General features: G+C 32.9%; 55 protein-coding genes (2 of these 55 cut by a window edge). 25 read left to right on the forward strand and 30 right to left on the reverse strand.

The window, feature by feature from the left end:
• From ABD940_RS05295 to pdeM, 9 genes are all read left to right on the forward strand, one after another.
• Positions 1–684 carry the 3' portion of a TonB-dependent receptor gene (locus ABD940_RS05295; RefSeq protein ID WP_345200795.1) on the forward strand. The gene continues 1,548 nt to the left of window position 1, outside the view, so the window shows 684 of its 2,232 coding nt (coding positions 1,549–2,232); the start codon falls outside the window, past its left edge; the stop codon is at positions 682–684.
• A gap of 105 nt (positions 685–789) precedes the next feature.
• Positions 790–2,307 (forward strand): pyridoxal phosphate-dependent decarboxylase family protein, encoded by a 1,518-nt coding sequence (locus tag ABD940_RS05300; protein WP_345200796.1) that lies wholly within the window; start codon positions 790–792, stop codon positions 2,305–2,307.
• Positions 2,285–4,708 carry a GNAT family N-acetyltransferase gene (locus ABD940_RS05305; protein WP_345200797.1) on the forward strand — a complete coding sequence of 808 codons (2,424 nt, stop codon included), beginning with the start codon at positions 2,285–2,287 and terminating at the stop codon, positions 4,706–4,708. The genes ABD940_RS05300 and ABD940_RS05305 overlap by 23 nt, the downstream gene beginning before the upstream one ends.
• Before the next feature lie 191 nt (positions 4,709–4,899).
• A complete protein-coding gene (locus ABD940_RS05310; RefSeq protein ID WP_345200798.1) occupies positions 4,900–6,213 on the forward strand; it encodes a lysine N(6)-hydroxylase/L-ornithine N(5)-oxygenase family protein in 1,314 nt (437 codons plus the stop codon).
• Positions 6,189–7,526 carry an MATE family efflux transporter gene (locus ABD940_RS05315; RefSeq protein WP_345200799.1) on the forward strand — a complete coding sequence of 446 codons (1,338 nt, stop codon included), beginning with the start codon at positions 6,189–6,191 and terminating at the stop codon, positions 7,524–7,526. The genes ABD940_RS05310 and ABD940_RS05315 overlap by 25 nt, the downstream gene beginning before the upstream one ends.
• A 74-nt stretch (positions 7,527–7,600) precedes the next feature.
• Complete coding sequence (locus tag ABD940_RS05320; RefSeq protein WP_345200800.1) at positions 7,601–8,626, forward strand: ligase-associated DNA damage response exonuclease; 1,026 nt, start codon at positions 7,601–7,603, stop codon at positions 8,624–8,626.
• Positions 8,623–10,203 carry an ATP-dependent DNA ligase gene (locus tag ABD940_RS05325; protein ID WP_345200801.1) on the forward strand — a complete coding sequence of 527 codons (1,581 nt, stop codon included), beginning with the start codon at positions 8,623–8,625 and terminating at the stop codon, positions 10,201–10,203. Before ABD940_RS05320 ends, ABD940_RS05325 begins: the two co-directional genes overlap by 4 nt.
• A 38-nt stretch (positions 10,204–10,241) precedes the next feature.
• The gene (locus ABD940_RS05330) at positions 10,242–12,695 is read left to right on the forward strand and encodes a ligase-associated DNA damage response DEXH box helicase (protein ID WP_345200803.1); all 2,454 of its coding nucleotides are present in this window, start codon (positions 10,242–10,244) and stop codon (positions 12,693–12,695) included.
• Complete coding sequence (gene pdeM, locus ABD940_RS05335) at positions 12,692–13,336, forward strand: ligase-associated DNA damage response endonuclease PdeM (protein WP_345200804.1); 645 nt, start codon at positions 12,692–12,694, stop codon at positions 13,334–13,336. The genes ABD940_RS05330 and pdeM overlap by 4 nt, the downstream gene beginning before the upstream one ends.
• Here the strand turns inward: pdeM and ABD940_RS05340 are convergent.
• The 7 genes from ABD940_RS05340 to ABD940_RS05370 all read right to left on the reverse strand — a co-directional run bounded on the left by ABD940_RS05340 (position 13,333) and on the right by ABD940_RS05370 (position 19,836).
• The gene (locus ABD940_RS05340) at positions 13,333–13,854 is read right to left on the reverse strand and encodes a GNAT family N-acetyltransferase (protein WP_345200806.1); all 522 of its coding nucleotides are present in this window, start codon (positions 13,852–13,854) and stop codon (positions 13,333–13,335) included. The two genes, pdeM and ABD940_RS05340, sit on opposite strands and share 4 nt — an antisense overlap.
• Before the next feature lie 9 nt (positions 13,855–13,863).
• Positions 13,864–14,871 (reverse strand): S41 family peptidase, encoded by a 1,008-nt coding sequence (locus ABD940_RS05345; RefSeq protein WP_345200807.1) that lies wholly within the window; start codon positions 14,869–14,871, stop codon positions 13,864–13,866.
• Between the two features lie 66 nt (positions 14,872–14,937).
• Positions 14,938–15,732, reverse strand: coding sequence for a helix-turn-helix domain-containing protein (locus ABD940_RS05350; RefSeq protein WP_345200809.1), 795 nt, complete (start codon positions 15,730–15,732; stop codon positions 14,938–14,940).
• A 75-nt stretch (positions 15,733–15,807) separates the two neighbouring features.
• Positions 15,808–16,389 (reverse strand): 5'-methylthioadenosine/S-adenosylhomocysteine nucleosidase family protein, encoded by a 582-nt coding sequence (locus ABD940_RS05355; RefSeq protein WP_345200810.1) that lies wholly within the window; start codon positions 16,387–16,389, stop codon positions 15,808–15,810.
• A 133-nt stretch (positions 16,390–16,522) separates the two neighbouring features.
• Positions 16,523–17,221 (reverse strand): DsbA family oxidoreductase, encoded by a 699-nt coding sequence (locus ABD940_RS05360; RefSeq protein ID WP_345200811.1) that lies wholly within the window; start codon positions 17,219–17,221, stop codon positions 16,523–16,525.
• Positions 17,222–17,266: 45 nt separating this feature from the next.
• Positions 17,267–18,451, reverse strand: a complete 1,185-nt coding sequence (locus ABD940_RS05365) for an MFS transporter (protein WP_345200812.1) — start codon at positions 18,449–18,451, stop codon at positions 17,267–17,269.
• A gap of 194 nt (positions 18,452–18,645) precedes the next feature.
• A complete protein-coding gene (locus ABD940_RS05370; RefSeq protein WP_345200814.1) occupies positions 18,646–19,836 on the reverse strand; it encodes a dipeptidase in 1,191 nt (396 codons plus the stop codon).
• A gap of 204 nt (positions 19,837–20,040) precedes the next feature.
• Between ABD940_RS05370 and ABD940_RS05375 the strand changes: the two genes are divergently transcribed.
• Positions 20,041–20,772 (forward strand): MBL fold metallo-hydrolase, encoded by a 732-nt coding sequence (locus ABD940_RS05375; protein WP_345200816.1) that lies wholly within the window; start codon positions 20,041–20,043, stop codon positions 20,770–20,772.
• Positions 20,773–20,785: 13 nt separating this feature from the next.
• Here the strand turns inward: ABD940_RS05375 and ABD940_RS05380 are convergent, their stop codons facing one another.
• The 6 genes from ABD940_RS05380 to ABD940_RS05405 all read right to left on the reverse strand — a co-directional run bounded on the left by ABD940_RS05380 (position 20,786) and on the right by ABD940_RS05405 (position 29,292).
• Complete coding sequence (locus tag ABD940_RS05380; RefSeq protein WP_345200817.1) at positions 20,786–21,127, reverse strand: helix-turn-helix transcriptional regulator; 342 nt, start codon at positions 21,125–21,127, stop codon at positions 20,786–20,788.
• Between the two features lie 617 nt (positions 21,128–21,744).
• Positions 21,745–23,898: a DEAD/DEAH box helicase gene (locus ABD940_RS05385; protein WP_345200818.1), complete on the reverse strand. Its 2,154-nt coding sequence runs from the start codon at positions 23,896–23,898 to the stop codon at positions 21,745–21,747.
• The gene (locus ABD940_RS05390) at positions 23,895–25,211 is read right to left on the reverse strand and encodes an ATP-binding protein (protein WP_345200819.1); all 1,317 of its coding nucleotides are present in this window, start codon (positions 25,209–25,211) and stop codon (positions 23,895–23,897) included. The genes ABD940_RS05385 and ABD940_RS05390 overlap by 4 nt, the downstream gene beginning before the upstream one ends.
• The gene (locus ABD940_RS05395) at positions 25,204–27,618 is read right to left on the reverse strand and encodes a tellurite resistance TerB C-terminal domain-containing protein (protein ID WP_345200820.1); all 2,415 of its coding nucleotides are present in this window, start codon (positions 27,616–27,618) and stop codon (positions 25,204–25,206) included. Before ABD940_RS05395 ends, ABD940_RS05390 begins: the two co-directional genes overlap by 8 nt.
• Positions 27,619–27,756: 138 nt before the next feature.
• The gene (locus tag ABD940_RS05400; protein ID WP_345200821.1) at positions 27,757–28,383 is read right to left on the reverse strand and encodes a CatA-like O-acetyltransferase; all 627 of its coding nucleotides are present in this window, start codon (positions 28,381–28,383) and stop codon (positions 27,757–27,759) included.
• 66 nt (positions 28,384–28,449) lie between these two features.
• Positions 28,450–29,292 carry an AraC family transcriptional regulator gene (locus ABD940_RS05405; protein WP_345200822.1) on the reverse strand — a complete coding sequence of 281 codons (843 nt, stop codon included), beginning with the start codon at positions 29,290–29,292 and terminating at the stop codon, positions 28,450–28,452.
• A gap of 137 nt (positions 29,293–29,429) precedes the next feature.
• Between ABD940_RS05405 and ABD940_RS05410 the strand changes: the two genes are divergently transcribed.
• From ABD940_RS05410 to ABD940_RS05460, 11 genes are all read left to right on the forward strand, one after another.
• Complete coding sequence (locus tag ABD940_RS05410) at positions 29,430–30,416, forward strand: aldo/keto reductase (RefSeq protein ID WP_345200823.1); 987 nt, start codon at positions 29,430–29,432, stop codon at positions 30,414–30,416.
• Positions 30,417–30,437: 21 nt separating this feature from the next.
• Positions 30,438–30,728 (forward strand): DUF3861 domain-containing protein, encoded by a 291-nt coding sequence (locus tag ABD940_RS05415; RefSeq protein ID WP_345200824.1) that lies wholly within the window; start codon positions 30,438–30,440, stop codon positions 30,726–30,728.
• 39 nt (positions 30,729–30,767) lie between these two features.
• Positions 30,768–31,820 carry an aldo/keto reductase gene (locus ABD940_RS05420; protein ID WP_345200826.1) on the forward strand — a complete coding sequence of 351 codons (1,053 nt, stop codon included), beginning with the start codon at positions 30,768–30,770 and terminating at the stop codon, positions 31,818–31,820.
• Positions 31,821–32,030: 210 nt separating this feature from the next.
• Complete coding sequence (locus ABD940_RS05425; protein WP_345200827.1) at positions 32,031–32,876, forward strand: NAD(P)-dependent oxidoreductase; 846 nt, start codon at positions 32,031–32,033, stop codon at positions 32,874–32,876.
• 81 nt (positions 32,877–32,957) lie between these two features.
• The gene (locus ABD940_RS05430; protein WP_345200828.1) at positions 32,958–33,347 is read left to right on the forward strand and encodes a MauE/DoxX family redox-associated membrane protein; all 390 of its coding nucleotides are present in this window, start codon (positions 32,958–32,960) and stop codon (positions 33,345–33,347) included.
• 128 nt (positions 33,348–33,475) lie between these two features.
• Positions 33,476–34,057: a Crp/Fnr family transcriptional regulator gene (locus ABD940_RS05435; RefSeq protein ID WP_345200829.1), complete on the forward strand. Its 582-nt coding sequence runs from the start codon at positions 33,476–33,478 to the stop codon at positions 34,055–34,057.
• Between the two features lie 100 nt (positions 34,058–34,157).
• Complete coding sequence (locus ABD940_RS05440; RefSeq protein WP_345200830.1) at positions 34,158–35,234, forward strand: SDR family oxidoreductase; 1,077 nt, start codon at positions 34,158–34,160, stop codon at positions 35,232–35,234.
• Between the two features lie 91 nt (positions 35,235–35,325).
• Positions 35,326–35,916 (forward strand): TetR/AcrR family transcriptional regulator, encoded by a 591-nt coding sequence (locus ABD940_RS05445; RefSeq protein ID WP_345200832.1) that lies wholly within the window; start codon positions 35,326–35,328, stop codon positions 35,914–35,916.
• Positions 35,917–35,945: 29 nt separating this feature from the next.
• Positions 35,946–36,446, forward strand: coding sequence for a hypothetical protein (locus ABD940_RS05450; protein ID WP_345200833.1), 501 nt, complete (start codon positions 35,946–35,948; stop codon positions 36,444–36,446).
• A 2-nt stretch (positions 36,447–36,448) separates the two neighbouring features.
• The gene (locus tag ABD940_RS05455; RefSeq protein WP_191735159.1) at positions 36,449–36,751 is read left to right on the forward strand and encodes a DUF3817 domain-containing protein; all 303 of its coding nucleotides are present in this window, start codon (positions 36,449–36,451) and stop codon (positions 36,749–36,751) included.
• Positions 36,748–37,122, forward strand: coding sequence for a rhodanese-like domain-containing protein (locus ABD940_RS05460; protein WP_345200835.1), 375 nt, complete (start codon positions 36,748–36,750; stop codon positions 37,120–37,122). Before ABD940_RS05455 ends, ABD940_RS05460 begins: the two co-directional genes overlap by 4 nt.
• Positions 37,123–37,260: 138 nt before the next feature.
• On the opposite strand, the gene ABD940_RS05465 is transcribed toward ABD940_RS05460, so the two are convergent.
• On the reverse strand, positions 37,261–38,085 hold the full coding sequence (locus ABD940_RS05465) for a tyrosine-protein phosphatase (protein WP_345200836.1): 825 nt from the start codon (positions 38,083–38,085) through the stop codon (positions 37,261–37,263).
• Between the two features lie 9 nt (positions 38,086–38,094).
• Positions 38,095–41,007 carry a TonB-dependent receptor gene (locus tag ABD940_RS05470; RefSeq protein ID WP_345200838.1) on the reverse strand — a complete coding sequence of 971 codons (2,913 nt, stop codon included), beginning with the start codon at positions 41,005–41,007 and terminating at the stop codon, positions 38,095–38,097.
• 258 nt (positions 41,008–41,265) lie between these two features.
• Between ABD940_RS05470 and ABD940_RS05475 the strand changes: the two genes are divergently transcribed.
• Positions 41,266–42,423 carry a helix-turn-helix domain-containing protein gene (locus ABD940_RS05475; protein WP_345200839.1) on the forward strand — a complete coding sequence of 386 codons (1,158 nt, stop codon included), beginning with the start codon at positions 41,266–41,268 and terminating at the stop codon, positions 42,421–42,423.
• Positions 42,424–42,518: 95 nt separating this feature from the next.
• Positions 42,519–43,028, forward strand: a complete 510-nt coding sequence (locus ABD940_RS05480; protein WP_345200841.1) for a pyridoxamine 5'-phosphate oxidase family protein — start codon at positions 42,519–42,521, stop codon at positions 43,026–43,028.
• An 88-nt stretch (positions 43,029–43,116) separates the two neighbouring features.
• Here ABD940_RS05480 and ABD940_RS05485 read toward each other — a convergent pair whose 3' ends face one another.
• On the reverse strand, positions 43,117–44,247 hold the full coding sequence (locus ABD940_RS05485) for an Atu1372/SO_1960 family protein (RefSeq protein ID WP_345200842.1): 1,131 nt from the start codon (positions 44,245–44,247) through the stop codon (positions 43,117–43,119).
• Positions 44,248–44,307: 60 nt separating this feature from the next.
• On the opposite strand from ABD940_RS05485, the gene ABD940_RS05490 reads away from it, so the two are divergent.
• A complete protein-coding gene (locus ABD940_RS05490; RefSeq protein WP_345200844.1) occupies positions 44,308–45,111 on the forward strand; it encodes an AraC family transcriptional regulator in 804 nt (267 codons plus the stop codon).
• A 19-nt stretch (positions 45,112–45,130) separates the two neighbouring features.
• Here the strand turns inward: ABD940_RS05490 and ABD940_RS05495 are convergent, their stop codons facing one another.
• The 8 genes from ABD940_RS05495 to ABD940_RS05530 form a co-directional block, all read right to left on the reverse strand.
• Positions 45,131–46,165 (reverse strand): sulfite exporter TauE/SafE family protein, encoded by a 1,035-nt coding sequence (locus tag ABD940_RS05495; protein WP_345200845.1) that lies wholly within the window; start codon positions 46,163–46,165, stop codon positions 45,131–45,133.
• Positions 46,166–46,302: 137 nt separating this feature from the next.
• Positions 46,303–47,589 (reverse strand): sensor histidine kinase, encoded by a 1,287-nt coding sequence (locus ABD940_RS05500; RefSeq protein ID WP_345200847.1) that lies wholly within the window; start codon positions 47,587–47,589, stop codon positions 46,303–46,305.
• 112 nt (positions 47,590–47,701) lie between these two features.
• Entirely contained in the window at positions 47,702–48,376 is a 675-nt protein-coding gene (locus ABD940_RS05505; RefSeq protein WP_345200849.1) for a response regulator transcription factor, read from the reverse strand.
• 137 nt (positions 48,377–48,513) lie between these two features.
• Positions 48,514–49,251 carry an SDR family oxidoreductase gene (locus tag ABD940_RS05510; protein ID WP_345200851.1) on the reverse strand — a complete coding sequence of 246 codons (738 nt, stop codon included), beginning with the start codon at positions 49,249–49,251 and terminating at the stop codon, positions 48,514–48,516.
• A 24-nt stretch (positions 49,252–49,275) separates the two neighbouring features.
• Complete coding sequence (locus ABD940_RS05515) at positions 49,276–49,776, reverse strand: CinA family protein (protein ID WP_345200852.1); 501 nt, start codon at positions 49,774–49,776, stop codon at positions 49,276–49,278.
• Between the two features lie 260 nt (positions 49,777–50,036).
• Complete coding sequence (locus ABD940_RS05520) at positions 50,037–50,651, reverse strand: Crp/Fnr family transcriptional regulator (RefSeq protein ID WP_345200854.1); 615 nt, start codon at positions 50,649–50,651, stop codon at positions 50,037–50,039.
• 63 nt (positions 50,652–50,714) lie between these two features.
• Entirely contained in the window at positions 50,715–51,311 is a 597-nt protein-coding gene (locus ABD940_RS05525; RefSeq protein ID WP_345200855.1) for a Crp/Fnr family transcriptional regulator, read from the reverse strand.
• Between the two features lie 612 nt (positions 51,312–51,923).
• Complete coding sequence (locus tag ABD940_RS05530) at positions 51,924–52,808, reverse strand: DMT family transporter (protein ID WP_345200857.1); 885 nt, start codon at positions 52,806–52,808, stop codon at positions 51,924–51,926.
• Between the two features lie 95 nt (positions 52,809–52,903).
• Here ABD940_RS05530 and ABD940_RS05535 point away from each other — a divergent pair, with 95 nt between their 5' ends.
• A complete protein-coding gene (locus ABD940_RS05535; protein WP_345200858.1) occupies positions 52,904–54,313 on the forward strand; it encodes an aminotransferase-like domain-containing protein in 1,410 nt (469 codons plus the stop codon).
• 115 nt (positions 54,314–54,428) lie between these two features.
• On the opposite strand, the gene ABD940_RS05540 is transcribed toward ABD940_RS05535, so the two are convergent.
• From ABD940_RS05540 to ABD940_RS05565, 6 genes are all read right to left on the reverse strand, one after another.
• The gene (locus tag ABD940_RS05540; RefSeq protein WP_345200859.1) at positions 54,429–55,025 is read right to left on the reverse strand and encodes a Crp/Fnr family transcriptional regulator; all 597 of its coding nucleotides are present in this window, start codon (positions 55,023–55,025) and stop codon (positions 54,429–54,431) included.
• Positions 55,022–55,399: a bacillithiol system redox-active protein YtxJ gene (ytxJ, locus tag ABD940_RS05545; protein ID WP_345200860.1), complete on the reverse strand. Its 378-nt coding sequence runs from the start codon at positions 55,397–55,399 to the stop codon at positions 55,022–55,024. The genes ABD940_RS05540 and ytxJ overlap by 4 nt, the downstream gene beginning before the upstream one ends.
• A complete protein-coding gene (locus ABD940_RS05550) occupies positions 55,396–55,857 on the reverse strand; it encodes a DUF1569 domain-containing protein (protein WP_345200861.1) in 462 nt (153 codons plus the stop codon). The genes ytxJ and ABD940_RS05550 overlap by 4 nt, the downstream gene beginning before the upstream one ends.
• Positions 55,851–56,387 (reverse strand): YfiT family bacillithiol transferase, encoded by a 537-nt coding sequence (locus ABD940_RS05555; RefSeq protein WP_345200862.1) that lies wholly within the window; start codon positions 56,385–56,387, stop codon positions 55,851–55,853. The genes ABD940_RS05550 and ABD940_RS05555 overlap by 7 nt, the downstream gene beginning before the upstream one ends.
• The gene (locus ABD940_RS05560) at positions 56,344–56,967 is read right to left on the reverse strand and encodes a hypothetical protein (protein WP_345200863.1); all 624 of its coding nucleotides are present in this window, start codon (positions 56,965–56,967) and stop codon (positions 56,344–56,346) included. Before ABD940_RS05560 ends, ABD940_RS05555 begins: the two co-directional genes overlap by 44 nt.
• A gap of 251 nt (positions 56,968–57,218) precedes the next feature.
• Positions 57,219–57,671 carry the 3' end of a DEAD/DEAH box helicase gene (locus tag ABD940_RS05565; RefSeq protein WP_345200864.1) on the reverse strand. 690 nt of this gene lie beyond the right edge of the window, so 453 of the gene's 1,143 nt are visible here — the last part of the coding sequence; its start codon lies off the right edge, out of view; the stop codon is at positions 57,219–57,221.

A 57,671-nucleotide genomic window follows, 5' to 3' on the forward strand; every position in this document is an offset into this window, starting at 1 on the left:
TACGGTTTTGGTAAATATCAATTAAATAACAACCGTTGGGATTTGCTAAACAGTATGAATATCGCAGAACAACCATTAAGCGGAATTAAAACCGATCAAATGGAGCTTGGTTTCAGACACAACCGAACTTCGGAAGAAGGACTTTCTCTTCAGGGATCAGTTTTCTACGCACTTTCCAATAAAACTTTGAAAATTGATAATGCGGCTTTCACTATTTCTTTGCTTGATCAAAAATTGAGAAATTATGGTTTTGAAGGGGCTTTAAGTTACAGATTTACACAGGGTTTAGAATTAGGAGGAAATGTTTTATTGATGCAGTCTGAGACGGAAACAGTTGACAAAGGTTGGCAGAATCAGTCGGTTTACACCACGAATCCATCAAAATTTATGGTTTTCACAGGATGGAACGCAAAAAGATTTTCATTGAGACTTCAAATGCAGAATTCTATGAATTACACTGATTTAGCAGACATGAAAATCACAGGTTATACCCTATTTGACTTGGTTGGAGATGTAAAATTGAACAAAGGTGTAATTAATTTTGGAGTTCAAAATATCTTCAACAAACAATACACGACCATTTGGGGACAACGTTCCGTATTTTTCTACGGTGCGCCTCAAAAAGCCTTTGCTTATCAAGGTCGAGGAACTACATTTTCTGTAGGATACACGATAAATTATTAATATTTTAAGATTGAGGCTAAGAGTAATTTCATACAATAAATCTTAATCTAAGCCTCAATCTAAACCTAATATAAAAAGTAAAAAAGAAACCAATCCAGTATTTTTATGAACACGTTTATTACCGAACATGTGGTTTCGGAAAGGGAACTCCTTTTCCCAAATCTGGAGAATTTATTCTGTGATATCAACATTCACGAATATCAAAATGCGATGCAGAAAGCACTGGAAAGTGTGGTTGCATTTCTAGAAGACAACAAGCAGCCTTTCAGCGGAGTTTCTCCGAAAGAGTTGAGAAAACAGTTTGAAAATATCAATCTTAACGATCTTCCGCAAGATTACGAGGAAGTTTTTGAGGAAGTCAGAACGCTTTATACGCAGCACGCCGTTGCTTTTCATCATCCAAAATACGTTGCCCATCTTAATTGTCCGGTTGTAATTCCGGCGGTAGCTGCGGAAATGCTTATCAGTTCAATCAATTCATCTTTAGATACTTGGGATCAAAGCGCAGGTGGGACTTTGATGGAACAAAAATTAATTGAATGGACTTGCAACGAAATTGGTTACGGAAAAAATTCAGACGGAATTTTCACGAGTGGAGGTTCTCAAAGTAACTTAATGGGAATGCTTTTGGCGCGGGATCATTATTCGATTAAAAATTTTAATCATAATATCAAGAAAAACGGATTACCGGAAAATGCCCAACGTTTCAGGATTTTTGTTTCAGAAATGGCACATTTCAGCATTCAGAAAAGTGCTTCGATTTTAGGTTTGGGCGAACAAGCGGTTGTAAAAGTGAAAACCGATCGTTCTTTCAAAATGAACAGTATTTTGTTGGAAGATGCCATTCAAAAAGAAATCGAAAACGGAAATATTCCCATTGCAGTTGTCGCAACAGCCGGAACGACAGATTTTGGAAATATCGATCCTTTAACCAATATTTCAGCAATTACCAAGAAGTTTCAAATGTGGTTTCATGTGGATGCTGCATACGGTTGCGGATTGCTTTTGACAGAAAAATATCGCCATTTAATTAATGGAATTGAAGATGCAGATTCTGTAACGGTTGATTATCACAAATCTTTCTTTCAACCTGTAAGTAGTAGCGGGTTTTTGGTGAAAGATAGAAATTATTTCACTTTAATTACCCATTACGCGGATTATTTAAACCCGAAAGATCACGATGAGAATGAAATTCCAAATCAAGTAAATAAATCCATTCAGACAACGAGAAGATTTGATGCTCTGAAACTTTGGTTTACCTTAAGAATTGTTGGAAAAAAGGGACTTGGAAGTTATATCGAAAGAATCATTAAAACGGCAAGTGAAGTCGTAGTTCTTCTTGAAAATGATCCTCATTTTGAGGTTTTAAACCGTTCTGATATTTCGGCTTTGGTCTTCAGATATTCGGCGGATCCTTTCAAAACTTTTGATTTAAACAGAATCAATACTTTCATCAAATCACAACTTTATAAACACGGAAATGCTTTAGTTGCGGGGACAAAAGTGAACGGACAATTTTATTTGAAGTTCACCATTCTGAATCCTTTAACAACAATTGAAGATATCCAAACTATTTTAAACACCATTAAACAATACGGAAATGAATACATTGAACTCAACTAATATCCAAGAATACGCAGAAAAAGTAAATTTTACAGCCTTAATCAACTGTTATATGAAGGAATTCACAAACTGGAGTCGTTATCTGGGAATTCCAAAATATGATATTGCCATTGCAAAAAATTTAAGAAAAACAACTACCAATCTTCACATTAGAATCGATTTTTCTTCGATTGGCTGTGATGTTTACATTCCGGTAAATTATTTTTCTGAAAGCGGGAGGCATCTTTTTGATTTTCCGGTTTTAAGAAGAATTTTAGAAACAGATGAAGTTTCTGAGGTAGATATTTACGGATTCATGGCTTTAACGGCTGAATATGCGAAAAGTATTTACGAAGGAATCGATGCTTCAACCGTCATGAAAAGATTGAACAACAGTATTGAAAATCTTTCTACCTATTTGAATCATTTGGTTGAAAATAATAAGTCTGTGAATGATCTGGAAATGTCTTTTATCGAAGCAGAGCAATCGCTTGTTTTAGGACACATTTTGCATCCGGTTCCAAAATCGAAGCAAGGATTTAATCAACAAGATTTAATTACTTATTCTCCCGAAACTTCAGGACAATTTCAATTGTTTTATTTCTTGATTAATCCTGAAAATATCATTGAAAAAAATGCAGATGGAGAAGCCGTTTCTAAAAAATTAGGAGAAAAAATCTTTCCGCTTTTAGATGCTGAACATAAAAAATTGTGGGACGAATTCCCAGACTATCAGATCGTTCCGATGCATCCGTGGGAAGCGGAATATTTGCTGACTCAGGAAGATGTTCAGATGATGCAGGAGCAGGGAATTTTATTTGCTTTAGGACATTATGGCGAATATTTTACACCAACGTCTTCTGTAAGAACGGTTTATAATGAAGAAAATAAATGGATGTTTAAATTTTCTCTTCACGTAAAAATCACAAATTCTGAGAGAATCAACCTATATCCTGAATTGCATCGTGGTCACGATATCAGTCAGTTGTTAAAAACAGATTGGGGAAAAAATTTACAGAAAGATTATCCTGAGATTGATTTTATGGTAGATCCAGCTTTTATTGCTGTAAAATTTAATGATAAAATCATCAATGGCTTTAATATAAGCATTAGAAGAAATCCTTTCTATGGTGAAAATAAAAACAAAAATGTGACGCTTTTAGCAGCACTTTGTCAGGACGGAATTTTAGGACAACCTTCAAGACTTCAAAATATCATTGCCAATACAGCCAGAAATCTTGATTTATCCGTTGAACAGGTCGCTTTGGATTGGTTCAAACAATATCTTCACATCTGTGTAAGACCAATTGTTGGGATTTTAAATAAATATGGATTGGCTTGTGAATTTCACCAGCAAAATGTAATGGTAGAGCTTGATAAGAAAGGTTTTCCAGCGAAAATTTATTTCAGAGATAATCAAGGTTTTTTCTTCAGAGAAGGCAGAAAAGAACTGGTTTCCAATGCACTTCCGGGAATTGCGGATGAAAGTCAGTCAATCATTGATGAAGAATCTTTGGCTCCGAAATACACCTATTATTTAGTAACGAATAATATTTTAGGAGTGGTTAATGCTTTAGGTTGCAATCAATTAGCTGATGAAAGAAAATTAATCAATCTTGTTTATAAAGCATTCAAAGAACTTGAAAATGAGGACGAAACGGGATTGGTAAATTATATTACAAACAAAAGAAATTGGTATACAAAAGGAAATTTAATTACGAGCCTTCAAAATATTAACGAAGCAGACGAAAATTTAGAATATCCTGCGGTTTTTCTGGATACACCGAATCCTTTAAATAAATACTTCTTTTCAAATAAATTAATTAAACCAGAAACTAAAGAAGTCGTTTATTCAAGATACTTTGAAGAGGAAAATGTAAACATCAGCATTCGACCTTTCGACATCGAAAATGATTTTGAAATGATCCACGAATGGTTCAATATGGAACACGCAAAACCTTTCTGGAAAATGGATGGCCCGAAAAGAGATCTGGAGCTTTGGTTCAGAACGATTCTTCCGAGTGACGAACAGCATAGCTTTATCGGTTATGTGAATGATATTCCGCAGTTTAGCTTTGAACCTTACTGGCCGATGAGAGATATTGTAGGAGCTTATTACGACGCACTTCCAACTGATTATGGAACACATTTTTTTGTGGCTGAAACACAGAAAGATAAAAAGTTTTCATTCCAATCTTTTCAGGTGGCTTTAGATTATATTTTTATGCTTCCGGAAGTTGGTAAATGTATCGGTGAAGCCTCTGTTGATGCGGTTCCGACCGATAGAATCATCACAAAATTGGGTTACACCCGCGAAGGTGTGATTGAAATGCCACATAAAACTGCTTATCTAACTTTCTGTACGCGTGAAGGATATTGGGGAAAATGCCCGGAAAGTAGAATGGAAACGAAAAGTATTTAATATTTAAATAAACCATTAAGATTTAATTTAAGGAGTTAAGATTATTAAGAGATTTCTCCTTCGTCGAAATGACATGCGCACTGTCATTCTGAATGGAGCAAAGCGGAGTGAAGAATCTAAACTTAAATTTCTTAACTCCTTAAATTAAATCTTAATGGTTAAAATAATTCAAATTTCAAAAAACAAAAACATTGGAAAACAACAAAATATACGATATCATCGGGATCGGAATCGGTCCTTTCAACCTTGGATTGGCGGCACTTTTAGAGCCTATAGAGTCCATCAATTCACTCTTTTTAGATCAGGCGGAAGGTTTTGATTGGCATCCCGGTTTGATGCTTGACAATGCTACTTTACAGGTTCCTTTTATGGCGGATTTGGTAACAATGGCAGATCCTACAAGCAAATTTAGCTTTTTGAATTTTTTAAAGGAAAATGACCGTTTATATAAATTTTATATCAGAGAGAGTTTTTACATTTTAAGAAAAGAATATAATTTGTATTGTCAATGGGTTGCTAATCAATTGGAAAACTGCCTTTTTGGAAATAAAGTTGAAAATGTTTCTTTTGATGAAACTCAGGAAACTTATATCATTGATGTTCTAGATTTAAAGAATAATGATGTTAAAAAATATTATACAAAAAAACTGGCTTTAGGAACAGGAACTCAACCGAGACTTCCTGAATTCATGGAAGATAAGAACTATCCGAATGTCATTCATACATCAGAATATTTAAATAAAAAAGAGCAAATTTTAAACTCAAAATCAGTCTCAATAATTGGTTCAGGACAAAGTGCTGCGGAAATTTTTCAGGATCTTCTTCCGGAGACAACAGATGGTTTGAAAATGAACTGGTTTACCCGCCCAGATCGCTTTTTCCCAATGGAATATTCAAAATTGACTTTGGAATTAACGTCGCCTGAATATGTTGATCATTTTTATCAAATGCCGCCCAATCAGCGAAAAAATTTATTAGCGAAACAACCGCCACTTTATAAAGGGATTAATTTCGATTTAATTAATGATATTTTTGATTCTTTATACGAAATGAGCGTTGGAAATGAACCTTTAAATGTTGAATTAAAACCTAGCTGTCAATTAGATAGTATTTACCCAGAAGGAAATTCTTATGTTTTAAATTTCACTCATGTCCAAGACGATGCAACTTTCACCCATGATTCTGATTATGTGATTCTTGCAACAGGTTACAAGTACAAAGAGCCAAAATTTTTACAGGGAATTGAGAATCAAATTCAAAGAACAGGAGATGGTTTATTTGATGTAAGTCGTTATTATACAATCGATAATAAAAAAACAATTTTCGTTCAAAATGCAGAACTTCATACGCACGGTTTTGTAACTCCGGATTTAGGGATGGGAGCTTACCGAAATTCAATTATCATTAATTCTTTGGCAGGAAAAGAAATTTATAAAGTAGAAAAACGAATTGCCTTTCAAAAATTCAACACATCTAAAACATGGACAGAAAAACATTCATCTTAACGGGTGATTTGAAAAAGGTCATGTGGGAAACTTCATGGCCTGCTGTTGCGGCGATCGTTTTATATGGAATTAATAATTTTCTGGATGCTATTTTTGTCGGATATTTAATTAATACTAAAGCTCTTGCAGCCGTCGGAATGGCTTATCCTTTGTCTCAAATCGTTCTAGGTTTCGGAAGATTGGTCGGAACCGGAGCTGGAGCAGCAGTAAGTATTTGGATTGGTAAAAATGACAATAACAAACTGTACAATTTATTTGGAAGTTTCAACTTTCTATGTATTTTTTTCTCTTTGACCTGTACCATTCCTGCCTATATTTTTGCTCATGAATTAATGGCAATGATGGGTGCAAAAGGAGAATTGCAATCTATTGCAGTTGAATATTTCAGAGCAACTTTGATCGGAACAATTTTTTGGATTTACGGTTTAGCATTAAATATGTTAATTCGTGCCGAAGGAAAGATGAAAACCGCCGCAGTGATGATTGCAATCGGTTTGGTGATCGATATTATTTTAAAACCAATCTTCATTTCAACTTTTGCAATGGGCGTTTCCGGTGCAGCTTGGGCAACAAACTGCGGAATGATTATCTATTCTTTACTCGGAATTTTCTATTATGCGAAAGGAAAAAGCTCGTTTAAAACCAATTGGAAATCAATCTCTTTTAATCCTGAAATTGGAAAAAAGATTTTAAAATTAGGACTTCCGGAAATGGTTTTATCAGTGATGGGAGTTATTCAAAGTATTATTATTTTTAATGCTATTTCAACGTATGGAACAGAAAATGATATTTCATTTTTTACGGTTTTAAATCGATTTTTCCTGTTTTTATTAACGCCTTTATTTGGTTTAATGCGTGGTTTACAACCTGTTGTCGGAATCAATTTTGGTGCAGGAAATTATGAAAGAGCAAGAAAATCCTTAAAAATGTACATTTTGGCTGGAGTTGCTATTTTATTCCCTTTCTTTTTTATTGCTTTATTTTTTCCACAACAATTAATTGGGTTAATGCTTCCTGGATATTCGGTAAATCATCATCAAATATTGGATTTTAGATTATTTTTTTCCGTTTTACCATTGTTACCGATTACCGTTTTGGCACTCTCCTATTATCCGGCGGTAAATGATAGTAAGAAAGCAAGCTTTCTTGTTTTTCTTCGTCAATTGATTTTATACATTCCATTAATGCTAATTCTTCCTCGTTATTTTGGGATTAAAAGTATCTATTGGGGAAGTGCTTTAATTGAATTAACAGTTGGACTTGTTACTTATTTCCTGTTGAATAATTTTAAGTTAAAACTGAAAAAGGCTTAAAATATTCAATTCTCACAAATTCATGATGTGATTGGTTAGATTTTTGAATAATAAAATCAAAACCAGTCACACCATTGAAACTAATCACATTTACAAATAAAGGTATTTATTGTCCACAGGGGAAATTTTACATCGATCCTTGGCGACCCGTTGATTTGGCAGTCATCACACATGGTCACGCTGATCACGCGCGTTGGGGAATGAAAAAATACCTTTGTCATCATTTTACAAAACCAATTTTATATCAAAGAATTTCGCCAGATATTGAATGCCAAAGCGTTGAATATGGTGAAGTTATCAATATGAATGGCGTAAAAGTTTCTCTCCATCCCGCTGGTCACATCATCGGTTCTGCGCAAATTCGTTTGGAATATAAAGGATATGTAAGTGTAATTTCCGGTGATTATAAAGTTCAGAATGATGGCTTAAGTACTCCTTTTGAACTGGTAAAATGCAACGAATTCGTTACAGAAAGTACTTTCGGACTTCCCATTTACAATTGGCTCGAAGTTCCTGATCTTAATAAAAAGCTTCAAAATTGGGTCTTGAGAAATCAGGAAAATGAAAAAACATCTGTGTTCATCGGTTATTCTTTAGGTAAAGCTCAGCGAATTATGAAAGCAGTTGAGGGATTGGGAAAAATTCATGTTCATTATTCTATTGGCAAATTAAATGAAGCTTTTGAAACCGTCGGAATCGATCTTCCTGACTACGAAATCCCTGATTTTAGAGAAAGTGTGAAACATCTTCAAAATGAAATTGTCATTGTTCCTCCCGCTTTATTAGACAGCAATATAATTAAGAAAATTCCGAATGCTGCAACAGCAATTTGCTCAGGCTGGATGCAGGTTCGTGGAGCGAGAAGATGGCGAAGCGCAGACGCAGGATTTCCTATGAGCGATCATGCAGACTGGAAAGGATTATTACAAGCCATAAAAGCTACAGAAGCGGAAATTGTTCATGTAACACACGGACAGACAGAAGTTTTTTCTAAATATTTAAATGAAATCGGAATAAAATCCGATGTCGTTGAAACTTTGTACGGAGACGATGATGAGGAAGTAACTGAAAAAGAAACTATCGAAAATCCTGAGCCATGAAAAACTTCGCAGAATTGATCAACGCTTTGGAAAGCACCAATAAAACCAATGCTAAAATTGATGCTATTATCGATTATCTGGAACGTGCGCCGGATGAAGATAAAGTATGGTTTATCGCTCTGTTTACGGGAAAAAGACCGAAACGAAACGTCAATACAAACTATATGAAAGAATGGGCGCTGGAAATTACAAAGTTGCCTTTTTGGCTGTTTCAGGAAAGTTATTCTTCGGTTGGCGATCTTGGTGAAACACTTTCATTGATTTTGCCTCCTCCAACGAAAAAAATTGAAAATTCTTTATCTGAATGGATGAACAATATTATCGGTTTAAAAAATAAATCGGATGTAGAGAAAAAAGAATTTGTTCTAAATTCTTGGGATGGATTGGATTACACGGAACGGTTGATTTTCAATAAATTACTCGGTGGCAGTTTTAGAATCGGAGTTTCCGGAAAAACATTAATTAATGCTTTAACAAAGTTTTCAGATCAGGAATCAAGCACATTAATGCACAGCTTAATGGGAAAATGGCATCCTGATGAAATTTCATTTAAAGAACTGATTTCAGCGGAAAATATTAACCCAGATAATTCTAAACCTTATCCTTTTTGTCTGGCTTATCCTTTAGAAAAAGATTTACAGGAATTAGGAAAGCCAAATGAATGGCAAATCGAATATAAATGGGACGGAATTCGTGGACAAATCATTAAAAGAAACGACGAAGTTTTCATCTGGTCGAGAGGTGAAGAATTGATTACAGAACAATTTCCTGAAATTGCAGAGACTGTAAAATCGATGAATGGAAATTTTGTTTTAGATGGAGAAATACTTGCGGTGATCGATGGTAAAGTTTTAAATTTTAATGAATTACAGAAAAGATTAAACAGAAAGACTTTAACTAAAAAAATGCTTTCAGAAATTCCGATTGAGGTTTTTGCTTATGATTTATTAGAACTTGAAAATAATGATTTAAGAGAAAAACCGATATCAGCAAGACGTGCAATGCTGGAAGAATTATTGCTAAATGAAAACCCTGAAAATATTAAAATTTCGCAAGTTATAAATTTTGAAAACTGGGATAAATTAGATCAAATCAGAGAAAATTCCAGAGAAATAAACAGCGAAGGTTTGATGCTGAAACAAAAAAATTCGCCCTATCATTCCGGGCGAAAAAAAGGCGATTGGTGGAAGTGGAAAATCAATCCGCTGACGATTGATGCGGTTCTTATTTATGCACAAAAAGGGAGCGGACGCAGAAGCGCATATTACACCGATTACAGTTTTGCCGTGAAAAGTGGAGATAAATTAGTAACAATTGCCAAAGCTTATTCTGGATTAACAGACAAAGAAATTATGGAAGTCAGCAAGTTTGTCAATAAAAATGCAATCGAAAAATTCGGTCCGGTACGAACCGTAAAAGCTGAGCTTGTTTTCGAAATTGCATTTGAAGGAATTGGTTTCAGTAATCGTCATAAAAGTGGTGTTGCATTACGTTTTCCGAGAATTTTGAGATGGAGAAAAGATAAAACGGTGAATGATATTGATGATATTGAAGAGATTAAAAAATTGATACAATAATTTAATTCTAAATATTAATATAAAAATAAAATATAAAATTGTCAACATTTGAAAATACCAACGGATTCAAGGTCATTCAAAATTGGATGGCGGAAAAAGGTATTTCTCCCTTCAAATTTCAGATCGAAACCTGGCGAAAATTCGGGAATGGATACAGCGGAATGGTGGTTGCTCCGACCGGTTTTGGGAAAACATATTCAGTTTTTTTAGCGCTTATTTCAGACTTTTTAAATCATCCCGAAAAATACAAAAGCAATCTGAAAATGATCTGGATTACTCCCCTTCGTTCGCTTTCGAAAGACATCGCAAAAGCAATGCAGGAAGCGATTGACGAGATCGGTCTGGACTGGACAGTGGGTGTTCGAAACGGTGATACAGATCCGAAAGTCCGACAACAGCAGGTCAAAAATATGCCTGAAATTCTGGTTGCAACTCCTGAAAGTTTACACTTACTTTTAGGACAAAAAAATCATCAGCGGTTTTTTCAAAATCTGCAAACTATTGTAGTTGATGAATGGCATGAATTGTTAGGCTCAAAACGTGGAGTTATTGTTGAATTAGGTGTTTCTCAGCTTAGAAAATACGTACCAAAATTGAAAATTTGGGGAATTACGGCGACCATCGGAAATCTTGATGAAGCGATGGAAGTTTTAATTCCTTATGACATAAAAAAGACAAAAGTTACAGCCAAAGAACATAAAAAGATTGATATTATTCCTGTTTTCCCCAATGAAGTTGAAATTTTACCGTGGGCTGGACATTTGGGAAATAAATTGGCAGATAAAGTTGTTCCCATCATTTTAGAATCAAAATCAACAATCGTTTTTACGAATACGCGAAGTCAAAGTGAAATGTGGTATCAATTATTATTGGATGCATATCCTGATTTTGCGGGGCAAATTGCGATTCATCACAGCTCAATTGATGCACATTTAAGAATTTGGATTGAAGAAAATCTGAGCAACGGTAAATTAAAAGCAGTCGTTTCGACTTCATCTTTGGACTTGGGAATTGATTTCAAACCTGTTGATACTGTGATACAAATTGGCTCTGCAAAAGGTGTTGCGAGGTTTTTACAGCGTGCCGGACGAAGCGGTCACTCCCCTTTTGAAACTTCAAAAATCTATTGTGTTCCCACCCATTCTTTGGAATTAATTGAAGTGGCTGCGTTAAAAGAAGCGGTAAAACAAAACGTTATTGAACCTCGCGAACCGCAGGTTTTGTGTTTTGATGTTTTAGTTCAATTTTTAATGACTTTAGCAATTGGTGATGGATTTTATCCTAAAGAAACCTATGAAAGGATTAAACAAATTTATACTTTCCAGGAAATAACGGATGAAGAATGGAAAAATATTCTCGATTTTCTTACAATTGGCGGAAGTGCTTTAAAAAGTTACGAAGAATATCACAAAGTTGTGGTTATGGAGGACGGGTTATTCAAAGTAACTTCAAGAAAAATTGCTATGCTTCACCGTATGAATATGGGTGCAATTGTAAGTGACGCGATGTTAAAGGTTAAATTTATTTCAGGAGGTTACATCGGAATGGTTGAGGAATATTTTATCTCAAAATTAAAAAAAGAAGAAAAATTTATACTTGCCGGTCGGGTTCTGGAAGTCGCGATGGTAAAAGATATGACAGTCTATGTTCGATTATCTAAAGGAAAGGCATTGGCTCCAAGTTATTTGGGAGGAAGGTTGCCGTTAAGTTCGAATTTAGGGCATTTTTTAAGAGAAAAATTATCCGGAGCTTTGAATCCTAAAGCTTCAGAAAAGGAACTGAAATTTTTACATCCATTATTGATTAATCAGGAAGAACGTTCACATATTCCGAAAGAAGATGAATATTTGGTTGAATTAATTAAAAATAGAGAAGGATATCATTTGTTTATGTATCCTTTTGAAGGACGTTTGGTGCATGAAGTGATGGCTGCCTTGATTGCTTACCGGATTTCAAAACTGGCACCGATTTCCTTTTCAATGGCGATGAATGATTATGGTTTTGAATTATTTAGTGATAAAGAAATTCCGTTAAATGAAGATAATTTAAGTAAAATTTTAACAAGAGAAAATTTGATGACAGATGTTATTTCAAGCATTAATTCTGCGGAAATGGCACGAAGAAAATTCCGCGATATCGCAGTAATTTCAGGAATGGTGATTCAAAATTTTCCCGGACAGCAGCGTTCAAATAAAGCTTTGCAAAGTTCTGCTGGATTGATTTTCAAAGTATTGGAAGATCATGATCCGAATCATTTTTTGGTGAGACAGGCTTATACTGAGGTTTTTAATATGCAGTTGCAGGAACAAAGATTAGTTGAAGCCTTTAAAAGAATTGAAAAATCTAAAATTGTTTTGAAATTTGCCAATACTTTTACACCTTTGAGTTTCCCTATAAAAGTGGATAGTTTGCGACAGACTTTGACGAGTGAAAGTCTTGATGCGAGAATTCAGCAACTGATTCAGCAGGCGAAGAAAGCGAGATCAATATGAAAATAGTTACAAAAAATATATCAATTTCAAACGAAATTTTTACGCTTACAAACCTACGTGCCCTATTTTGGAAAAAGGAAGAAGCACTGATTTTATCAGATTTGCACATCGGAAAAACCGCCCATTTTCGGAAAAACGGAATTGCTCTTGCCAATCAGATTATGAAGAATGATCTGGAGCGATTATCGATTTTGATAGAATATTTTCAACCGGATAAATTTATTGTCGTTGGAGATTTGCTTCACGCCGGAGACAATTCTGACGTTGATGAATTTTGTACCTGGAGAAACCAATATCCCGACTTACAATTTCATTTGATTGAAGGAAATCATGATAAAATTTCCAAAAAACTGGAATCAAAATTATGTTTAAATTTTAAATCAAAATCTTTAGAAATTGAGGATTTTATTTTTGTTCATGATTTTGAAAAAGAACAGAATAAATTTCAGATTACAGGGCACATTCATCCGGGATTTGTCATTAATTCTTCTGTGAAAAATATTAAATTACCTTGTTTTGTGGTCACTGAAAATCAATTACTGCTTCCTGCTTTCAGTGAATTTACGGGATTAGATACGAAAAATCTCCCTAAAAAAGGAAGATTCTATGTTTTTACGGATGCTGAAATTTATGAGATTTAGTCTAAAAGTTTTCTCATCATTAAATCAGTCTGTTCTTCGTTTCCAAGCTTGAAAATATGTTTGTCAAATTCTATGAAACCGTTCTTTTTATAAAAATTAACCGCTCTTACATTTTCTTCCCAAACTCCCAACCAAAGATATTTTTTCTTCTCCTGTAAAGCAATTTCCAAAGCTTTATCGTATAAAATCTGACCAATCTTTTTTCCGTGATATTCGCTTTTTACATAAATTCTTTCAATTTCCAGAGACGTTTCATCCTGCAATTCTGTTTGTGCTTTTCCGGAATTTACTTTCAGATAACCGATCGGGTTTTCATTTTCCCATGCAATAAAAAACTGAGAATCAATCGTGTTTAATTCTCTTATTAATTTTTCTGATGCAAAACTTTCATCCAGATATTTTTGCATTTCATACTCCGAATTATGTTTTGCAAAAGTCTCGTAAAAGGTTTCTCTTCCTACATTTTGTATTGTTTCCAGATCTTCAGTTGAAGCCTTTTTGATTGTTATTGATATCATTTTTTAAATTTACTGTTCTAATTTAATGATAAGATTTTTAAGTTCAATTTCCGAAAGATCGGTTTTTGTTTTTTTATTTACAATTGATTTTAAAGCCAATACATAAGCGGTTTTCAAAGCATTTTCGACACTTACATTTACATCCGGAATCACTCCGATATGATCCCAGTTTTTACCAGAAATTGTTGAAGTTATTTTACCATCCGGAACCAGTAACATATATTTATTTTGAATAAAAAATGGATCGACAGGATTTGCAGCACCGCCGGTTTTTTCTCCGATTACCGTTGCCATTTTTATTTCCTGTAAAAAATACGCCAAAGCTTCTCCTGCAGAGAATGTTTTTCCGCTTGTCAGAAAATAAATGTTTTTATTAAGATATTTTTTACCTAAAACTTTTGATTGAGTTTTGTTTTTAACTGTTTTCCCTGAATTTCGGAAATAGGTTGTGTATAAATCTGTTTTCTTATTAAAAAAATAACTGCAAAATAACAGGAGCATTTCGTTGTCTCCTCCTCCATTTTCCCGCAAATCGATAATTAAAGAATTGGTATTGGCAACAAAATTCATGGTAGATTCTAATACTTTTTCACTGGAATTTGCTTCAGCAAAGCCTTTGTAATTGATATATCCGATATTTCCGGCAAGTCTTTCTACTTTTTCAAAACCGAAATTTTCCAGACTATTATGAAAATTGTTTAATTTTTCATTTTCCTTTATATTGATCTTTTTTTCAGGTGTATAATTTTCTAAATATTTGACAAAAAAGTGCTTATCTTTCGTCACAGTTCTTAGTTTTTGTGTTAAATTTTGCGCAAAATCTTTTTCATTTAACAGGTTAAAATTTCCAGATTTATTCTCACTTTGAAATAATGAATCTATACTTTTAAAAACTTTTTCATCAATATAATTTTGTTTGATTTTATCTGAAATTTCCTTGAGAATTTTTGATTTGTCACTTTGTCCAAATATTGATGAACATAAAAGTATTGAAATTAAAAGAGATGTTTTTTTCATTGAAACGGCATTTATTTTGAGCGAAATTATTCAAATACCAACCGTAAAAATTGTAAAAATGGAAACTTAAATAAAAAACCAGATATTTTTCTGTTCTGTATTCACATTTTCGAAAAACTTTCGGGGCTGAATTTTAGTCAGATCTTTGAAGTCTTTAATGAAATGTGACTGATCGTAGAAAAGGTTTTCATAGGAAAGTTCGGTTAAATTTTTCATATTTTTATTCTGAATCATTAAATTTCTGAAACGCTGAATTTTCCTGAATTCCGAAGCTGATTTTCCCAGATATTTTGTGCAGATTTTGTTTAAATATTGTCTTGTTATCTGATGTTTATAAGCAATTTGTTCAATATTTAATTCGGAGTCAAAATCATTGAAGATTGATTCTATTTTACTTAATTTTTTTTCGTTGAATTTTGAAATCCAATAATTTTCAAGCTTTTCAATTTGTATTTTTCTTTCAGTTTCGTTCAGAATAATTTTCATCAAATCTTTAAAATCAGAGGAAATAATTTCATTTTCTAGAAAGCGGCATTCATTTGATTCGAAAAAATAATAAATTCCTAAAGGTTTAAAATAAATGGTAAGTTCATTGATTGGTTGTTTATAATGAATCTCAACGGGAGAACTACAGCGTGAAACAAAATCAATAAAAATGTTTTCCTCTAAAGACGGAAAAATTTCTACCTTATTTTGATCCCGGAAAAATGAAACATTCTGACAGGCAGAAATAATAAAATAATTGTCCGGAAATGTAAGATAATTCAGATTCTCATTAGATTCATCTTTCGTCATAAAATAATACCCTTCAATATATTTTTTAAGAACAGGATGATTGGGTTTGTAGAAATTAACTTTCATTTCAAAAATAAATTTTTCTTAAAAATGCTTGAAAAGGATAAAAATAGTAACAAAAATAAAATCCGAAGAATAGATTTATGAAAATAAAATTTTGTTAAAAGCTTCCGAAGCCAAATGAACCTGAACCGCCCAATCATCTGCCGCTTCACTTCCTGCATCGTCCGAAATATACTTCAAACAAAGGAAAGGAATTTCTTCTTTCATCGCAATCAAAGCTAAAGGATAAGCTTCCATATCAACAATATTATAAACGGTTTCAGAATGATTCATCTCGAAACTGTCGCCACTTCCGCAGATTCCCTCTGGAAGATCATTTTTCTTTAAACCATACTCCAAAACAGGCGGAATTCCGGAAAGTGGAGTTTCATACAATTGAAATCCCAAACCTCTCACGTCCATATCTCTCTGGATGAACTTTGTACAGCAAACTACATCACCTTTATGAAAATTTTTACTTCCAGCAGAACCAAGATTTACAATTAATTTTGGTTTTGCCCGATGAATTTCTTTGGTTAATTCCATAGCGGCATTTACTTTTCCGATACCTGTAATTAATTTGTTTTTATCATTAAAAACCTTTCCGGCTTCCGAATCCAAAGCAAAAACGAAAAGTGTGTCTTCAATAGGAAATTGTTGTTCGTCGTTTATTTTAATCATGAGAAAAAATGAATTTTTAAATTCACATCAAAAATAGAAAATTGTACGTAATAATCGAATTTTAAAAACGATTAAAACAAAAAGAAAAAAATCCTCAAATTTTGAGGATTTCATTCATTTTATGAAGTCGAGATTAAATGCTGCAACCGTCTGTATCACAAGAATTTTCTCCATTTGAAAGATTCTTTAAGGGAGAAACGGTTTCATCGTAGGTTTGTTGAAGTGCATTTGCAAAAAGTTCAACAGGTTGCGCTCCTGAAACCGCATATTTTCCATTCAGAATAAAAAAAGGAACTCCGGTAACTCCGTTATTTCTTGCTTCTAAAATGTCTTGATTTATATCATAATCAAATTCTTCTGAAGTTAAAATATTTTTTGCTTCTTCGTTATCAATCCCCAAAGAATCGGCAAGAGAAATTAATGTTTCAAGATCTCCAACATTCTTTCCGTCAATGAAATGAGCGATAAAAAGAGCTTCTTCCATTTCGTTTGACTTATTGTATTTTTTCGCTAAATGCAACAGCTTATGAGCTGAAAAAGTATTGGTAATTAATGCTTTATCAAAATGAAAATCAATTCCTGCACCTTTTCCCATTTGTGAAACCTGCCCGATCATCTGCTGAGCCTGAGCTTCAGGAAGACCTTTCTTTTCCTTTAAATATTCAAAAGTATTTTTTGCTTCTTTCGGGTCTAACGTCGGATCAAGCTGAAAACTTTTCCATTCTACTTCCACTTCATCTTTGAAAGGTAGCTTTTCTAACGCCTGTTCAAAATTATTTTTTCCGATATAGCAAAATGGACACATCACATCCGACCAGATTTCTATTTTCATTTTAATTTATTTTAATTGAAATTATGATTAAAGTTAAAATTTTTCTTAAGCTAATTTTATTCTGTTACTGAATATTAAATGAGCAATCAGGGCTAAAACTGCCATTGTCGCTCCAACAAAACAAATACCACTCCATTTTGCATATTGCCAAGCCAAAGAAGCCGTCCAAGTTCCTAATGAACCGCCGATGAAGTAGGAAACCATGTAAACCGTATTCAATCTGTTGACTGCATTTGATTTGATTAAAAAATAATTTGTCTGATTCATAATATGGCTCGATTGTACGCCTAAATCAACCAAAATTACTCCAATGATCAATCCCCAATACGTTTCTCCTGCAAAATAGGTAAATGCCCAACTTCCTAAAACAACCAATAATGAATAAAAAATAATTCTATTTAAATCTAAAAACCTCTGTAATTTACCCACTTTTGCAGCTGCCAAAGCTCCGACTGCTCCTGCTAAACCAAAACTTCCTACAACTGATGAACCTGCATTAAATGGAGATTTTTCCATGTGAAAAACTAAGGTTGTAAATAAAGCACACATCGATCCGAAAGCCATCGCGCCACGAAAAGAAGCCAATCTTAAAACGGGCTGAGTTTTTGCCAAATGAAAGACGGATTTCATTAATTCTTTGTATGTTCCTTTGAAATTGGGCTTTAATTCCGGAAGCATTTTGTAGACTGCAATCCAAACCAGAATCATCATTCCTGCAGCGATTCCGAACATGGCTCTCCATCCCCACATTTCACCAACAATTCCACCAATGAATCTTGATAGAAGAATTCCTAGTAATAAACCAGACATTACAGTTCCAATATTGGAAGATTTTTCTTTGTCAGACGACAATTCTGCGGCGATGGGAATAAACAACTGCGGAATTACGGAAGTTACTCCGATCAATAAACTTGCTGCATATAACATCCACAATTCCTGAGCGAAAGTCATCCAAAGTAACGAGGCAAAAACTAAAACGAGATCGATTAAAATTAATTTTTTACGTAAAAATTTATCACCTAAAGGAACGATTAATAATAATCCCGCTGCATAACCCAACTGGGTAAGAACAGAAATTTTACTTGCTGCACTTTCAGGAACGTTCAATTCCTTTGCAATGAGTCCCAGCAAAGGCTGGTTATAATAATTGTTTGCCACGACAAGCCCTGAAATAACGGACATCAACCAAATCACAGTACGCGAAATACCGCTGGTAGAATTCAACTGCATATTAAAAATTTGGTGCAAATTTAGTAATAGAATTAATGAATTTCACTGTATTTCGAATTGTTAATCATTAAATGACAGATTAATGGAATCAATCGGAAATAGTAAAATTTTTCAAGTTGCTGAAAGATAATGTTTCATGCTAAAAAGAGAGATCAAAATATCAAGATAACAAGTTTAATTTATAAAATTAGGCTTTAACCTTTTGTTGCTGCATCAAAAACTCTTAAGAAATTTCCTCCTCCGATTTTTCCGATCTCATCTTCCGAAAAACCTGTTTTTAATAAAGCATCAATTACTGTAAAATAGAAACCTTCTTTTTGGTCTTTCCATGCAAGATTGGTTCGTTCGCCTACTCTCTCACCTTTTTTCTTATTGGAATTTTCTTTTTGATTACCTTGATTTCCACTAGGTTTTGGTCTTGATTCGTTTGGAGAATGATAAGCTGGAGTCAGTTTTGTATCGGTTCCTATGCAGACATGATCAACGCCAATCACATCAACCAAAGCTCTTATATTTTGAGCATATTCTAAAGGTGAATCTGCCAAATGCGTCCAAACTCCGATAACACCGCCTGAATCTGCAACAATTTTTGCCTGTTCTTTGCTGATCAGTCTCGGTTTCATCATTTTAGCCATAAATTCATTATTTCCCAATTGCGTATCTAGTCCGGTGTGGGAAATCAGGACAGGTTTTTTAGTGATTTTAAGAGCAGCGTCGATTGTCTCGTTATTGGCATGAGCAAGATCAATTAAAATTCCTAATTCATTGCATTTTTTGATAATATCTGAGCCGAAAGAAGTGAGACCTCCAAATTGGGGAGGATTGGTGTAAACATCTCCCAATGGTACAGAAGCATCGTGATCATGGAGCAAACCAAGCTGTCGCAACCCTCTTTCGTAAGCAATATTTAATCGTTCTAATTTCCCTTCCAAAAAATGTCCGCCTTCAACAGACTGAATGACCGTCGGAATTTGTTTTTTATGAAAAGTTTGTATGTCTGATAAATTCACAGAACGTTTCATTCCATTTGTTTCCAGTTTTTTATCCATTGCATCCAATCCTGAGATAAATCTGTTGTATGCATCTCCGGAGTTTTCCAGTTTTTGATAATCCACAGCAAAAGTCATACTGATTGCCGATAAACCGGATTTTTTCATTTCACCGATCAAGTCTACTTTTGGACCGGGAAGTTCTGCGGGATTTAACGGAACATCAATATGATTATGAGTATCGATTCCTATTGTTTTTGCTACAATCTTTGCCACTCTCGGATCTATTTCCTGAATTGTCCATGATAATAAAGGGCTTAACATAAGCATTGCTCCCGCTCCGCTCAAAGTTGTTATGAATTTTTTGCGAGACCATTGCTGTGAAGAGTTTTCCATAAATTTATTCTAGTTTTTGATTAATAGTTTTTAACAAAGAATTTACCTTAGTCAATCGATTACACTTTTTTGATAGATTTTAGTTTAAAATGTTAAAGAAGATTTGGAAATAATTTTACGTTTACAGTTTTCATCGCTTTTAACGATGATTTGTACCGAAAAAAAACGTTTTAGAGATTTAGAAATAATGAAGAACTTTGCAGTATGAAAATTATACCATTAAAAGAAGGAAATTTTTCTACCAGTAAAACAAAAGATTTTACTTTATTAACAGAAGAAAATTTCGATACAATTAAAGGAATTAAAATGTCTGTCACTCCTTTTTTAATCATTACAGAAAAGGATATTATACTTTTGGACGCAGGAATCGGATGGAAAAATGAGAACGGAAAAACGGTGATTTCTGAAATTCTTGAAAAGGAAAATATTTTTCCAAATCAAATAACTAAAGTATTGCTTTCACATCTTCATAAAGATCATATAGAAACGACGATTACAAGGACTGAAAAAGGTTTTGAAGCAACTTTTCCAAATGCAGAAATTTATATTCAAAAACGTGAATTAGATTTTGCCATGGAAAATCGCGGAAATCATTCTTTTGATTTTGATACGCTTGAAAAGCTTATTGAGCTTGATAATATTGTCTGGATGGATGAAGATAAAGGCTCAATTACAGACGAAATTTCTTTTGAAGTTGTCGGTGATCACACTCCTTTCATGCAGGTTTTCTGGATTAAGGAAAATAATGAAACTGTTTTTTACGGAGCCGATGATCTTCCACAGGAATCTTATTTAAAATATCATCTTGCTTACAAAAGTGATTTTGACGGCAGAAAAGCAATGGAACTCAGAATAAAATGGCAAGAAGAAGCAATTAAAAATCATTGGAAAGTCTTGCTGTACCACGATCTTGAAAAAGCTGTTTTAGAATTTTAAATAAAAAAATGGTTTAAAGATCATTAAACCACTTATAAATATCAACTTCTGAAGCAATATTCAGTTTTTTTCTAAGCCTGTTCTTTCTGTTCTGAATGGCTTTTGGAGTTACGAACGTGTACGTTGCAATTTCTTTGGTTGTTAGATTTAATTTTAAATAAATACAAAAAATCAATTCAGAGTTTTTAAGATTTGGCTGAATCGCGGATAATTTTTTGAAAAAATCCGGATCAACTAACCTGAATTTGTTCAACAGACGAGGAGAATTCTCTTTTGCCAGTGCTAAAATTTCGTCTTGTACAAAAATCTTTTGGTTTAAATCTTCTAAATTGAATTCAGTTTTTTCGTTTTTCATAATTTTTTTCTCATCGCTACAAATTTCTGTTGCTTTCTGATAAGCTCCAGTATCAAATCTCTCTTCTCATTTACTTCATCTCTAAGCCCTATTAACTCTATATTTATGAAGTCCTTTATAGTTAATATTTTATCATTTTGAAAACATATACCTACTTACGTTTTTTTTTCTTTTTTGGATTTAAGATTAAAAATATTTTCGCAAAAATTGTGACAACATTTTTAGGCAAAGACAAAGAAATAAAAAATGATTAAAATTTCCCTGAATTACAATACCACATAGATACCACGTCAGGTTTTAATTCTTCATTTCTTCTTTCGCGTGCATGCCTTTTATTTATTTACAAATCTAGAGGTTTCTTGTACTGTTTTTTTATGATTACAATCAATAGAATTTAAAAAAAAGGATGTTTTCACAATAAAATATTCAAAATCATTCCTGTGTGATTTTAAGAATAAATCTTTTATGGTATATCTGTGGTATTATAATTATAAAAAGAGATTGAACTATTTTATAAGTTCTAATTATAAATAACAAAACCAATACTGTTGAATTTTATGATTAAATAATAATTCCACAATATTGGTTAATATATAACAGTCTGAAGTTTATATTGACTAATTATAATCCGTTTGATTTTCAACGAATTTCAGGTTTTGAAGAAAATCATTACAACCTTTAAAGTCGAAATAATTATTTTTGAGTAATTCGACTTGGTATTGTAGGGGAAGATATTGTCCCCATTTTGAGAAATTGATCATAGATGGTTTTTCCTCAAGAAGTTCAGTTAATATATTGTCCAAATCGATATTATTCAGATTAATATCTTTCAAAATTTCTACAAGATCAACTGTCGGATTTTTGATATTTAAAGTACTGTTATCATCAAAAATAACATTTTCAACTCCTAATCGGTTCAAAATAAATCCTAAAGTTTTATTGATTTTTGAACTTGTAAAAGTATAGAAAGTAATATAATTATTACTAAACAATATAGCCCGGTCTGTTTTTATATTCTTAATTTTAAAAATGGAAAAATCTTTTCTTAAAGCACGGATAATTTCAGAGCCTATCATATCAAGAAAATCAAATTCTTCATTTGAAATAAGGATCTCAAGCATTTTTTCTCTTATTTCATGAGCTACATTTACTTTATCACTTTCAAAAATTGGCTTTCTCCCACTATTAGTCGGAACTACTTCAATTTTCTTTGTTTTAAGATCAATATCCTTAATCTTCCAAATTCTTGCAGAAAGATAGATATTCTTATCTATTTCAATTTGTGGAGACAAAGGCAACTCCCCAATTTTCACTCCCTGACTTGAAACCTTAAAAAAGACATCAGTATGAAAAAGGCTGTAAAAATCTCTGTGATTCACTACTTTTTCTCCATCAGTTCCAATGATGTATTCATTTCCTAATTTTTCTAAAAAATTAATTTTAATAAGGTGATCAATAATATCTTCAATCTCTTCTTTTTCTATTGATGAAAAAGTAGAGTTACTCATCAGTTCTTTCAAAAGCTGAGATAAAGAAATTCCGGAAGCCCCTTTCATAATTGATAAAAGCTGATGAAGCAAAACATCATACGGTTTTTTATTAACAGGAATTGGTTCAATATAATGTTCCTGATACAAAAGCCAGCATGCCAAAGACTGAAGTAAGCTCCAAGGATTTGTCGCATAAAGAAAAAGATTGCTGGATTTACCTTCTCTTCGTCCACTTCGCCCAACTCTCTGAATTAAAGAGGCAATACTGTGTGTCGCATCGATTTGTACAACTTCGTCTACATTTCCGATATCAATTCCCAGTTCTAAAGTTGAAGTACACGAAATACAAAAGTTTTGAAGAGTACTGTTTTTGGCAAAAAATTCAACATATTCCCGAACTTCCTTATCAATAGAAGAATGATGTGAAAAATAATTTTTATGTCCGCCAGCTTTTTCTGAAATTGATTTCAATCTTACAGCAACTTCTTCCACTTTTCCTCTTGCATTTGGAAAAATCAAAACTTTACTGTCTTTTGTTGATAGATATAAATCTTTTAAAAGATCTGATGGAATTTCCTGAGAAAGAGATCCGTCAAAATATTTGAAGGCGGCATTTATTGGTTTTGGAGTTATGTCCCGAATAATTTTCGTGTTTTCCGGATTTCCCAAAAATTCTTTCAATTCAATATAATTATTTGCATCACTTACCGTTGCAGAAAGCCCGACAATATTGAATTTTTTATTATTAATTCGCTTCAATCGATTCAATAAAGACTGTAGTTGAATTCCACGATCAGAACCTAAAAAGGAATGAATTTCATCTATAACGATATATTCCAGATTTGAAAATAAATGCCGAACATTATATGGCTTATTCAGGAACATAGCTTCAATTGATTCCGGAGTGATCAAAACGATACCTTCCGGATTTTTCAGAAGTCTGTCCTTTGCTCCTTTTGAGGCTTCACCGTGCCATTTTGTAACGGGAACGTCCAAGTATTCGCAGAGTTTTTCGACTCTTGTAAATTGGTCGTTTATCAAAGCGATCAAAGGTGAAATGTAGAGCACTTTTACACCTTGCTCTTTAAAATTTACCTTAGATAAAATCGGAAGAAAGGCAGCCTCAGTTTTACCCGAAGCTGTTCTCGATATCAAAACATAATTGTTATCTGTTGCTAAAATTCTTTCAATTGCTCTTTCTTGAATTGGTCTTAAGCTTTCCCATCTTTTGTCCCAAATATACTTTTTAATGGGTGTTGAAAGTAGTTGTACAGCACTCATATTTCTTCAATGCTATCCATCAAAATGGTATCTTTTGGTCTTTCGTCAGAAATTTCAATGTCTCCGAAAAGTTGTCTTTTATCAACTTCAGGATTTTGTCTTATGATATTTAAAATATTCAGAAAATCTCTGATGACTTCTCTTGGCGTCAAAAATTCTGAAGCTCCTGGTTTATTGAACATTTGCTCCATAAAGGCAGAAATTTCTTCATCGGTGATATTCAGTTCTATTTTGTAATTGAAATCGAAAATCAGCTTTAGTTTTTTAAGTAAAACAAAAATTTCATTGTGATTTAAAGGCATTAATTTAATAACCGGCTGCGCAAAATCACGAATTTCCATCGTTTCAAATTTATTACTTTCCAATCTTGATTTTAAAGCCTGATAACTGAAAAGCCCTCTCCTTTCGTTTTCCAAAAACTCTTTTGTTCCGGCAAAATTGATGAATAAATTGGAAATTTTCCCCTGAAAACAATCATTATAAATCGATAAAATTTTCTCGTAATTTTTTTCTCTTGCGGCGGCTGTAGAAATTTTATATAGATTAATCGCTTCATCGAGATTGATCATAAAACCGCTGTAACCCATACTCACAAATAGTTTGCAGAAGTTTTTCAACATATCATAATAATTGGAATCGTTGATGATTTCCCTTACGCCAAGATCCTGTCTTGCTTCGGTTTTGGTTTTATACTCTCCTTTCAGCCATTTTAGAGCATTCCGGCGCAATAGTTCATCATTTTTGATGTAACCTTCATAATATTTCACGATGACAGAGCCGAAATCAAATCCGCCGACTTCTGTAATTTCGTTCACCGTTTTCATAATAGAATTTTGAATCAGATTTAAATATTGCTCGTTTCTGATTTCCATTAAAGAAATATTGTTTTCCTCGGCTGTTTTTGTAATGACCTGCTCGATCCATTTTTCAAGTAAAGTTGACAAAGCACCACCTTCAGGCTTGGTCTGGATGGCAATATTATCCATGATTACGGAGTATAAAATCACACTTTTACCATCATTTGAATATAATCTGTTATCCGGTGTAAAATCTGCGTTGGCAACGACAAATTTTTGTTTTAAAGCCACCGTATTTAAAAGATGAAGCATAAAAGATTTTCCGCTTCCAAAATCTCCGATCCAGAATTTTGCGAGACTATGTCCGTTTTTCACATCTTCCAGCGAACTGATAAATGCTGTGATTTCTTCGGATCTTCCTACCGTAATATGCTGAACTCCGATTTTCGGTACAACGCCGCTTACCAGAGAATTAATGATAGATGTGGCTTCTTTTGGTTTAATATTGTCAATCATTGTTTAAAAGTTTTTTGTAATAATCTGTGTTAATTGTAAAATATTCATCCTCTTCCTCAATCAGAATATCATCAAGAATTTCATAGCATTTTTCATTAATCGATTCTATGGTTGATCCTGCGAACATATTCTTAGATTTAATAAACTCTTCAAAATCAGTCTGTAAAATAGTGAAACTTTGTTTTTCAAATGAGTCTAAAACTTCTTTTTGAATATCTGTTAATCCTAATTCTTCAAGGTATTTTGAAATTTGAGGTTCAGGTTTTTTATTGGTTATATTGATTGTTAATTCATCTTTATTTATGGTTTCTTCAGCTTTTATGGAAGTATTTTCATCTTCAAAATCATCATCCAGAAGTCTTCCCAAAATATCTGCAGTTTCGGAATGTTGCGACTGAATATTTTTAATCGCTTCCGCATCTATGGTGATTTTTTTTCTTTTTGGAAGATAAATCTGATTTACCTTTTCAATTGCCGTTTCCAGATTTCTAGTCACAACAAATTCACTTAAAATTTTCTCAAAATCATTAAGTTGTTCTGCCGTCGAAAACAAACTTTTCTGGATGGTTTGAGTAAGCTGCTTTTTGCTGAATTTAGAAGAGTTTAAGTCTTTATCCAGATAATGAATGTAAAGTCTCAGTGCGCAGTTTTTGTCTAATCCTGAAACAAATTTCGAGGCTTCAAAAAAGATGGTATCCAACGACGGATTTTTTACATTTACTTCTGCCAATCTGAAAATTTCGCGCTCAAAAGCTATGGAATTGGAATAATCTTCTTTAATTACATCAAACTTTGTTTTCCAGCGATTGGTGTTTGTTTCATTAAGAATTATATTGGTTTTATAGTCTGCATCGAGAACCTGAAACTGATTTTCAACTAAAAAAACTTCAATTTTTGAAACGATTTTTTTGTTGTATTTATCTAAAATATCAGAATTATTGTAATTGAAATCTGTATTAATCTTTCTTTTTATTCCATACACTTCACGAACATTATTTTCACATAATTTTAAAATATGGTTAAAAATTTCCGTTTGTACAGAGTCGAAAGTATATTTATAATTTAAGCTCTCTTTTTTATAATTATACTGAAGCACAACAATGATTTCCGATAATTCATCAATCACTGTTGCATACGATTTATTTACGGGAATGCAGTTTTGATAAAGATATTCTACAGTTCTTAAAAATTGCTTGACGATTTGAATTTTGCAGTATTCAATCTCATTAAAAACATTATTGGCAAAAGAAAGTTTATCTAAAAGCTTAATCTGTTCTTCATTAAGATTAAGTTTTCGCGTGTATTTTTTTCCAATTTTCCATGATTCTGTTGTTGGATTTGTATTTTGATTTACAATATTGATAGAAATATTTTCCTGAATTGGGAAATTAACTCCAAAATCGATCGGAATATCTGCATTTCCTGACACATCAATAATGGAATCATCACGAAAAGATGTGCTGTTGATCATAGGAATTTCATTATTTACGGGTGAAATTTCTGTAAAAGTTTTCCCATCAATTGCACTGAAAATATCAGCTTCATGAATCAAAACAATCGTATGTCCCGATTTTCTTAATTCCAAAGCTTTTTCAACTTTTCTGCCGTAACAGGAATAGCTCCAGCAAGCATTATTTGTAGAACCAATGATAAGATAATCAGTCTTTTTTGAAATTGAATTTACAGAAATTCCTCCCTGATCCTGAATGGCTTTCTGAAGTTCACTTCTCGAACCTCGGTTTAAAATTCCTGTAACGCAGAAGGTTTTACCGTCAAAAATAATTTCAGGATTTACAGCACAGATTCCCGTAATATTTACATCCGCAGTGTCACGTTCGATTTTCTGTGCAACTTCTGTGTTTTTTATTTCAACAAACTGTTTGATAAAAGCCGTTAAAACAGTTCTTTCGTCTTCCGTAATTATTTTATCTTCCACAATGGATAAAACGAGACTGCGGATTTCATCATAAGGATAATAAGAACTCAAATGTTTGTTCTCCGAAAGCCAGTCATGAAGTTTAAAAATTTCTTCATCACTTAAAATCCCGTCCGCCAAAATCCCATGGAAAATTCCTTGTAAAAGCTGAAGATCAGAAGTGATTCCGTTGTAATAGATGCTGTTATGTTCATATTTTTGGCAAAGCCAGTATAAATCTTCAACCGCTTCTTTGGTAGGAATTTCGTTGGAAGCCGTGTTTTCGATTAAAATCATGAACTCACGGAAAGGATTTCTGTTGACCAGATCATAATGTTCTTGAGCCCATAATCTGAGTTCTTCCATTTCCTTGGCGTCGATTATATCGTCCGAAATAATCCCTAACAGAAGACCTTTTAAAGAATTGATTGCTTTATCTGCTCTTGCTTTGGTCGTAACAATCTGTAAGTCCGAGTTTTCGAAATTAGTCATCTTAAATAAAATTGAGTAATTGGGTTATTAGTTTTAATTGATATTAAAATTAATTCAATACTCTAATATAACAATATTATAATTACTCAAAATTATCTAAAATTGAAAAATATCGATTACGGTTTTCCGTAAGTTAAATTATTTATCTAATTCTTTCTGAAATGCTTCAATATATTTCGCCAAATGAATTCCATCTGCCAAACCGTGATGCGCTTCAATGGAAACCGGCATCATTTTTCTTCCTTCACGAATGGTAAATTTTCCGAATGCTATCTTAGGAATGCATTCTTTCGGATCAAAATTGGTTGGATGCAAGATAGTTGAAAATGAATTCCAAGGAATGGCTGTGTGTCGGATATGATTGATTGGTAAAACATCATTGCTGATTCCTAATCCCACTGAATTCTGGACAGACTTTATTTCTTTTTGCAATTCTTCATTAAAAGTTTCAAAATTTTCCGAATAATGAAAAAACGAAAACCCAAATGTTCCGTCGGGTCTTCCAATTGTTCCTCCAACGTGAACTTCATCATACAAAATCACTTTTCCGTCAACAATTCTGAGCTTTAATTCATCAACAGTATTGATGGCAACCATTGATTTATAAAGATAAACAGCATAAAAAGATTTGCCTTCTTCTTTGGCTTTATCATAAGCTTTCGTGCAGTCTACCTCCGTTGTAAATCCGAAAAACGGACTTTTCATCTTGGAAAAAAATTCAAAATGTTCCTTCCTGTTCCAGCTTTCAATATCTATTACCTTCATTGATTTATTTTTTGCAAATTTCCGTAAGTTTTATCGATTTTAAAAATTGCAGCAAAGAAATTTTAATTATAAAGCATGTTGAAATTTATAATCAGAAGGGTTAATTTTCATTTGCTTTTTAAAATAATTGGTCAGATGACTTTCATCTGTAAATCCGAATTCAAAAGCAATTTGTTTCATGGTCATTTGTCCTGCCTGAATTCTTCTTTCAATTAATTTCAGTTTGTAATCTGTGATATATTTTCTGTAAGAAACTTCGAAATTCCTTTTAAAATAAGCTCCGAAATATGTTTCAGAAATATTAAAATGTTTGGAAATCACATTAATTCTGATCAGTTCCGGACTATAAATATTTTGATGAATGTAGGAAATAAGATCATCTTTTTTTATCGTTCCGCTTTCTAGATTGATATTTAAAAATTTTGCAGAAGCTTCACGAATCAGACCAAACAATGATAAAATCTGGAAAAACATGATCGAAGAATCTGAAACTTTGTGAAATTTATTGTACTCAATAATATTTTCGACTGTCTTTTTCAGAATTGTTTTACAAGGTTCGTCGAAAACTAATTTTTCTTCCTTTAATAAGTGATTTCGCATAATATCAACCGGAGAAGTCGTTGTAAGATTGTCCGGTGAAAGATGTTTGTTGGTTTCGAAATAACTGTCATTGAACTTAATAAAGCAAAATTTGGTTGATTTTTTGATGTTAAAAAAATGCTCATCGTCGGGAGAAATCAAATAAAGATCTCCTGATTTATAAGGAACTACAAGTTTATTAATATGATGATTTCCACAGCCTTTGAAAATATAGATCATTTCATAATAAGTATGACTGTGTTTCGGAAATGGAAAAACAGATGTTTCAAAAGTATCAATTTCTAAAGGTTCAAACTGTTTACGTTTCATAGCTTAAAATTACAATATGTTAAACGATTTTTACAACCTTGAAATAGATTTTTTTGACAAAATTTGTACAAGCCTTTAATAATTCATTTAAATGATATTAAAGGTTAATTTTTTATCATTAAAAATATAAAAAAAATATGGAATACAGAAAATTAGGAAACAGTGATTTAGAAGTTTCAGCCATCACTTTTGGAGCTTGGGCTGCAGGAGGATGGATGTGGGGAAGCACAGATAGAAATGAAGCCATTGAAGCCATAAAAGCTTCTTACGATGTTGGAGTGACTTCAATTGATACCGCTCCGATCTACGGACAGGGAACAAGCGAAGAAATTGTTGGTGAGGCGATAAAAGGAATTTCCCGGGACAAAGTTCAGATTTTGACAAAATTTGGAATGAGATGGGATCTTGCAAAAGGTGATTTCGCAATGCACAGCAAGGATAATGACGGAAAAGATATAGATGTTTACAAATTTGCAGGAAAAGACAGCATCATTTATGAATGTGAACAGAGTTTGAAAAGACTAAGAACAGATTATATCGATTTGTACCAAATTCACTGGCCGGATTCTACGACTCCGATTGATGAAACTTTTGAAGCGGTTTCAAGATTAATTGAACAGGGAAAAGTACGTTTTGCAGGAGTTTGTAACTATAATGCCCAACAAATGGCAGAAGCTGAAAAGACTTTAAAATTAGTTTCAAACCAGATTCCTTTCAGTATGGTGAATCGTGGGATTGAAGAAGAAACTGTTCCTTATTGCATTGAAAATAATAAATCGATTTTAGCTTACAGTCCTTTAGAAAGAGGATTATTAACAGGAAAAATCCACAATGGTTATAAATTTCAGGAAGGAGATCACCGTGCAAATCACAAGCATTTTCAACCTGAATTTATAGAAAAAACGAATCAGCTTTTAGATAAAATCAAACCGATTGCAGAACAACATAACGCGACTTTAGGACAATTGGTTCTGCGTTGGACGATCGAAAGACCGGGAATTACAATTGCTTTGGCTGGAGCAAGAAATGCAGAACAGGCGGTTCAGAATGCAAAAGCTATTGATATTAATTTAACTAAAGAAGAATTAACTAAGATTGACGAATTGGTTAATAATTTTAATTAATGTGAATTTTGATAGTAAAAAATGAAAAAAAGAAACAATAAATATCATCTTGAGCTTAAAGAAGTATCATTAAAAGATGGTTCTGAAGCTGGAAAAACACTAGAATTTGAATTTGAAAATCATGACGATTTATTTCAAATCTTTGATGTAATAAAATATAGGAAAGTTTTTGATAACGAACAGACTGCACAAGAATTTGCTTTAGGCTTAAAACTTTTTACAGAAGTGATGCTTAAAAATAAACAGCATCCTTTATTTGAAGAATTAAGACCGGCAATTATGGAATTTATGAAAAAACTGAAAAGCCAGTAAATCAATTTTAATCTAAACAAATTTAATAATAAAAGAAAAATGGAATATAGATTTTTAGGTAAATCAGGACTACAGGTTCCTGTTCTAAGTTTTGGAACTGCCACTTTTGGCGGTGAAGGTGATTTCTTTAAAGCTTGGGGAAGCACACAGGCGGATGAAGCAAAAAAGCTGATCAATATCTGTCTGGATGCGGGAGTCAATTTATTTGATACTGCAGACATTTATTCTGATGGAAAATCCGAAGAAGTTTTAGGAAAAGCTATTGAAGGAATTTCACGTGATAAACTAATTCTATCCACAAAAGCTACCTTTACTTTTGGTGAAAATCCTTTGAATCAAGGTTCTTCCAGAACACATATTTTAAAACAGATCGAAGGAAGCTTAAAACGTTTAGGAACAGATTATATCGACATTTATCATATGCATGGATTCGACGGAAATACGCCTGTTGAAGAAACACTGAAAGTTTTAGACGATTTAGTAACCAGCGGAAAAGTACGTTATATTGCGGCTTCCAATTTTTCAGGATGGCATTTAATGAAATCTGTCGGCGTTTCAGAGAAATACGGCTGGAGTAAATATATCGCTCATCAGGTTTATTATTCTTTGGCAAACCGCGAATATGAGTGGGAATTAATGCCTTTAGGATTAGATCAAAATGTAGGAGCTATTGTCTGGTCTCCCCTTTCATCAGGACGTTTGAGCGGAAAATACGGACGAAACAAGCCAATTCCGCAGGAAAGCCGAATTGCACAGGGAGGAAGTCCGGTTCCCGAAGCTGTAGTTCAGGAAGAAATTTTTTATAACACGATCGATGCATTGGAAGAAGTTGCTGCCGAAGTTGGAAAAAACGTTGCTCAGGTTGCTCTGAATTGGTTATTGCAGCGTCCTACAGTTTCCAGCATCATTATTGGAGCCCGAAATGAGGAACAGTTAAAACAAAATCTTGAAGCTGTAGGCTGGAATCTTACTCGTGAACAGGTCGAAAAATTGGATAAAGCAAGTGAAGTTCCTCCGATTTATCCATATTGGCATCAATGGCAGAATAAAAGTCTGAATCCTACTCCGGATTTTTATAGTCACTTAAAGTAAATTTTAAAACAAAAACAATGAAAATTCGTCATATTTATTGATCAATCGCCTGAAATTATTTTATTTGGGGCAGCTTTATCCGCCTTCCGCTCCCAATCTTTTGTTCGTCGTTCCTCCTCACAAAAGGATTTCCGCTCAAGTCGGGCTGCGTGATTCAGCGTATAATTTCGGTTATAAATCTGACGGATTTTCAATTAACAAAATCATAAAATGAGTACAGAAAAATTAGGATTCATAGGTCTTGGAAACATGGGACATCCGATGGCAAAAAATTTAGAAAAAGCAGGATTTTCTCTTTCTGTTTATAATAGAACTGTTGAGAAAACTGAAGATTTTAAAGAAAAATCAACTGTTTATCAAAATATTTCAGATTTGGTGAAAAATTCGGATATTATTTTCACGATGCTTACCAATGATAATGCGGTAAAAGCTGTTTATCAGGAAATTTTGACTCAAAATATCTCCAGAAAATTATTCATTGACATGAGTACGATTTCTCCTGAAGCTACGAAAGAGATTTCAAGTGCCGTCAAAGTAAAAGAAGCCGGATTTATTGATGCTCCGGTTGCAGGAAGTACAAAACCTGCCGCAGAAGGAACCTTGATTATCATGATTGGAGGTGAAGAAAAAGACTTTCAGCGAGCCGAACCTTATCTGCAAAAATTAGGAAAAAACAGTAAGCATTTAGGAGAAAACGGAAAAGGAATTGCTGCGAAACTGTCGGTTAATTATTTTATTTCAACGATTTATCAAGGTTTGGCGGAAACTATTCTGCTTTCAGATAAACTGGGAATTGAAAGAAAAGATATGCTTGACATTATCAACGAAAGTGCAAGCGGAAGTGGCGCTACAAAAGTGAAAACACCTTTATTGACTGAAGATCAATATGATCCGGCTTTTGCTTTAGATTTAATGTTGAAAGATATTTTACTCGCAAAAAATGCTGGTGCAGATTTTCCTTTATCAAAAACATTAATTGAAACTTATCAAGCCGCTCATGATGCAGGCTTCGGAAAAGATGATGTGATCGGAATTATTAATTATCTTAAAAAGTAAATGAAATGTAAAATTGTCAAGCTTTAATTGAATACAAATTAATGGTTCTGCGATTTTACATTTTTACAAAATACATTCATTATGAAAGATTTTAAAACTGCTTTTTTCTTTTTGAGGCTTCCTGTCGCGATCTCTCTTTTAGGGCATGGATTAGTACGGATTCCCAAACTTACATCTTTTAGCGAATGGATGGTCACTTCAATGGAAAAATCTGCAATTCCTTCGGCTTTAATTGTTCCATTTAGTTATATTTTACCTTTCGCAGAAGCAATTATAGGAGCTTTGTTATTAATCAATTTTAAAACAAAATATACTTTGTATACAGGTCTTGTTTTGATGAGTATTTTAATTTTTGGAAGCTGCTCTATTGAAAATTGGTCGGCAATTGAATCACAGTTACTGCACTCAATTTATCTCTTCGGATTGTTTTTATTTTACGAAAAATTTAAACCGAATAACAGTAATTCATAAATAATATTCGTTTTATCCACCTTTATATTAGATCCTTTAAATACAAAAGTAATCAAAGTAAAAAATGGAGATATAGGACTTAATTTTTATGATTCGAAAAATAGTATTTTTGATGAAATATTTATCTCATGTTTGATGTTCTCATTTCCCATATTCAGAAGAAAGTAGATCTTACTGAGGAACAAAAAATTGAGTTACAATCTTTTTTTACGGTTAAAAAACTTCGTAAAAAGCAATATTTGCTGCAGGAAGGCGAGATTTGTAAATGTCTTTCTTTTGTAAGTAAAGGCTTGCTGAAATCTTATTTTGTAGATGAAAAAGGCAGTGAGCATATTAATATGTTTGCTTTTGAAGGTTGGTGGATCTCAGATTTCAACAGTTTTATTAATCAGGAAAAAGCGGTTGTAAATATTGAAGCAGTCGAAGGAACGGAATTACTGATGATTGATCATGAAGATTATGAAAAGTTAATGCTGAAAATTCCTGTAATGGATCGTTATTTCAGGATTTTATATCAAAATAGCCTGATAACCAAAGATTATAGATTAATTGTTTCAAACGGCCATACTGCAGAAGAAAAATACCTTCAGTTTGCCCAAAATAATCCCGAAATGATTAAAAGAATTCCACATAATCTGATTGCTTCCTACCTTGGATTGGCTCCGGAAACGGTTAGTCGAATTCGTAAAAAGATCTTATTAAAAGGTTGAATTTTAAATTTTCAGTTGACTGAGATCAATCGAAACTCATGATCTAGATCAAGTGTTTTCGATATTTACCGTGATAATTTTGTAGAAGAAATTTTACAAAATGGAAAACAGTAAAAATATTGCATTAGTAGTCGGTGCAACCGGAATTACGGGAAGTAATCTTGCTCAGGAACTTATCTCACAAGGTTTTATAACTTATGGTTTATCAAGAAATCCCAACAATACAATTGAAAATTTAATTTCAATACAGGCAGATTTGCTTGATGTTGAGAATCTTGAAAAAGCTTTAGAAAACATTTCTCCTACTCACATTTATTTTACAACATGGATGCGGAATGATACTGAAGAGGAAAATATTCGTATCAACAGTGCGTTGGTAAGAAATCTTTTGGATGTTTTGTCTCCAAAAAAATCTGTAAAACATGTAGCATTAGTGACAGGTTTGAAACATTATTTAGGACCATTTGAAGCTTATGCAAAAGAAGGAAAATTACCTGAAACTCCTGTAAGAGAAGAACATCCGAGACTTCCTCTTCCCAATTTTTATTATGCTCAGGAAGATGAAGTTTATAAAGCTTCGGAAAGAGACGGCTTCACCTGGAGCATTCACAGACCGCATACTGTGGTTGGTTATGCTATTGGAAATCTGATGAATATAGCCTCAACACTGGCTGTTTATGCAAGTATCTGCAAAGAAACGGGACGAAAATTTATCTGGCCGGGATCTTTCGAACAATGGAATGGAATTTCTGATGTTACAGATGCCAGAATATTGGCAAAACAGTTAGTTTGGGCATCAACGACAGAATCTGCTAGAAACACAGCTTTTAATATTACAAACGGAGATGTTTTTCGTTGGAAATGGCTTTGGAAAGGACTTGCAGATTGGTTTGAAATCGAAGCTGTTGATTTTGAAAATGAAATCAGACCACTTGAAAAAGAAATGGAAAATGATCAGGAAATATGGAAGGAAATCGCACAAAAATATAGCCTGAAAGAAGAAAATTTAAACAGATTATCTTCTGCGTGGCATACGGATCTAGATTTGGGAAGACCACTTGAAGTAATGTGTGATATGACCAACAGCCGAAATTTAGGTTTTAATGAATATCAAAATACAGAAAGATCATTCATTGATGTTTTTGAAAGATTAAAGGCAGAAAAGATGATTCCATAAGTTTAAAATCCATAAAGAGTTGTTTCAAAAATAGCTCTTTTTTTCTTACTTAAAATGTCGTTACTTTGTAAAACAGACCAATTGGTATTTTATGAAAAAATCTGAAGCAACCCGTCTCAATATTCTTCAAAAAGCATTTGAACTGATCTACAGCAAAGGTTATCAGACGACCAGTGTTGATGAGATTATTGCGACCACTAAAGTGACAAAAGGTGCTTTCTATTATCATTTCAAAACGAAAGATGAAATGGGTTTGGCGATCATCAATGAACTCATGATTCCTAACTTTAAAAATACTTTTATTGAGCCTTTTCAAAGCGTTGTAAATCCGATTGATACAATTTACAACTTAATGTATTATTTATTGATCGAAAATGAGAATCTGAAGGTTGAATACGGTTGTCCAGCTTCGAATTTTACTCAGGAAATGGCTCCATGGAATATTGATTTTACCAAAGCTTTAAACGAACTTTCCCTGCAATGGGAAAATGCTATGATCGACGCCATCGAAAAAGGAAAAGAAAATGGAACAATAAAATCTAATGTTAACTCAAAAGAAGTAGCTGTTTTTGTATTATCAGGTTATTGGGGAGTAAGAAATTTAGGAAAATTAGAAAATTCCAAAGGAGTTTATCTTGTTTATCTAAAAGGACTTAAATCTTATTTTGATACTCTGAGATAATTTTTTTCACTAAAAACATACTAATTAGTATGTTTTTGTTATACCTTTGTCATGTTGTTAAAAATTTAATGATGTATCAGACGCTTACATTTCTGCATTCTACTTTTCGATGGCTGGTTTTACTGAGTTTACTGTACTCGATTTTCAGAGCTTACAAAGGATATTTTTCGAATAAAGAGTTTTCAAATACAGATAATTCTGTGAGACATTGGACGGCTACGATTGCTCATATTCAATTGGTTTTGGGAATTACATTGTACTCTCAAAGCCCGATCTTCAAATATTTTTGGACTCTTTTCAATGAAGCGAAAGAATCTTTTGATCTTCTGTTTTTCGGATTGATTCATATTTTTCTGATGCTTTTTTCAATTATTTTAATTACCATCGGATCTTCAATTTCCAAAAGAAAAACAATTGATAAAGAGAAGTTTAAAACGATGCTGATTTACTTTGCCATTGCTTTGCTTATTATTTTTATTGCCATTCCGTGGCCATTCTCTCCTCTCGCTAACAGACCTTATTTCAGATAATTATGATTGATTTATTTAAAACTAAAATCGGACGCCTGAGAATTATTGCTATTCTTGAAGGTATTTCATTATTAACCTTAGTATTCATAGCCGTTCCATTGAAGTACGGATTTGATAATCCTGCTTTTGTAAAAATGATGGGACCGATTCACGGTTCGCTATTTTTATTGTTTTTATTCAATACTTTGAGTGTTGGTGTCGAACAAAACTGGAAGTTTAAAGAAACAACCTGGAAAGTGCTTTTGGCGTGTATTATTCCGTTTGGAACATTTTATATTGATAAGAAAATATTAAGCAAACTATGAAGAATATCCTGATTTTCTGCGGAGTACTTCTTTTGATTTATGTCGTATACCGCGTTTACAAATATCAAACTTTGGACGATGGTTTAGACAAATTAATTAAAAATGGGGCCATCATTCTCGACGTAAGAACAGAAAAAGAATACGAAACCGGTCATATTGCCGGATCTCAGAACATTTCTTTAGGAACGATCAGAGAAAGATATATTGAGCTTGATCCAAATAAAACTTATATAACTGTTTGTTCGCACGGCTTGAGAAGCGTAAAAGTTGAGAATATTTTAAAGGAAAAAGGCTTTAAGAATGTTCATAACGGTGGAGCATGGAGCGATTTGCAGAAAAATTTTAATCTAAAAATCTCAGAAAACAAATAAGCCGTGAGAAAATTCTACACGGCTTATTTTATAAAAATCTAACTAAGTTTTAAGGTAAATTGTCAATTTTGCTTCGCAGGTGATGAATTTTATGAAGGATGCTGTTTGAAAGAATTAACAAGCGAAGCAAATTGACTTTTATTTTAAATATTTTTGTTTTAAAACTGCAATTTCTCTTGGTCCAATCCCCATTTCAACCTGAAAGAAATTTTCTACGGTTCCATATTTTTTGTCGATGGCGGCAAAGAAATTTCTTATCAATTCAGGTCTTAATTCCATTTGCTGTTTGATTTCTTCTTCAGTCATTCCAGACATTTTGGAAAGTCCTGAATACATTCCTTTCATCGTCGGATTTTTGGCTAAATAAAAGTTAGAAGCGACATAATCATTTTCAATTATCTCTTGCGGAACACCCAGAATCTTCAAAAATAAAGCTGAAGCCATTCCTGTTCTGTCACGACCTCCCGTACAATGAAAAAGTAATGCTTCATCGGGTTTTAATGTTAATAATTGAACAAATAAAGTTCTGTATCTTTCTCCAAAATAAGGCAATCCGCCTTCTCCATACATATCAAACAAAAAGTTTTTGTCTTTCAAAAATTTCACCATATCCTGAGCAGTCGGAAGATTGTTACTCCCAGCCGGACAAAGAATATAACTTGTGTTTTCTGGAAGTCTGTCCTGTGCTTTTTTTGCTTCTTCAACACCTCTGAAATCCACAACGGTTACGATTTTTTTGTCTTTAAAAGTTTTTAAATCTTTATCCGTAAGTTTATCAATTGCATCACTTCTGAAAACTTTTCCTAACGTAACTTCTTTTCCGTCAGTAGTTTTATAACCTCCTGTATCTCTGAAATTATATGCTCCTTCCATTTTTACCACTCTGCGAAGACTGTCATTAATTTGTGCATTTGTTGTCGCTCCGAAAGCAACAATTGCCAATGTTAATACTATTTTTTTCATGTATAAAATTTAAAATATTTGCCAACGAACTCCCAGTTGTCCTCTGCTTCCGTACCATTCGTTTGATGTTATTCTTTTCTTATTGTCACCCATGTAAAGCCTTAAATTTTCGTTACTTAAGTTGTTTAATTCAATAAATAACTTTACTTTTTTACTGATATCATAGCTTGCCGAAAAGTCGATTGTGAAATTTTTATCAGACCAGATATAATAATTCGGACCTAAATTCTGATTGATAGTTTCAACGGATTTTCCTCTGTAATTTCCTGCAAGACGGATCATTATCTTATTGCTTTCGTAATATAAAATTGCATTGAAAAGGTTTTTCGATTGATTCGGAAGCGTAGTTTTATCAAAATATTGAACTCCGTTTGTTGTTCTCGGAACATCAACACTAGAATCAATGTATGTATAATTAAATTCAACTCCGAAACCGCTCCAGAAATTTGGTAAAAAATCCAGACGTTTGTTGATTCCGACTTCAAATCCTAGCAAATTAGAATCCTGAAGATTTTTTGATTGTGTTACCATATAATCGGTTCCGTTAAGATTCATAATAGAAGTGTCCGAAAAAACGATATCTGAAATCTTTTTATAAAATACACCTCCTGAAAGAATTCCAATATTGTTAAAGTAATATTCGCCCATCAAATCAAAATTATGACTGAAAGTCGGCTTCAGATCCGGATTTCCTCTTGTAATTTTATTTGGGCTTGAAGTATTGTCAATGCTCGATCCGGGAGACATATCACCGAAATTCGGTCTGATAAATGATCTTGTATAAGCAAATCTTACACTCGCTTTTGGCGAAAAATTATAGCGTAAATGAAGCATCGGGAGAAAGGCGTTATAATTACTTTCCACAATAGATTCACTAATTACTGTTGTTGCCGGAGTTCCTTGTTTAGTTGCTTTTGCTCCGTTTAGAGTAAGTCTGGTTGTTTCATTTCTAAAACCTCCGACGATTTTAAATTTATCACTTGCTTTAATTTCTGCCATTGCATACGCTGCAAAAACATTCTCTGAACCGGTGTAAACACTTGTCGCATTAGTTTCTGTATTCGAATAATCTTTAAAGCCGTTTTGCTGTAAAAATTCAGGAGAATACATCTGAAAAAGCTGATCTTTCGTCGGCGGATTCATGATATATTGACTGTAATCTCCATTCATTCCATTAAGAAAAGTCGTTCCTTTTGGCGGTTCGTTTGTTGTTAATTGTGACAAACTCAACAAAGCCGGAGAATTTGGAATTCCTAAAGAAGCATTCGGAAGAAAAACAGCAGTATATCCATAAGTACTGTTTCTGTCTTTTTCACGGTATTTTGCTCCAATTTTCAACGTAATATTCGAATTAATATCGTATTTAACATTAAATCTTACAATTTTATCTCTTTCATTATTATCAAGTTTTGAAATAACCAATTGAGAAAGCAATAATTTATCTGCGCTCATCACTTCATTTGGATTGGCTGTATCGGAACTGTAGTCGTGATATTCTCCTCCAATTCCGTTTGGTGAATCAAAGCCCCAATAACGTTTTCCATCGTTTGAAAGATTAGTAAATCCTCCTGTAATTTTTTGCCTGAAAGTAGCGATCGGAAGTCCTTTAATATCATTTGTTGAAGGTGTATCAAGGAAATATTTCGCCTGATAATCACTTAACATCCAATCGATATTTAATTTTGAAGAAAGACTGTGTTCACCGCCTAATTCCATTCCGTATAATTCCGTTTGATAGTGAGAATATCTGAAATTGTACTGATAACGACTGTTTGTATAATCTACATAAGATTCATAAACCGGACGAATATCATCAAACTTATTGAACATTCCACGGAAATATATTTTATTATTTGGATTAAATTTATACTCCAGTCCTCCATTTAGACCAATCGTTCGTCGCGTTCCCATGTATCGTTTCATCATCACTGTACTGATGGATTTTCTTTGCGTTTCGTTGGTTGATGCTGTGTTGTAAGTCACATCAAAAGAATCTGCTCCCCATTGTCTGTCCCAAATTGCTCCCGACAATATCACGCCCAATTTATTTTTGAAAAAACGATCTCCATAAACGATTGAACCGTTGTACGTTGCATTTTGTGAAAAAGTATTATAACCTCCTGCTCCACTTACACTTAACGTTTTCTTTGCCGGAGCTGTTCTTGTAATAAAATTGATGCTTCCCCCAATCGCGTCACCGTCCATATCGGGAGTTACTGCTTTTGAAACCTGTACAAACTGAATCAGTTCCGAAGGAATTACGTCTAAAACAAAAGATCTGTTCCCTAAAACATTCGCACTCGGAAGCCTATTTCCGTTGAATAATGCAGAAGTCCACGCAAAAGGAGTTCCACGAACAGTTGCCTGATCTGCTTCACCGTGATACCTTGCAACGGCAACACCCTGAACTCTTTGTACTGCTTCCGCAGCATTTCTGTCAGGAAGTTTTCCAATCGCATCGGCTGCAATCACTTCCATAATGGCATTGTTATTTTTCTTGATTTCGTAAGCTTTTGCCTGAGTTAAAGCATTCGGTCTTGAAATCACAACCTGCTCAATATCTTTTACTTTATCCTTGCTTTTCTTTTCTTCGGGAGCAATTGTGATATAGCCGATATCGTTTGTTCCTTCTTTTATCGTGATCGGAAAAATTTTCGTTTCATAACCGATATATTCAACTTTAATATTGATTTCACCCAGTTTTGGAGAAAGAATATTAAAATCTCCGTCTAATGACGAAACTGCTTTCGCATCGGCATCTACAATTGAGATATTTGCTCCGGGAAGCGCTCCGTTTGTTTTGCCGACCACAGTTCCTTTGATTGTCTGTGCATGAATGGTTCCAAAAGATGCCATCAGGAAAAATGCAGAAATCTGTATGATCCGAGATTTTTGTTTTGAAAAACCAATAGAATTATTCATAGGAATTTTTTTGTGGCAAAATTGGATGAATCAAAATCTACTTTCGTCCAGAAGAAAAAACCATATTCGCAAACGTATCACTCGTTGGATTGACACTTTTAAATATTTGATTTTTAGATAATTAAACCAATTAAACTATTTGTTATTTATTTGTGAACACAATATTAATCCTCAAATAAAATTTTTAATAGATAAATAATAGACTTCTGAATGATAAAATGGAGATTTTGTATTTATTTTGTGAAAACCTAAGGAAGAATGCAATATATAGTTATCATTGGGGCTTTTCAGGCATTGGTAGCACTTTGGCTTTTACAGTTCAGAGAAAAAAAATCACCCTCAAATTATCTTTTTATCTGTCTGCTTTCTGCAATTGCTGTTCATCTGATCATTAAATTTGTCATCTTTAATTTTATCCCTGATGAAAGTATCAGACAACAGATGAATACCTTCATTGGTGCTTCTTATGGACCTTTGATCTATTTATATACTTTAAGCAAAACCAAAAAAGATTTTTATGTAGCTAAAAAATGGTACACTTTTATTCCGCTTTTTGTATTAATGATCGGTTATTTGACGGTTTCCTGTGTGTTTTTTGTATTGAATCATGTGGATCAAAAACTACTTGATTTGTATAATGATATTAGTTTGTATGTGCTTTTTATTATTAATTTATATTATCCGATAAAAAGCCTTTTCATTATTAATAAAAGTCAATTTAAGCATCTCGAAAAGATTGAATATGATGTGATTGCAAGAATTTCTTACTGTATTCTTTTCATGGAAGTTCTCGTTATTGCTTCTCAGACGTTACTTTATATTTATCCTGAAAAATATCATTTGATTAATATTTCTACAAGAACAGTTGCCTATTTTTTATTACTGATTATCTGTCTTTTAATTGTAAGAAAGAGTCTTAAAACTGAAATAATTTCTCTTAAGGAAATCGATCTTCAAAATGATTTTAAGATTGCTGTTAATCAAAATTTTAATGAAGAAAAATTATCGTTAAATACTGTTGATTACGAAATAAAATTCAGTGAACTTTGGCAGAAAATGGATCAGTCTGTAAAGCAAAAACAATTGTTCAGAGATTGTGATTTAAATCTGGATCAATTAGCTTTAAAAACTGAAATTAATAAATATCAAATCAGTGAAATGTTGAACGGTTACAAACACAAGCCTTTTTACCGCTACATCAACGAATACAGGATCGAATATTTCAGGAATATGGTGGAAAAAGCTATTGAAAAAAACGAAAATATTAATTTTTTATCGTTTGCTTATGAAGCCGGTTTTAAATCTAAATCATCCTTTAACCGTTATTTTAAAGAGATAATCGGCAAAACTCCTTCCGAATATTACAAAACTTTAATTAATGAAAACAAATCGCAGAGTTTAGAAATCAGCGCTTAAAATTTTTAATTAAAAATCAATTTTCATCATAATATTTTAATCGTGGTCGGATTTTTGAATTGTAATTTAAAACCAATCATTAAAAATATAATATTATGTCAACAGAAAATCTGACGCATTTAGAAGCGATCAAAAAAATCAAGGAATTATCAGAAAACGCAAAAATCTGTATGTTTTGTACGGAATTAGAAACTTTACCAATCAATTCTCGACCAATGGGTCTGCAGGAAACTGATGATGAGGGAAATCTTTGGTTCATCAGCAGTAACGACAGTAACAAAAATTTTGAAATAAAAGACGATCGACGTGTACAGTTATTTTTCATGAATAATGGTGATTATCAGTATCTTTCCGTATTCGGAGAAGCCTCTATTTATAAAGATAAAGCAACGATTGAAGAAAAATGGTCATCAATGGCGAATGCATGGTTTGAGGAAGGAAAAGATGATCCGAAAGTTTCAATTATCCGTGTAGAACCGAAAGAAACGTATTATTGGGATACAAAAGCCGGAAAACTGGTGAGTTTATTCACTTTTGTTGCGTCTGCAATTACAGGAAAAACGACGGATAATTCTGATGGTGTCGAAGGAAATGCGACTGTTTAGATAATCAAAAACAATCAATCTAAAATAAAAAAGGCAGTGAAAATTTTTCACTGCCTTTTCAACTACAAGATTAAAAATATATAAAAAACTATTCCACTTCAAAAATTGCCTGAATTTCCACCGAAGAATTGACAGGAATTGAAGACGCTCCCAATGTTGCTCTTGCATGTTTTCCTTTCTCTCCAAATACTTCTACAATCAGATCTGAAGCCGTATTCATCAAAACTGCATGATTGGTATAATCGTCTTTTGTATTGAAAATTCCGGTCAGTTGAACGCATTGTTTTACTTTACTTAAATCTCCTCCGACAGCTTCATTTAATACAGACAGAACGTTCAGCATGGTAACTTTTGTCGCTTCTTTTACCTGTTGTTCATTCACTTCAACACCCAATTTCCCGGGATTGAAAATTTTTCCATCTTTTGAGGCAACCTGATTAATAAAAATCAGATTTCCGGTGCGGACGAAAGGTTTATAATTTCCTGCAGGTTTGGGAACTTGTGGCAAAATGATATTCTTTTCTTTTAAAATTTGATTGAAATCAGTTGATTTTTCATTAAAAGCTACCTCTTTTCTATTGAATGTTCCTTTTAATGCAAACGCTATTTTTGCGAAATTTTTTCCCTGAAGCTGAGCTAAAATTCTTTCATCTTTTGTCGGTCTTTCAACGTCTTTTAAAGAAGCCATTGTTGTCGTTCCCAAAACCGTATTTCCCTGCGGAATTGATTTGTCAATTTTTTCATTTCCTCGAATTCCGTTGGAAACCAAAACCATTCCGTGAACAGCGAGACTGTTCCAGAAAGCCTGTAATGCCAATTCTTTTCCTGCTCCGCTTCCTGCTGACATAAAAACTGTTGCAGGCATTCCTTCTAATGAATGATTGGTCCAGAGATTTACCGTTTTAGAAAGAAATTCGCTCATTCCCGTACTGATATTTCCAAAATAAACAGGCGAACCAAAAGCAATCCCATCATAAGCCGGAAGTTCATCCACAGTTGCGACCGGAATGTTTTTAAGCTTTTGATTTTGAGATTCTTTAACCTGTTTTATAATTGCTGTTGCATTGTTGTCACTTTCAATTCCTTTGGCGATTTCTTTTGCCAGTTCGTAAGTTCCTCCATTGTCTGAATGAATAAGAACCAATACTTTAGCTTTATTTTGTGCCATAATATTTGTGAGATTTACGATTAAAATAAAAAGAGAAAATATTTTTTTCATTGATAAATTTTACAATACAAAATTAATCATGACGTTTTTATTAAATTTGCCAAAAAGTCTATGCAAAACGACATAATAAAATGTGGTTTAACGGAGCAAACAGATAGCCAATTTGTAGATTCAATTGAAAAAGAAGCTTATGTTTGGTATGAAAAAAACTGGAAACATGATGATTATGAACATTCTCATCACCGTTCACAACTTACTTTTGTAGAAGAAGGTTATCAGTATTTTCATATTGACCAGAAGATTTATTTGGTTCCTCAAAATCATATCATTTGGATACCATCGGGAAAATTGCATAAAATTACTTCGGAAGCTCAGACCGTAAATCTGATGGTTTTTCTTTTTAAATCTGTTTTCAAAGATGATTTTTATCGGGATTTACAGGTTTTTGCAGTTTCTGCCGTTTTAAAAGAGATGCTTTTATATGCTTCAAAATGGTCTCAATCTGTGACTGAAGACGAAGAACAAGATATATTTTTCAAAGCAATTTTGAAAAGCCTTCCCAATTTTTGTAAAGAAAGTAATTTTTTGGAAATTCCTGTTCCTAAAGATGAAAGACTGATTCCTGTCTGTCATTATATCAATGTAAATTTTAAGTATAATTTAGACATTGATTCATTGGCTGAAAAAGGAAAAATGTCAGTCAGAAGTTTGCAGAGAATCTTTAAGAATGAAACAGGAATTACCCTTCAAAAATACCATCAATTGATAAGAATTTTAAAAAGTATCGAGCTGATCGATACGAAACAATATACTTTAAGTCAGATAGCTTATTTAGTTGGCTATCAAAGTTTATCTGCTTTTACAAGTTCTTATTTTTCAATAATGAAATCAAAACCGAAAATTAATAAAAAATAAATTTTTAGATATTAAAAAATCATATTTCAAATTTTGTCAATACTCCGTTTTTATAACAGTAAAATTCGTAAATCGGTTTTTTATTGATGGTAAAAACCTTTTCCAAATGAATTTTATCGTATTGATCTTTTAAAGTTTCGTATTTTTCCTTCAAATGATCGGGCAATTCATTCGGATGGATTTTTCTTTCGACTTCAAAACCATCATCAAATGCAAACTCAATAATGAGATCTGTATTTCTCCAAGATATTTTTGATACAGATTCGCTGTTTTCATGGGTTGCAGAAAAAGAAATTTTATCCTGTTGAATTACTTTTTGTGAAGTTCCAACCAAAAGTATAATTCCTGAAACTACCATTGCTCCATATCCTATCTTTTTAAACAAAAATTCACTCAGATAAGGAAGAATATATTTTACAGTGTAAGATGAAACGATTGTTGCTACAGCGATTGTCAATCCAAGCCATAGAGCTGTTTGCGAATACAATCCGATTGAAATATAGATAATTAATTTTATTAAATGTAAGAAAATTTCGTTGGCTGCTCTTGTTGCTACAATTTCTTCTTTTTTTAAGCCAAATTTTAAATAAAAACGATTGAATAATAATCCGATCGCTCCTGTAATTCCTGAAACAAAACCTGCACAAAATCCGATGATTATTAATAGAAAGTTAGGATATAGTTTTTGATTTTCCGTCTCATTATTTTTTGATTTAAATAATTCCGGAAGATTTAGAATTAAGAAAAAAGCTACAATTAATTGCAGATAATTTGGATTTACATATTTAATCAACCAGGCTCCCAACAAAACTGCAGGAATTGAAAACGGAACAAACCAAAAGAAAATTTTCCATCTGATATGTTTTTTGAAGACAGCAATTCTTGAAGCCGAACTCGTAAAAGTTCCGATAGTTAAAGAAAACGGAACGACTGAAGTGGGAATTAACAAATTTAAAATGGGGATTAAAATCAAACTTGCACCACCGCCGCAAATGGCGCTGATCCAGAAAGCCGCAATCGTCCCGATAAAAAGTAAAATGATATTGAAAATCATAAATTCTCCTTTTGTGCTCTTAAAAGTTTGTTTGAAAATTTTTTCCTTACAAGCTCTTTTAAAATTATTGAGGCAAAGTTGCAACTCAATTTAGAAGAAATTTTGAATTAATATATTTAGTATTTATTTATAGAAACTTAAAAATTAACGGTAAAAATATGATGATTATTTTCGAATGCATAATTAACTGACCAATTTTGAAATTTGCAGATTTCTTTAATAATCGCTAAGCCAAGACCGCTTCCGTTATTGTCAGCAGAATTTCTTGAAAACCTTTTAAATAATAGATTTTTATCTAGTTCCTCAGTTCCTGAATTTGCAATTTCAAAAGATTTCTCTGTTAATTTTATAGAAATTGAGCCTTCTTTTTGGGTATGACGAATCGCATTTACAAGCAAATTATTAATTAAAACTTCTATTAAACCGGAATTTCCGCTGACATAAATTTCAGGAAGAATATAAGACTTTACAGAAATATTCTTTTGCTGAAAATGCTCTTCCAACAGCTCCATACTTTGTCTTACTAAAACATCAAATTGAATTTTTTCTGAATTATCAAACTGACTGTTATCAATTTTCGCAAGCAACAGAAGATTTTTATTAATTCTCGAACTTCTTGTTAAAGCTTTATTGATATCTTCTACAATCTCATATTGTTTTTCCGTAAGATCTTCGTTTTGCAGTAAAAGATCCAGTTTGTGTTTGATAATTGCCAAAGGTGTTTGTAGCTCGTGTGAGGCATTTTCCGTGAATTCTTTTTGAGTCTTAAATACAGAAATATTCTTTTCTATAAGCTTATTTAAAGATTGATGAAGTTCTTCAAATTCTGCCGTGTCTGTTTTTTCAAACTCAATATTATTTTGATGATTTAAGTTGAAGTTTTTTAATTTTTCAAGCGTATTTCTAAAAGGTTCCCAGATTGTAGAAGAAAGTCTTCTGTTTAGAATTAATAGCCCCAAAACAATTATTATAAAGAAAAAAACTGTTGTAACTGCAATTACAGCAATGGTAGACTGAGACTCCTCAATATTGGTCTGAATGGTAAAAAGAAAAGATTTGTCATTAATATACACTACAGTTTTCAAACATCTGTAACGTTCAATTTCAGAGCCTGTTGACGTTTTTTTTGGTTTTTCAACCGTTGTATAAATATCTTTTTTCAATGGATCTGCAGGAACTTCTTCTATATTGGTTTCCGGCTGAATGTGATTCCAAAGTTTGATATTTTTTGCCAATTCTTCGTCGGAAAGCTTCAAATTATTAAATTGATTAGCCGTTTTTTCCGCAATTGTCTTATTATGTTCGTCAAGCTCGCCTTTCCAAATACTGTCAACAACCCAATAATAAACAGGAATACTGATGACCAGAATAATCAGGACATAGATAAGAAATGGTTTTGTGGTTTTATTTAAAAGAGGTTTCAAATTAATTGTTAAGTATTAATTATTAATATTTAATTTGACAGACTTAATAATGGTTGTCAGCAATTTTATGATTTCAGTTGCATAGTTATTGATGTTGTTTTATCATTAACAATTAAACATTCCACTTATACCCCGTTCCATACACCGTTTTCAAATAATGTTCACAACCTGCATCATAAAGCTTTTTCTTTAAATTCTTCACATGTGCATATACAAAATCATGATTATCAAGCATATCAGCAAAATCTCCTGAAAGATGTTCTGCCAAAGTACTTTTTGAGATCACTTTATTTTTGTTTCCGATGAAATAAATTAAAAGATCAAATTCTTTTTTGGTTAAAATAATGGGTTGATTGTCAATAGAAACGGTTTTTGCCAAAAGATCGATTTCCAGTTCATTTTGCTTAATTGTGTTTGAATTATTAAACTGTTTTCGTCGAATAATAGAATAAATCCTTGCCATTAATTCAGACAGATGAAAGGGTTTTGTAAGATAATCATCGGCTCCCATTTGCAGCCCGTAGATTTTATCGTCCAAAGCATTTTTGGCGGAAACAATAATAACTCCGTCTTCTTTATTCTGTTTTTTTAATTCTTCTAAGATTTTAAGACCGTTTCCGTCGGGAAGCATTATGTCTAAGACAATACAGTCGTATTGAAATGTTTCTACTTTATTCATCGCTTCGACAAAAGTAGAGGCAAATTCACACAAATAATTTTCCTCCGAAAAATATTCGGCAATACTTCTCGCAAGTTCTGTTTCGTCTTCTATGATCAGGATTTTCATTTTGCTAAATTATCATTCAATTTTGAAGAAATTCTGAATTAAATATAATCAAAATAACCCATACAAAAGCGTATGGGTTTAGTCAGTTCTATAACGAGTTGAGGGAATTAAGGTGTTTTATCTGTATTTTTTGATGATTATCCGTTCACAATCAAACCTCCGTTCGGATGCAAAACCTGTCCTGTAATCTGCGCTGAATCTTCACTTGCAAGAAACAGGAAACTTGCTGCTATTTCTTCGGGCGAAGCATTTCTTTCCAAAGGTGATTTATTTTCATCTTCTTCCTGTTCGCCAAAAGTTTTTTCGGTTAAAGGTGTTGCTACAGGTCCCGGAGCAACTGCATTGATGCGTATTCCTTTCGGTTTCGCCTGTAAAGCTAGAGAACGAGTAAAGGAAACTATTGCACCTTTCGTTGCAGAATAATCCAAAAGCTCTTTATGCCCTTGATAAGCAACGGCTGAAGTTGTAGTAATCACAGAATTGCCTTCTTTTAAATATGGAAAAACGATTTTCGTTAACAAAATCATTCCTACAATATTCGAATCGAAAGTTTTTCTGATATTTTCTTCTTTTAAGTCTTCAATTTTTTCGCAGGGAAACTGAACTCCGGCATTATTGATCAGAATATCAATTCCTCCGAATTGTGAAACGACTTGCTGAACAGTTTTTTCACAAAAGTCATAATCATTGATATCACCTTGAAAAATGATTGATTTTCTTCCGATTTTTTCAATTTCCGATTGTGTTTTTTCCGCATCTTCTTTGTTTGAATGATAAATAATGGCAATATCCGCTCCTTCTTTTGCAAAAAGTAAAGCGACTGCCTTACCAATTCCGCTGTCTGCTCCGGTAATGAGAACAGATTTATTTTCCAATTTTAAAGTCCCCATTAAAAAAAATTACTTTAAGATCAATAATTGATTAATTTCACTTTTAAAACACCCCAAAATAAATTCAGTATAATATAACTGAGCATTCAGAGCTTGAGTTTTAGGATGGAGTTCCAGTTTTTTGGTCAAAACAATTTCACCTTTGTAAGCAAAAGAGAAAAATGCAAAAATTTTATAGGATGAGTTTCGAATAGGCGTGCAATAACCCGTTGTAGCGATCGACCAGTCGGATTCGAATAATTTTGCTACATTGAGAGCCATTGTTTCGGCGATATTCTCTGAAACGCAGTCGCAGTCTTCGGCTTCGTGTTTATCAATGTTTAATAATCTTACTTTTTCGGGTAAAGTATAAGCCGTCATTCCTCCTTTATAAAAGAGCGAAGCATTCGGCATTTGTGAAAAAGCTAATTGTAAACAGCCTGAAGTAACGCTTTCTACAACAGAAATTGTCTCATCAGTTGTCATCAGAGACTGACTGATGTACTCTAAAAGGTTTTTTTGAAATTCCATAATTTTAATATTTTAAGTGGTGTGAAGGTTTTAATGAAAATTTTTAATTCTGCATTTTTTCTAATTTAAAATTCCAAATTCTGTGTTCTGTTATTCGGAACTGTTTGTTTTTATATTAATATTTTTGGTGATAATTTTAAAAGCCAAATACTTTTATTACACCTCAAACAGCAGATTCAAAGAAATATGAATAATTTATTTACTCAAATTTACAATCGAATAACTCCCCTTTTTTATGACTATAATCAATGTTGATTGAACTAATATAAAATTTTTCGTTTTTCGATTTTAAGACTGCCTTCTTTCTCCATTTTCTTTAAAGTTCTGATCACCGTTTCTACACGCAATCCTGTAAGATTGGCAAGTTGCTGTCTGGTAAACTCTACGTGGAAACATTGTTCACAATCTTGATCATGGTAACTTTTCAGATAATCCAGTAATCCTCTTAACCTTAAGAAAGGATTTTGGGAAGACATACTTTGCAGCATAATGGCTTTAAAATAAAGTCTTTGAGAAAGGCACGTATTAAGTTCCAAAGAAAGCTTTGGATTTTTTTCCAAAAGCTCTATAAAATTGTCTTTGGGAAGGCGTATAATTTCCACTTCAGACAAAGCAATTGAATTCATCACATAGAATTTTTCCAAAAAAATCATTGGCTCTCCAAAACTTTGATTTTGCCCCAAAATATTTTGAATAAATTCTTTACCTTCTTCATTATAACTGTTTTGTTTTACCTTTCCTTTTACAATTTGGTAATAATAAAGCGCATGATCACCCTCTCGGTAAATAATTTCTTTAGGAACATAATATTTATCTTCTCCTCCGAACGAGTATAAAAGTTCAGGATCGATATTCATGCAGCTTATAGTTTTCATGTCTAAATTTTTTGATAATTTCTATACAAAAAAAAGACCATAAATTTAGTCTTGAAAAAAAAATCAATACAAAATTTTACGATCTTTAATTCTTACGATTTTATCTTTTTCCATAACCTTAATGGTTCTTATTGCAGTTTCTACACATAAACCTGTAAGACTTGCCATTTGCTGCCTTGTTAAAGGAATTGTAAATGAATATGGAGACTGTTCTTTTTGAGAGCTTTTTAAATAATCCATTAACACCATTAGTTTTGCAGTAGGGCTTTGTGTACCTAAATTCTGAGCCATAATTATTTTAAAATAAAGCCTTTGCGAAAGTATTCTATTCATATTCAGGCAAATTTCCGGATAGAGTTTCAGAAGATCCAGAAAAATATGTTTAGGCAGTTTAAGAATCTTACAATTGGTTATCGCAATTGCGTTCATAGGATATAGTTTATCTATAAAAAGTAGAGATTCTCCAATACTTTGTCCGTCCTCCAAAAGGGTCTGAATGGTTTCTTTACCTTCATCATTGTAGTTATTCAGCTTTACTTCACCGGTTATAATCTGATAATAATAATTGGGAAGATCTCCTTCATTGAAAATTGTTTCAGAGGTTCGGTAATTTTTTATACTTGCTCCTACCGAATGCAGAATTTCTTCTTTAATAACCATGTTAGCTGTTTTTTAATATTTACTTAGCATTCTTAGTAGAATAAAATTTTTCGATAATTATATAAATGCAAAAACTGAACCTATTATTTTATATTTTAACTAAAATAATATTATATTTAAATAAATTTCAATAATTAAATATTATTACAGTATTTTATTTAATCATTTATCTTTTGAATTTAGATTTTATTAATTTTATTTCAAAGCAGAAGCAAAAAATATTTATCAATCTTTAATAAACTTAACTATACTTATAAATGAAACTAAACCCGCTTTTTACTAAAACGGGTTTGATAAATCTATGACTTGTAAATTTACTTTGTTGATTTGATGCTATCGCTTGTAGTAATACGCCTTCCAAAGGTACTATCTATCACTGAAGCCGTATCAGAAGGCATTGTTTTAGTTGTTATACTGTCCGAAACTATGGTTGAGTCTGAGATCGAAGCCGGATTGGTTTCTATTTTCTTACAACTCAGGACAATAAACCCTAGAACGATTAGTGATAAGACAAATTTCATAATATTATATTTTAGTGGTGTGATAACCAAATCTAACCAAATATTATGTTAAATTATTATGACCTTAATCATAAGTTTATTTTTATGAAAATTACTTTGCAAATTTTTTAGTTCCTGCTACACAAAGAATTACACCGATGGTCACGCCCAACATTCCCATACTTACCCGCTCATGAAGAAAATACGCAGCCAAAGCCAATCCGAAAAAAGGCTGTAAAAGCTGTAGCTGTCCGACTGTAGTAATTCCTCCCTGCGCCAAACCTTTATACCAGAATATAAAACCAATGAACATACTGAAAAGAGAAATATACCCTAATCCAAACCATCCCTGAAAACTCATGGTTTCAACATTTTTTGGAAAATAAATAAAAAACAAAGGCAACATTAAAGGCAAAGCCAAAACCAAAGCCCATGAAATAACTTGCCATCCTCCTAAAGTTTTTGATAGTTTTGCTCCTTCTGCATACCCCATCCCGCAAAGAATTACAGCTAATAACATTAAAATATCGCCAATCGGAGAAACAGAAATGCCTTGCGAAAAAGCATAACCAACTACCAGTAAGCTTCCAATGATTGAGAAAGCCCAAAATATCGGATGCGGCTTTTCATCTCCACGAAATACTCCAAATAAAGCAGTCATTAATGGTAACATTCCCAAAAACACAATAGAATGTGCCGAAGTAAGATATTGTAAAGCCATTGCAGAAAGCAAAGGAAATCCTATCACACAACCTAATGAAACCAAGATCAAAGGAAATAATTGGTCTTTTGTAGGACGTTTTTCCTTGTAAATTAATAAAACAGAAAGAGCCAATACTCCTGCAATTCCTGCTCTTGCAATGGTTACAAAAAGTGGACTCATCTCCATTACTGCCAATTTTGTCGCAGGCATTCCTCCACTGAAAAGTAAAACTCCGATGAAACCGTTGATCCAACCTTGTAAAACCTGATCTTTTGAAATTGTATGTGTAGCCATTTTTTTGAAGTTTTATTTATTGATTCAAAATTATTAAGGTTAAATAAATAAACACAGTCTCAGTTTTGTATATTTGCATGAGCACAGTTTTAAAAATGAATAAAGAATATTTATATACAGAAATTGCCAACGGAATTGCAGCACAAATCAGGAACGGAATTCTGAAATCAGGCGATAAGCTTCCTTCCGTAAGGAAATTATGCAAAGATCATCAAATCAGTATGAACACTGCAAAACGTGTTTTTCTTGAGTTGGAATCACAATCTCTGGTAGATTCCAAACCACAATCGGGGTATTTTGTAAGTAATATTCTTTCTGTAAAATTGCCACTTCCGGAGGTGAGTAAGCCTTCGTTAATTGCCAATAATGATGAGCCTGATGAATTAATCAATAAAGTGTACGAAAATATTGGCAAAAAAGATATAACGATTTTTTCCATCGGAATTCCATCGGGAGATCTTCTGCCACAAGCGAAATTAAAAAAAGAAATCATTAATGCCACCCGAACCTTGAAAGAAGGAGGAACAGAATATGAAGAAATTCAGGGAAATCTAAAATTGCGGAGAATGATTGCCATGAGATCTTTGCAATGGGGTGGAAATTTCCACGAGAATGATCTTGTCACTACAAACGGCGGAATGAATGCCTTATCATTTTGTTTAATGGCTTTGGGAAAACCCGGAGATACTATCGCCATTGAAAGTCCGTGTTATCCGGGAATTTTACAGTTGGCAAACGGTTTAGGCTTAAAAGTTTTGGAACTTCCGACCCATCCAACTACAGGAATTGAGATTGATGCTTTAAAAAAAGTAATTCCAAAGATCGACCTGTGTCTTTTGATCCCAAATTACAATGCTCCTTTGGGAAGTTTGATGTCGGATGAAAATAAAAAAGAAGTCGTAAAACTTTTGTCTGAAAATAATATTCCTCTAATTGAAGACGATGTTTACGGAGATCTTTATTTTGGTTCTATCCGTCCGAAATGTTGTAAATCTTTTGACAAAGAAGGAAATGTTCTGTATTGCAGTTCGATTTCCAAAACGTTGGCTCCAGGTTATCGTGTCGGATGGATCGCTCCCGGAAAATACAAGGATAAAATTTTAAAGCTAAAACTTCTTCATTCCACTTCATCTATTTCTATTGTGAATGAAGCAGTTGCCAATTTTATGAAAAACGGTTACGAAAAACACCTTCAGCAGATGAGAAAATCTTTGCAGAATAACTACCAGAATTTTGTTCAGACTATCGCCGAATCTTTCCCTGAAGGCACTAAAACCAGTCGTCCACAAGGCGGATTATCGCTTTGGGTAGAATTTGACAAAAAAATTAAGACAACAGAATTATACGATCTTGCGATCAAAGAAAATATAAGCATTGCTCCCGGAAGAATGTTTACGCTTCAGAATCAATTTGAAAACTGTATGAGGCTCTGCATCGGTTTGCCTTGGTCTGAAGAGACACAGTTGAAATTAAAACAGGTGGGAACTTTAGCAAAGAGAATTTAAAATATCAATTGAGTTTGTCATTCCGTAGGAATCTCTGCGAAGAATTTTAAACATAAATAATCTAAATTCCTACGGAATGACAAAGATGGTGTTGATTTTTTATTATAAAACCTGATTATTTACTATCCGGAACGAAATTTTTCCTAGCCAGTTCTTTTCTTACTCGACTCAAACTTTCAGGTGTAATTCCCAAATAAGATGCAATCATCCATTGTGGAACTCTCAACAACAGATCCGGATACATTTTGATGAATTTCATATATCTTTCTTCTGCAGTTTCGCCTAATAAAGAATTGATTCTATCCTGAAGACTTTTAATATGCTTTTGTAATAGAATATCGCTTTTTTCTAAGCTGTCAGGAAATTCTCCGATCAGTTTATTGATAAAATCAGGGTGCAGCAAAAGCACTTCAGAATCTTCCACAGCTTCAATATAATAAACAGATTTTTCATTAAAATAAAGACTGCTTCTGTCTGATGTCAACCAACTTTCGGGAGCAAACTGAATAATATGTTCCTTACCGTTTTTATCGATGGAATACATCTTTAAAAGCCCTTTTTCAACAAAATAAATATACCTGCAGACTTCACCATATTGTAAAAGAAACTGGTTCTTCTGAACCTTCTTTACCTCATAATGCAGACTGCACATGTTTACCTTTTCCAAAGGAACATTCAAAACTTTTGCTAAATAATTATTTATATTTTTCATACAATTTGGTCTACCGATATATCTTGGTGCGAAGCGCTGTTGATGGCTTTCCCGTTCTCTATTACGATCAATTGCGGACTTTGATGCGTTACATCCAGATCATTTGCGATTTTATTCGAAATGGGTCTGTGCGCCAACAAATCGAGATAATATAATTCTGTTTTTTGATCTAAATTTTCTAATTCTTTTTCAAAATTCCTCAAAACCGTTTTGCTGATAAAGCAACTCGTTGAATGTTTGAATATTGCTATTTTATGGTGAAAAGAATTTTCAATGGCTTTCTTCAGATCTTCTTCGGATTCTATATTTTTCCAAAACGATTTTTGTTCTGAAGGCTCCCCTTTTCCGCCAAATATTTTATCAAAAAAACTCATACATTAAATTGTTTTAAATGATGATCAAGATGTTTATACTCCAAAAATCCCCAATCTTTTTCTTTCATTCTTCCGAAAAGTACATGACGGTCGGGTAAATTTTTATTATTAAAACTCATACAATATCTGTCGAGTGTTTTCAGGAGGTTTTGTTTTTCTTCATCAAAATCACATTCAAAATTAATGATAAGTTTTTGAAAAGTCGGCATATTTCGGGGAATTCCGTTATTAAAGAACTGCATTTCTTTTTTTGTAAGAATTCCTATAAGCCTAAAGAAAATATTAATAGCCGGAAGTTTGATTTTTTTCTGAGGAACCTGAAGCACATAGCTGCAATGCCTCATCATTTGGCATACGTCCATTTTTCCCCATTTTTTTGGAGAATTTTCTGTTAAACCGGAAATTCTTTTTATAATTTCCTCAAAATAAATTGGATTATGGAGACTTTTCTTTACCAACCTTTTTCTTTCTTCAGATTTTCTATATGAGCAAAATGATGATTACAATGCCATGCATAAAGCGCAAGATAACTTCTGAGATCATAATTTTTATTTTGCTCGGGATGATGAAAAGTTCTTTCAAACTGCTTGTTGGTCATACTTTTCAGCAATTCGGTCCATCGTTGATGAGTGCCTTTTATCATTCTCATCGCGGGCTTTATTGATATATTCAAGCTGTCTTGAAGTTCTGCCCATTTTGCTTCATCATAAGGTCTTATGGTAGGATTTTCTTCTGTAAGAGCCAATTTAAGACGCATAAAACTGTTGATATGGCTGTCTGCAAGATGATTCACGACCTGTCTCACTGTCCAGCCGCCTTCTCTGTATTGTGTATCAAGCTGGCTGTCGTTGAAATTTTCAATAAGATTTTTCAGTCTTCCCGGGAAATCTTTAATAACTTTTATATATTCATCAAGTTTGATATCACAGATATTTTCAGGTTGATCAAACTGACCTATCGGAAATCTCTTTTGTTCTAAGTTGCTCATCTTTAATTATAGTTTTTAATACGCTGAACAAAATGACAGCGTCTTTATCTTTTAAATAGTATAGCATTTTATTTTTATAATTATCTTCTCGTGAGAAAATCATAAAATGATGGTGATATTGTTTTAATTCCAGATCTTCAAAAAGAATTTCTTTTTTATCAAATCTAATTTTATTCTCTACAATTTCAATTCCGGAAATGCTGAATTTTTCGTTGTTTTTGAACTTCAAATAATAATTATATGCAATATCGCCAAGAAACCTATCCCACAATTCATCAATAATATCGCAATATAATTGATGTTTTTCGTCTAATTTTCTTTTGTAGAAAAGTTTAAAAAATATTTTAAGCTCTTTGTTTGATTTGTCTCGGATAAAAATCTGATATTCTCTTCCGATAATGAATTTATATCCGTCAATAAAATGAATGCCATAACGAATTCCTGCAATATCTTCTTTATTGATGATCGTAAAAAGATCATTTCTTTGATCTTTATTTTCAAATTTTATAAAATTTTCGTCTATGATCAATGATCTCTTTCTTGTATCAAATAATCCGCGAACGATAGTGAATTCTTTCATAAAATGCCGATTTGTCCAATCATTATTTTGAACAGTTTCTTGAGTATTAGTTTTTGTAAATTTATCAAAAAAATAAAGAATTTAAATAGGAAATTTTTTAATAATGATGAATCTACGGTCTTTATTTTCATCAGATTAATTTTATCATTTAATATGTTGATTTCCAGTATTTTTTCAACATTCATAAAAGATCAAAATAAAAAAGCCTCAATTCTATTAAAATTGAAGCTTTTGTTTTTATAATTAATCGATTAATATCCGTGTAAATTAATATCCTCCGTTCTTTGTAAAGTCACTTTCTTGCCCATTTTCTTTTGAATCACTCGAAAATGCTGCAATTCATCATCCGTCAAAATGCTGATCGCGGTTCCTTTTTCGCCTGCACGACCCGTTCTACCGATACGATGAATGTAGTCTAAAGGCGAACGAGGCAATTCGTAATTGATAACACAAGGCAAAGATTCTATGTGGATTCCACGTCCGATTAAGTCTGTTGCGACCAAAATCTGAGCGCCGTTTACTTTAAATTCCTCCAAATTATTTCTACGCGCTCCCTGCGATTTCTGACTGTGAATGGCAACCGCTTTTATTTTATTTTTTTTAAGTTTTTCGACTAAATTATCCGCAGATCTTGTAGAAGAAACAAAAATCAAAGCTTTCTCAACTTTCTTTTCTTTAATCAAATAGCGTAAGAAAGGACCTTT

The sequence above is a fragment of the Chryseobacterium ginsengisoli genome (assembly GCF_039542325.1).
In the GTDB taxonomy this organism is placed as follows: Bacteria; Bacteroidota; Bacteroidia; order Flavobacteriales; family Weeksellaceae; genus Chryseobacterium; species Chryseobacterium ginsengisoli.

Excerpts from the sequence above, each read along its gene's own strand:
- ABD940_RS05535 (WP_345200858.1), top strand. The coding sequence starts at position 52,904 with ATGAATAAAGAATATTTATATACAGAAATTGCCAACGGAATTGCAGCA.
- ABD940_RS05460 (WP_345200835.1), top strand. The coding sequence starts at position 36,748 with ATGAAGAATATCCTGATTTTCTGCGGAGTACTTCTTTTGATTTATGTC.
- ABD940_RS05555 (WP_345200862.1), bottom strand. The coding sequence starts at position 56,387 with ATGAGCAACTTAGAACAAAAGAGATTTCCGATAGGTCAGTTTGATCAA.
- ABD940_RS05385 (WP_345200818.1), bottom strand. The coding sequence starts at position 23,898 with ATGAGTGCTGTACAACTACTTTCAACACCCATTAAAAAGTATATTTGG.
- ABD940_RS05485 (WP_345200842.1), bottom strand. The coding sequence starts at position 44,247 with ATGAAAAAAATATTTTCTCTTTTTATTTTAATCGTAAATCTCACAAAT.
- ABD940_RS05400 (WP_345200821.1), bottom strand. The coding sequence starts at position 28,383 with ATGAAGGTAATAGATATTGAAAGCTGGAACAGGAAGGAACATTTTGAA.
- ABD940_RS05365 (WP_345200812.1), bottom strand. The coding sequence starts at position 18,451 with ATGCAGTTGAATTCTACCAGCGGTATTTCGCGTACTGTGATTTGGTTG.
- ABD940_RS05300 (WP_345200796.1), top strand. The coding sequence starts at position 790 with ATGAACACGTTTATTACCGAACATGTGGTTTCGGAAAGGGAACTCCTT.
- ABD940_RS05305 (WP_345200797.1), top strand. The coding sequence starts at position 2,285 with ATGAATACATTGAACTCAACTAATATCCAAGAATACGCAGAAAAAGTA.
- ABD940_RS05530 (WP_345200857.1), bottom strand. The coding sequence starts at position 52,808 with ATGGCTACACATACAATTTCAAAAGATCAGGTTTTACAAGGTTGGATC.
- ABD940_RS05440 (WP_345200830.1), top strand. The coding sequence starts at position 34,158 with ATGGAAAACAGTAAAAATATTGCATTAGTAGTCGGTGCAACCGGAATT.
- ABD940_RS05315 (WP_345200799.1), top strand. The coding sequence starts at position 6,189 with ATGGACAGAAAAACATTCATCTTAACGGGTGATTTGAAAAAGGTCATG.
- ABD940_RS05425 (WP_345200827.1), top strand. The coding sequence starts at position 32,031 with ATGAGTACAGAAAAATTAGGATTCATAGGTCTTGGAAACATGGGACAT.
- ABD940_RS05375 (WP_345200816.1), top strand. The coding sequence starts at position 20,041 with ATGAAAATTATACCATTAAAAGAAGGAAATTTTTCTACCAGTAAAACA.
- pdeM (WP_345200804.1), top strand. The coding sequence starts at position 12,692 with ATGAAAATAGTTACAAAAAATATATCAATTTCAAACGAAATTTTTACG.
- ABD940_RS05395 (WP_345200820.1), bottom strand. The coding sequence starts at position 27,618 with ATGACTAATTTCGAAAACTCGGACTTACAGATTGTTACGACCAAAGCA.
- ABD940_RS05430 (WP_345200828.1), top strand. The coding sequence starts at position 32,958 with ATGAAAGATTTTAAAACTGCTTTTTTCTTTTTGAGGCTTCCTGTCGCG.
- ABD940_RS05325 (WP_345200801.1), top strand. The coding sequence starts at position 8,623 with ATGAAAAACTTCGCAGAATTGATCAACGCTTTGGAAAGCACCAATAAA.
- ABD940_RS05405 (WP_345200822.1), bottom strand. The coding sequence starts at position 29,292 with ATGAAACGTAAACAGTTTGAACCTTTAGAAATTGATACTTTTGAAACA.
- ABD940_RS05515 (WP_345200852.1), bottom strand. The coding sequence starts at position 49,776 with ATGGAATTTCAAAAAAACCTTTTAGAGTACATCAGTCAGTCTCTGATG.
- ABD940_RS05495 (WP_345200845.1), bottom strand. The coding sequence starts at position 46,165 with ATGATTTTCAATATCATTTTACTTTTTATCGGGACGATTGCGGCTTTC.
- ABD940_RS05415 (WP_345200824.1), top strand. The coding sequence starts at position 30,438 with ATGAAAAAAAGAAACAATAAATATCATCTTGAGCTTAAAGAAGTATCA.
- ABD940_RS05350 (WP_345200809.1), bottom strand. The coding sequence starts at position 15,732 with ATGAAAGTTAATTTCTACAAACCCAATCATCCTGTTCTTAAAAAATAT.
- ytxJ (WP_345200860.1), bottom strand. The coding sequence starts at position 55,399 with ATGAGTTTTTTTGATAAAATATTTGGCGGAAAAGGGGAGCCTTCAGAA.
- ABD940_RS05560 (WP_345200863.1), bottom strand. The coding sequence starts at position 56,967 with ATGAAAGAATTCACTATCGTTCGCGGATTATTTGATACAAGAAAGAGA.
- ABD940_RS05490 (WP_345200844.1), top strand. The coding sequence starts at position 44,308 with ATGCAAAACGACATAATAAAATGTGGTTTAACGGAGCAAACAGATAGC.
- ABD940_RS05475 (WP_345200839.1), top strand. The coding sequence starts at position 41,266 with ATGCAATATATAGTTATCATTGGGGCTTTTCAGGCATTGGTAGCACTT.
- ABD940_RS05540 (WP_345200859.1), bottom strand. The coding sequence starts at position 55,025 with ATGAAAAATATAAATAATTATTTAGCAAAAGTTTTGAATGTTCCTTTG.
- ABD940_RS05390 (WP_345200819.1), bottom strand. The coding sequence starts at position 25,211 with ATGATTGACAATATTAAACCAAAAGAAGCCACATCTATCATTAATTCT.
- ABD940_RS05380 (WP_345200817.1), bottom strand. The coding sequence starts at position 21,127 with ATGAAAAACGAAAAAACTGAATTCAATTTAGAAGATTTAAACCAAAAG.
- ABD940_RS05505 (WP_345200849.1), bottom strand. The coding sequence starts at position 48,376 with ATGAAAATCCTGATCATAGAAGACGAAACAGAACTTGCGAGAAGTATT.
- ABD940_RS05340 (WP_345200806.1), bottom strand. The coding sequence starts at position 13,854 with ATGATATCAATAACAATCAAAAAGGCTTCAACTGAAGATCTGGAAACA.
- ABD940_RS05410 (WP_345200823.1), top strand. The coding sequence starts at position 29,430 with ATGGAATACAGAAAATTAGGAAACAGTGATTTAGAAGTTTCAGCCATC.
- ABD940_RS05480 (WP_345200841.1), top strand. The coding sequence starts at position 42,519 with ATGTCAACAGAAAATCTGACGCATTTAGAAGCGATCAAAAAAATCAAG.
- ABD940_RS05450 (WP_345200833.1), top strand. The coding sequence starts at position 35,946 with ATGTTTTTGTTATACCTTTGTCATGTTGTTAAAAATTTAATGATGTAT.
- ABD940_RS05370 (WP_345200814.1), bottom strand. The coding sequence starts at position 19,836 with ATGGAAAACTCTTCACAGCAATGGTCTCGCAAAAAATTCATAACAACT.
- ABD940_RS05345 (WP_345200807.1), bottom strand. The coding sequence starts at position 14,871 with ATGAAAAAAACATCTCTTTTAATTTCAATACTTTTATGTTCATCAATA.
- ABD940_RS05465 (WP_345200836.1), bottom strand. The coding sequence starts at position 38,085 with ATGAAAAAAATAGTATTAACATTGGCAATTGTTGCTTTCGGAGCGACA.
- ABD940_RS05435 (WP_345200829.1), top strand. The coding sequence starts at position 33,476 with ATGTTTGATGTTCTCATTTCCCATATTCAGAAGAAAGTAGATCTTACT.
- ABD940_RS05360 (WP_345200811.1), bottom strand. The coding sequence starts at position 17,221 with ATGAAAATAGAAATCTGGTCGGATGTGATGTGTCCATTTTGCTATATC.
- ABD940_RS05420 (WP_345200826.1), top strand. The coding sequence starts at position 30,768 with ATGGAATATAGATTTTTAGGTAAATCAGGACTACAGGTTCCTGTTCTA.
- ABD940_RS05520 (WP_345200854.1), bottom strand. The coding sequence starts at position 50,651 with ATGAAAACTATAAGCTGCATGAATATCGATCCTGAACTTTTATACTCG.
- ABD940_RS05455 (WP_191735159.1), top strand. The coding sequence starts at position 36,449 with ATGATTGATTTATTTAAAACTAAAATCGGACGCCTGAGAATTATTGCT.
- ABD940_RS05445 (WP_345200832.1), top strand. The coding sequence starts at position 35,326 with ATGAAAAAATCTGAAGCAACCCGTCTCAATATTCTTCAAAAAGCATTT.
- ABD940_RS05470 (WP_345200838.1), bottom strand. The coding sequence starts at position 41,007 with ATGAATAATTCTATTGGTTTTTCAAAACAAAAATCTCGGATCATACAG.
- ABD940_RS05525 (WP_345200855.1), bottom strand. The coding sequence starts at position 51,311 with ATGGTTATTAAAGAAGAAATTCTGCATTCGGTAGGAGCAAGTATAAAA.
- ABD940_RS05355 (WP_345200810.1), bottom strand. The coding sequence starts at position 16,389 with ATGATTAAAATAAACGACGAACAACAATTTCCTATTGAAGACACACTT.